Here is a 57,671-nt window from a genome sequence, read left to right as displayed (position 1 = left end):
GACCTTTTGCACGATCGATGTGACCTTCCTGATCATCGAAGAAGACGTCTGCTCCAAAGGCTTTGAGGAATTTGGTTTTGTCCATGCCGCCGAGGAACAAGGCTTCATCAATACGAATATCCCAATAGCGTAAAGTTCGGATCACACGTTCGTGGGCCGGTGCTGAGCGGGCTGTCACTAATGCGGTACGGATTGGGCAGTTGTCTTGGGTATATTCTTTTTGGAGTTTATGGAGCGCTTGTAAGAAGTTTTTAAAGGGCCCGCCTTCTAATGGTGTTTGTGCCGACTGTTTTTCAGAACGAGTAAACTCTTCAAGCCCATCTTGTTGGAATATTCGCTCTGCTTCATCGGAAAATAAAACAGCGTCACCATCAAAAGCAAATTTGATAATCTCACTATCGTTACTCGCCTGTGTCGGTGAAACAATGGTTGCTGCGGCAATGCCTGCGTTGATGGCTTGTAGCACATCTTTTGGATTTGTTGATAAAAATAAGTGTGCGCCGAATGCTTCAGCATAGAGATACGGGCTATTGCCAGATGTAAAAGCTGCTCGGGTAATTTGCAGCTGATGATTTTCTATCGAGTTAAACACGCGAAGTCCTGTGTCGGCACTGTTTCGAGACAGGAGTATAACCTCTACTCTTGGTGTATCTTTTTTAGATTCATTCAATGATAGGAGTTTTTTAACGAGGCCAAAGGCTGCGCCCGGTTTAAGTAGCTCATCTTCGTGATCAATTTGATATTGGGCATAGCTAGCCACCCCACTTTCCATATAAATGCGGTGGCTTTCTGCTAAATCAAACAGCGCAGTGGAAGAAATCGCTATAACTAGCGTATCGTTGAAATCAATTGGCATAGATTATACTTTTACCACTCTTCGCAATCTTCCTCAAACTCACAGTCATCCTCAATAGGAGGACGACCATCATAAATCAAAAATTCGCGACGTTGAAGGTAAGCGTCACGAACAAGCAGATACTCATCTAGCGCTTCTTCTAATTGCTCTTCTAACGGTAGTAACCCTGCTCTCTTATCGATAAGACATAGCGTTCGCAATGACCATTCTGTCTGTGAGTCATTAAGTTCGTCATAAGGGCTATAAACACCAAAAGAGTCTACTGCAAAACCGAACCCATCACGTGGGTTAGATGGGCCAATAAAAGGTAACATCAAATATGGGCCAGAATCGAAGCCCCAAACAGCCAGTGTTTGACCAAAATCCTCTTCTTGTTGTTTGATGCCCATTTCGGTCGCTGGATCTAATAAGCCAGCCAAACCAATGGTGCTATTAATCAAGAAGCGACCTGAACTTTTCCCCGCATCACCGAACTTTCCTTGGAACAGCGAGTTAACGATATTAGATATTTCGCCTAAGTTAGAAAAGAAGTTAGAGACTCCCTTTTCCACAGGATCAGGCGTGACATACTGGTACCCTTTTGCCACTGGCTTTAATAGAATTTTGTCCATCGCACGGTTAAATTCCCAAACCGCCCTATTATGCTCTTCATAAGGATCTTTAGGGTTGTCACCTGTTGTGGCACAAGCAGAGAGTAAAAATGTGAATAATATTGCAAAGGTAAGGTTATTTTTCATCCCGTATCAACCTAATGTTCTTTATAAGCGCTAATGATAAAGCACAGGCCCTGATATGACCAGTGTTAAACCATTGCTGTGTGGGGTTTAATTACGCAGTTCCTAGGATTATGTCACGCTCCAACAAACTGGTTAGAATTTGTTGGCCACCATTCAGTAATTGTTCAGGCTGAGGGAACTGAGTTTCTTCTATTAACTGTTCTAAGGCTACTCTACCAGCGATTTGTCGGCCTTCTTGCAAATGCTCGATAAAAATATCGAGCAAGCGATAGGTCATGGAGTTAGCCTCCATAAAGTCGAGCTCATGCTTACGGTTACGGCTTATAAGCAAAAATGTCGGTGTCGCTGGTGGTTCCTGTGGGATATAGCTTTGGCCAATTCGGTGTACCGGATATTCATAGACCAAACTATGCGCTAACGGCGACACCACTACCGGTTCGTTCATCAGATCACCGTTTCTATCGTGGGGAATACCTAAAATATCCACTTTGGCAGAAACCGTTTCAACCTCCATCCACTCCCAGTGAGCAAGCTCTAACATAAAGGGTAAATCATCAGCCTCTGGAGCTCGGTGCTCGGAAAGATAACTCAGAAACTCTTTAGCAATCTCCACAAAGTAAGGGGACTCAGCTCGATAATCTGTAAAGAAACCACGCACCATAGGATGCCACTTCTCGCCGGAAGTCAAAGAACGAAGTATTGGAAAGCCGTTGCTACAAAACCCCTCAATATTGTTATAGAAAAGGTCTTGATAGACTTTCATACGTCTCGCTTCGATGCCTTCAGGAGACTTGAATTTCGCAGGATTACGCAAACTCTTAGAGAACTCAAATTGAACTTGTTGGAATTTTGGTAGTTCTTTATTCATAGCTTTGCCTTATCAAGCTATAGCCGGCTGAGCGGCAGAACTATGGCTGTATTTCTCTTGTAATGCTTTAATTTTATCCACTTCGGATAATAACTGTGGCATTGCTGGAATATTGAAATCTCGTTCTAATAGCGTAGGAAAAACTCCGAAATGTTGATAGGCCACCTCTAAAAGCGACCAAACATCATCTTTAACGTCCGCTCCGTGCGTATCCACTTTGAGATCATCAGCTTCATCATAGTGTCCAGCAATATGTGAATAGGCCACGCGTTCTTTGGGTAGCTCTAGTAAGAATTCTTTCGGATCGTAGCGATGATTGATGCTGTTGACGTAGATGTTATTGATATCGAGCAAAATGTCGCAGTCAGCTTCGGCGACTACTGCTTTAAAAAATTCGATTTCAGATATTTCTTGGCCAGGAGCCGCGTAATAAGAAACGTTTTCCATCGCCAAGCGTTGCCCTATGATGTCTTGCACTTGCTTAATTCTATCGGCAACGTAGTGCACCGCTTCTTCTGTGAAGGGAATAGGCATTAAGTCATACATTTGCCCATCGTCGCTACAGTAGCTTAGATGCTCGCTGTAACAGCGGATATTATATTTCTTAATAAAAGCCGCAACGTCTTTTATAAAATCTGTATTTAAAGGGCTAGGACTACCAATGGATAAGGATAAACCATGGATGACAAAAGGAAATCTCTCAGCATATTGTGCAAAGACCTGCTCTAAATGACCGCCGAAAGGTAGCCAATTTTCTGGGGCTACTTCCATGAAGTCGACATTAGAGTTGTCAAGCGCTTCAAACTCTCGCATGAAGTCTCTTCTTAAACCAAGTCCGGCACCTGTTACTGGATACAAATGATCACCTTTACAAAGTTTGTGGGTGAATAGCAAGTAGTCTAAGACCACCTACGGAAAAAGCATTATTGTAAAGAACTTAGCTTATAAGGGCTCTAAACAAACCAGTCTTATAAACCAAGTTCTTTATACTGCTAGAAGTTGCTGCTGAGAAAATAAAGCTTAGCTATTAAGCTACGCCACACTTACCTTCGCCACATTTACCTTCTTTTTTAGCTTTATCTTCACCGCACTTACCTTCGCCACATTTACCTTCTTTGGCTTTCTTGGCATGGTCTTCGCCGCATTTACCTTCGCCACATTTGCCTTCTTTGGCTTTTTTAGCTTTCTTTGCAAGGTCTTCACCACACTTGCCTTCGCCACATTTACCTTCTTTGGCTTTCTTGGCGTGATCTTCGCCGCACTTACCTTCGCCGCATTTACCTTCACCTGCTTCGAATTTAGCAAGATCATAGCCAGCCTGAAGATCGTTTAGTGCGAATGGGTTATCGCTAGCAGTAGCTGTACCCATAGCAGCTGATGCTGCGATTGATGCGCCTACGATTACCGCTAACTTTTTCTTGTCTTTACTTAACATAGATCTTACTCCTAAGTTGATAGTGATTATTTATGTTCTTCAAAATTAAGATTCAACATATCTGATTTTGTTACACATTTTCGGTATTTCGTCTTAATTTTGATATTTTTGCAGTATCAATATGCAAAATCAATACTTACTCCACTATTCCACTCGCTCCGTGATTTCTATGTGAAAGGTCTCGCTCGGCGTTAAAGTAGACAATATTTCGGTTTTTCCAAACTTGTCGCCAGCTTCTGGTTGCGCTAATCCACTTTGAGAAAGGCGCACTTCAACATACACATTTTCACTGGCCCAGAGATCAACACCAGGCAACATGACATTGTCCGGCGAAAGCTTTAAAGGTTCATCAAGCTTTGATATGTCGATAGATTTAACGGCAACAGGTGGCCCGCCTTGTTCGCGACGAACCAGAACAAAGGCTTTTTTATAGCGAGTTAGAATCAACTCATCCAGATTATCTACAATGACCTTTATATGGTTTAAGGCTTCCATTTTAAGCTTGCGCTCAGCTAGCTCAATCTGCTCCTTAATAATCTTATAAGACTCGCTACCAGGCTCTCTTTGCTTGAGTAAATTACTCCAGTAATAAACCGCGGACTGGTAGTCCTTTTGCTTAAAGTTATTAATCCCTTGGAGCAATAGCGCGCCTTCGTGTTTAGGATTATTGATTAAAACCAATTTGATATGCTTTTCGGCATACTCCAGCCCCTCTTCCGTTCCTAGCTCCATAAAGGTTTGTGCAAATTCTAGGCGAGTTTCAGCGCCAGGTTTTGCAGATACGGCGCGTGTAAAAGCTTGTTCAGCGCGCGCAATCTCACCAAAACGTAAGAAAATAGTTCCTAACTCACGCCACTTTTCGAAGTTGTTCGGTTCTAATTCGTTACGTAGGCGCAGCTCTGAAAGTAACTGCTCCATCGTAATCTCTCTTTGATCAGCCTTGTCCGCGAGTTCACGCAAGGTCAAATCTTTTAACTGCTGATGCATGGCAGCTGTTTGCTCCAGCTCCTTGTGCGCCCCTTCGAAGTAATAAATTCCGAGTGTTCCCAAAGATGAAACCAATAGCATGGCAATAAAAACAAATACTTTTCGTTTACCAGTAAATATCTGTCCAAAAAGCCAAGATGCCCAAACTAAGACGAATAATAAAAGCGCCAACCAAACTAGCATTGTTAAAGTTCCTCTGTGTCGTCACTGCTATCAGGCGTTACTTTGCGACGACCGACGCGTGCTAACACAGCAATTAAAATAATGATGAATACAAAAATAGGAGCAAACCATAAAAAATAATTCGATGGTTTTACTGGTGGATCGTAAAGTACGAAATCACCATAACGTTGTTGCATATAAGCTAAAATATCTCTCTTTTCTTCCCCTGCGCTGACCTTTTGATAAACAATATAGCGTAAATCTTCAGATAAACCCGCATTCGACTCTGCAATAGTCTGGTTTTGACATTTAGGGCAACGCAACTCATGGATAATCTCGGTATAGAGCTGCTCTTGAGCCTCAGTTTCAAACTCATAGGTTTCTATCACTGCCATGACTTGAAACGAAATAGCTAACATTAGAGCTGCAAAGAAATGTTTCATAACTGATTCCTACTCTGTACTCTCAATGGGTTTAAGCGTCTTGCCCAGAACATGTTCGATCACTGGTAAGATCTTTTTGTGCCATGAACGGTCATCAATCACACCCACATAACGAAACCTAACGGTGCCAGTATCGTCGATAATATATGTCTCAGGCGCACCATATACACCTAAATCGATAGCAAATTGACCGTCACTATCAGAAATCACCATGCTATATGGATTACCTTTCTCTTCAATAAACTTTAAGCCATCGATAACCTTTTCTTTATAATTGACACCGACGATAGGAACTGAATATTGCTTTGAGTATTTCATTAAATAAGGGTGTTCGATATGGCATGGCCCACACCAAGATCCCCAAACATTTAGCAAGAATAGCTCTTTAGGTAAGTCTTTTTCGGTATAGACCACTTCCGGGTTCTGCAACGACGGCAGTGCAAACTCTGGAACCGGCTTATCAATTAAGTTTGAATTAAGCTTTTGTGGATCGTTGTCTAACGCAAACCAGAAAAAGACTACTAGGCCAATAAAGGTAATAATCGGCGCAACCGCCAACACTATCTTCTTATTCACTATCCGCTCCTAATGAGTCACTATTCGCAGTATTTTTGTCTGCCCCATTTTTCTTGGCGTTTTTACGCTCACGCTTGCGCTGACGATAGCGTTTATCCGATACCGCCAATAAGCCACCAAGCGCCATCACGAGTGCACCAAGCCAAATCCAGCGAACGAACGCCTTATAATGAACACTGACTGCCCACGCCCCGTCATCCAGAGGCTCACCCATCACAACATAGATATCACGGAATAAACCTGCGTTGATATCAGCTTCGGTCATAACCATGCTTGATGCGTGATATTTACGCTTTTCAGGGTGTAAGTCAGCTAGTAACTTGCCATCCATATAAATTCGGAAACTGCCAGCAGAAGAAATATAATTTGGACCTTCGAGATTATTAAAGTCATAAAACTCAACATTAAGATCTTCGACTTGAACCGTTTCTCCTTGATGGATTTTGATATTCTTCTCAACGCTATAGTAGGACGTCAAGACCACCCCTAACACCGTAATCGCTACACCAAGGTGTGCTACGATCATGCCCCAGTAACTCAAGCTTATTTTCTTTAAGCCGCTGGAGAAAGAGTCGCTTTTCGAAGTCTGCCCAAGAATATATTTAGCACAACCGGCTGCAACCCATAGTCCTAGCGCGGTACCAACAAAGGCCATTGGGGCTACCTCGCCCATCATCATGACGATTGCAAACCCCAGTAAAATACTGCCTAGCGCCCAAATCCAGTACTTAGTCAACAACGGTTTTATTGGCTCCTGTTTCCAGTTAATTTGCTGCCCAATTGGCATCAAAATTAGAATTGGAATCATGAAGATAGAAAACATTAAGTTGAAGTACGGAGGACCCACCGAAGACTTGCCACCGGTAAAGGCTTCTTGAATTAGCGGGTGCAAAGTTCCTAGTAACACCATAAAGGTCACAACTGCTAATAACGCATTATTGAACAGCAAAGCCGCTTCTCGCGAAAAAATACCGAAGTTAGATTTGGAACGAATCTTGCTCGATTGAATCGCGAAGATTAAGAGCGAAGCACCCACCACAATACCTAGGAACACTAAAATAAAGCGCCCTCTAACTGGGTCATTAGCAAACGAGTGAACAGAAGTCAGGACACCTGAGCGCACGAGGAAAGTACCGAGCAAGCTTAATGAGAAGGTTAAAATCGCTAATAACACGGTCCATGACTTGAAGACTCCGCGCTTCTCTGTAGCCGCTAACGAGTGGATCAATGCCGTACCCGCCAACCATGGCATAAACGAAGCATTTTCAACTGGATCCCAGAACCACCAGCCACCCCAGCCGAGTTCGTAGTATGCCCACCAACTACCAAGAGCAATTCCAAGCGACAAGAATATCCACGCCACCGTAGTCCATGGGCGGCTCCAGCGAGCCCACTGATTATCCAGCTCTCCTTCTAAAAGACCAGCGATAGCAAACGCAAACACCACAGCAAAACCCACATAACCCATATAAAGCATTGGTGGGTGCACGATTAAACCAAAGTCTTGTAGTAATGGGTTCAGATCTGCGCCATCAATCGGAATAAAGGGTAATACACGCTCAAAAGGATTCGAAGTAAACAATGTGAAGGCGATAAAGCCAACGGCAATAAAGCCCATTACGCCTAAAACCCTTGAAACTAAAGGCTTTGGTAAAGCTTTACTGAATACAGCAACAGCTGCCATCCAACCGGCTAAAATCAATACCCACAATAGTAGCGAACCTTCGTGAGCGCCCCACACTGCTGAAATTCGATAGTAAATCGGAAGCTGGGAGTTTGAATGGTTAGCGACATAAGCTACCGAGAAATCATTGTTGATAAAAGAAACGGTCAGGCAAATGAAACTGGCTAATATCAATAAGAAGATACTAATTGCGGAACGCTTCGTAAAACGCATAAGCCCTTGATGCTCATAGTGCGCACCAACAAAGGACAAGACACCTAAAAATATGGCGTTAATAAACGCCATGATTAATAAAAAATTTCCAAGCTCAGGAATCAAGAGACTCACCTAATATTCAGTGGATTTAGACTGGACTGGATGACCATATTTTTCCAAAGACTGTTCGACTTCGGGTGGCATATATTTTTCATCATGTTTAGCCAATACTTTGGTCGCTTTAAACTCGGTTTTACTCACCAGTTTACCTTCCGCGATAACGCCCTGACCTTCTTTAAACAAGTCAGGCAAAATCCCTTCATAGCGCACTTCAAGCGTGTTTTGATTATCAGTCACGGTAAAAGCAACCTCCAAACCATCGTCGGCTCTTTTGACCGAGTTATAAGCCACAAGCCCACCCACACGAATGGTTCTATCCATCGGAGCCTTGCCTTGGCTAACTTCTGTTGGCGGGTAGAAGTGGTTAATGTTTGAGCTCAACGCATAAAGAATCAGTGCGACCGCGCCCGAGATCAATACCAAGCCACCAATAATGGCGATTAGTTTATTACGACGATGTGTTTTCATGGTCTTATCATATACTCAATATAATCAAGGATTTACCTAGCCATTAGTCCGGCTGAGATACTTTTAATTTTCTAGTTTTTTGCCTTTTGTCGCTAGGCAACATGGCCTCTGATTGAACTTGCTTTTTTAACGATTTCAGCATTTTTCTAAAGCCAATAAACAAGCCTAACAAAACGACAAGAGTCATCAGGTAGCTCGACCAAACATAAGCGCCGTGCTTGCCCATAAATATAAATTCGTGCCAACTAGTCATGCGTCACCTTCTTAGCGTCAGCAGTTGCCCACTCCATCACCCAGCGCGACTTTTGATTGCGCAGAATAATTTCAGCGCGCAGGCGCATAATCACCAATGCGGCAAACAATAAATACATACCTGCCAGCATAGTAAATAGCGGCACTTGAAACTCTGGAGCTAACGCTCCCTTTTGTGTCACTGAGTAGCCTTGGTGCAGTGTATTCCACCACTTCACGGAGAAATAAATAATTGGAATATTAATAACACCGACAATCGCCAAAATTGCACTCGCTTTATCTGCTTTGGAGCGATCCGAAAAAGACGCATGGAGAGCGATGAAACCAAGGTATAGGAATAACAACAGTAGCTCAGACGTCATACGAGCATCCCACTCCCACCAGGTGCCCCATGTCGGCTTACCCCAAACGGAGCCTGTAAACAAAGCCAGAAACGTCATGGCAGCACCGGCTGGCGCTATCGAGCGTACCACCGCAAAGGCCATTTTCATCTTCCACACCAACCCCACAATAGCGGCGATTGCCATGGCAATGTAACCCACCATCGACAAAGCAGCGGCTGGGACATGAATATACATAATTCGAACGGTATGGCCTTGGCCCTGCCTCGCTTCGAGTGGTGATGCCCACAAAGAGTAGTAAAGACCCACAGCTAACAAGATCAATGTCGCGCCCCATATCCATGGAAGCCACTGACCCGTTTTTTGGAATAAGTATTTCGGAGAACCTAACTGGTGAAACCAACGCCAAGCTTTTGCCATTAAACCTTAACCTACTGAAATTTTAAGTGCGCGACCCGATGCGAAAGGCGCAAAAACAATCGCTATCATCAAAAATGCGCCTAATATGGCGAGTTCGCCATTATAACGCAAACTCTCTAAGGATGCTGTAACAGTCGATGCGCCAAAAATCAGAACTGGCACATACAATGGAATAATCAATATTGAGACCAACAAGCCATTTCGATTAGCTGCCAGGGTCAAGCTCATACCAACAGCTCCGAGCAAACACAAGGTTGGCGTTCCCAACATTAAACTCAACATCAGAACCCAAGTATGATTGATGTGCTCAAAGCCATAGTTGATCTGCATCAAGAGACCAAGTAATGGCGATAAAATTACTAACGGTAAGCCTGTTAATAGCCAGTGCGCAAAGATTTTGCTAATCGCCACGGATGTCGGCGAACTCATGAGCAGTAGCTGTTCGAGCGAACCGTCTTGGAAGTCGCTACGATAAAACTGCTCCAAGGAAAGTAGCATCGACAATAAAGCCGCGACCCAAATTACCCCAGGCGCTAATTTTTGCAACATCGGCGCTTCCGGGCTTACGGCGAAGGGAAACAAGCTAACTACGATAATAAAAAACAATAGTGGAATGGCTAAGCCAATCCAGTTGCGGCGGGCTACTTTAAGCTCACGCTTCAGTAGAGTACTAATCATTCGTGCTCCACCCCAACCTTTTGGTCAACCGGCAACTCATCAATGTGATGGTGTGAGGTAAAAAGCACGACACCACCTTGTGCCTTAAACTCCAAAGTTTTAGCTGCTAACCAACCACGTGTTTTTTGATCTAAATTGACGAATGGCTCGTCTAATATCCAAATTTTTGCTGGCTCAAGCATTAATCGGGCTAAGGCCACTTTGTGTTGCTGACCTGCCGATAGTTCAGCGAACATACGCCCTTCTAACCCTCCGATGCCTAAATCAGTTAATACTTGGCTAATATCTGCCTGAAGTTCTTTATTATTGTAACTTCCACCACAGCGCAACTGCGCGTAAAAAGTTAAATTTTCAGCGATCGTCAGCTCATTTTTCATGGATAAACTGTGCGCTAGAAAAATAAGATCCTGAAAATAACCCGATTCAGGGTGATTAATAGGCTTTTTATTCCAATAGATTTTGCCATCGTCAGGTTGCAACAAGCCGGTTAAACAGCGCATAAGGCTTGTTTTACCAGTACCGTTTTCACCATAGAGATAAGTAATAGTGGCAGGAGCAAGATGCAGCTCGGCATCTTCGAGAAGAACATTTTCGGAACGGGAAACCGTTAGCTCATGGGCATAAAGTCCATCGAATTGTATGTCTTGAGATTGAGACATTGAGCTAAGGCTTGGCATAAGTTACTTTGCCCTGAATTATAGAGTGCTAAGCACCTTATGCCAATGATTTTACATATATTTACCCAAATACAACTTGGGTTAGGTCTTGCATTAAGTGAGTGCTGCTAAAACCGCGTCGCCCATTTCAGTGGTCGAAACCAGTTTATCGCCATCAGTATGGATATCCGCAGTGCGTAAACCTTGATCCAACACGGTAGAAACCGCTTGGTCGATTTTGTCAGCCAATCCAGCTTCGCCGAAGCTGTGACGAAGCAACATTGAAACTGACAAGATTGTGGCCAATGGGTTTGCTTTGTTTTGACCTGCGATATCTGGCGCCGAGCCGTGAATCGGCTCATACATGCCTTTGCCGTTAGCGTCTAAGCTAGCAGACGGCAACATACCAATCGATCCCGTTAGCATAGCCGCACAATCCGACAAGATATCACCGAACATATTACCCGTAACCATCACGTCAAACTGCTTTGGTGCACGCACTAACTGCATCGCCGCGTTATCAACGTACATGTGCGTTAATTCAACTTCTGGGTACTCTTTGCTCACGCGATCCATGACTTCACGCCATAGTTCAGTCGCCTCAAGCACGTTAGCTTTATCCACTGAACATACGCGCTTATCGCGTAACATCGCAGCTTTAAATGCCACGTGGGCAATACGCTCAACTTCACTTTCTGAATAAACGTAAGTGTTGTAGCCCTGACGCTCGCCGTTCTCAAGAGTGCGAATGCCGCGTGGCTGGCCGAAATAAATACCGCCTGTTAATTCACGTACGATTAAAACGTCTAGGTCAGACACAAGCTCAGGCTTTAAGCTCGAAGCATCTGCAAGTTGCTTATACAGAATTGCTGGACGTAAGTTACCAAACAACTCCAACTCAGAACGTAATTTCAACAACGCCTTCTCAGGACGCACTGAAATATCGTACTGTTCCCACTTAGGACCGCCAACAGCGCCTAGAAGAATAGCGTCAGCGTCTTTTGCTTGAGCTAATACGTCATCAGTTAAAGGAGTTTCATGCGCATCATACGACGAACCACCCACCAACGCAGACTCATAAGTCACATCCAAACCATGGTTTTCAATCAGCGCGTCTAATACACGCGTCGCCTGCCCGACAATCTCAGGGCCAATACCGTCACCCGGTAATACCAATACTTTTTTAGTCATGTTCAATCCTAATAAATTGTTCTGTTATGAATCCTGTAGCACAGGGTCTCAAGAAAGTATTCTCCCCGTAATTTTGAGCTAAAAGACTCGCAAGTCATAGCAGTTCAAAACAGGACGTTTTGAATAGTGACATTCGGGCCATGGATGGAACGTATGTCGCGGTGCGTAAAGTGACTTGAAAGTCTTTTGGGAAGTCATTCTTTGAATGACCTCAATATTGGGGTGCCTTCTTTTGGTTCCTTTTCTTGCACCAAGGCATTCCCGATGGTCGCCATGCAAGAAAAGGAACAAATACCATTAACTATTAAATAACCAGGGAGCTCTTTTAGAGCGTTCAGCTTCATACGCCGTTATCGCATCTTCTTGCTGCAACGTAATACCAATATCATCCAAACCGTTATACAAGCTATGCTTACGGTCTGGCTCGACATCAAAGCTGATCACATCACCGTTTGGCATGGTAATGGTTTGCTTATCAAGGTCGATATCCAGCTTAAAACCTTCATTCGCTTCAGTCTGCTCAAACAAGGTATCCATGGTTGCGTGATCAAGAATGATCGGCAAGATACCGTTCTTAAAGCAGTTGTTGAAAAAAATATCGGCAAAACTCGGTGCGATGACCGCTTTGATACCATAGTCTTCAAGCGCCCATGGAGCGTGCTCACGGCTTGAGCCACAACCGAAGTTCTCGCGTGCTAATAAAATCGAAGCACCTTGATAACGCTCTTGGTTCATTACGAAATCTGGGTTTAACGGACGCTTTGAGTTGTCCATGCCAGGCTCGCCATGATCTAAATAGCGCCATTCGTCAAACAAGTTAGGACCAAAGCCTGTACGTTTGATTGATTTTAAAAATTGCTTAGGAATAATCGCGTCAGTATCAACGTTAGAACGATCTAATGGCACGACTAACCCTGTGTGTTGCGTAAAGGCTTCCATTAGTTCACCTCCGAAGCTTTTGCTAATTCAGAATCCAACTCTAGTTCACGTACGTCAACGAAGTGACCGTGAACGGCTGCCGCAGCGGCCATCGCCGGGCTAACTAGGTGAGTACGTCCACCTTGGCCTTGGCGACCTTCAAAGTTACGGTTAGAAGTCGAGGCACAGTGCTCGCCTGGCTCTAAGCGATCAGCGTTCATCGCCAAACACATAGAACAGCCTGGCTCACGCCATTCGAAACCGGCTTCGGTGAAAATTGTATGCAGACCTTCAGCTTCCGCTTGTTGTTTTACCAAGCCAGAACCCGGTACAACCATCGCTTGCTTGATGCTTGGCGAAACTTTACGACCTTTTGCCACAGCTGCTGCTTCGCGTAAATCTTCGATACGAGCGTTTGTGCAAGAACCGATAAACACTTTGTCCAACGGAATCGACGTGATCGGCATATCCGCTTTTAAATCCATGTATTGAAGCGCACGCTCGATCCCCTCTTTTTTCACAGGGTTCGACTCTTTCTCAGGATTAGGAATGTTACCGCTCACTGGCTTAACCATTTCTGGCGAGGTACCCCAAGTCACTTGAGGAACAATATCTTCGGCTTTAAGCTCAACCACGCGATCAAACTGAGCGTCTGCATCACTGTGCAAATCTTTCCACGCTTCCACCGCCATTTCCCACTGCTCACCTTTTGGCGCGAAAGGACGGCCTTTAACGTATTCAATGGTTTTATCGTCCACAGCCACCAAGCCAACGCGTGCGCCCGCTTCAATCGCCATGTTACAAACCGTCATACGGCCTTCCATTGATAGGCTCTCGATAGCGCTACCCGCAAACTCGATAGCATGGCCGTTACCGCCTGCCGTGCCGATTTCGCCAATTACCGCCAAGACTACGTCTTTAGCCGTAACGCCTGTGCCAAGTTTACCTTCAACACGCACCAGCATGTTCTTCATTTTCTTTTGGCGTAAGCATTGAGTGGCTAAAACGTGCTCTACTTCAGAAGTACCCACACCAAACGCCATAGCACCGAATGCACCGTGCGTTGCGGTGTGCGAATCACCACAAACCATGGTTAGGCCTGGAAGTGTGTAACCCTGCTCTGGGCCAACGATGTGTACGATACCTTGACGAATATCGTCCATCTTAAATTCAGTAACGCCAAAGCTATCGCAGTTATCGCCTAAGGTTTGCACCTGAATACGAGAAACTGGATCTGCAATACCGTTACTACGATCAGTCGTCGGAACGTTGTGATCCGGAGTCGCCAAGTTAGCTTCAAGGCGACGCGGCTTACGACCTGCGAGTCTTAAGCCTTCGAAAGCTTGTGGTGATGTAACTTCGTGTAATAGTTGACGATCAATATAGATCAATGCTGATCCGTCATCATTTTCTGCGACAAGATGGTCGTCCCAAAGCTTGTCGTAAAGAGTTTTTCCAGCCATTAACTGTGCCTCATTTGGTCTTTTCACGTAATAAAATTAAGCCGATACACGGCAAAGTGGAACTAGTGTAGAGCTTATTATAGAATAACTCCAATTCATTATTTTTATAAAACCCATAACCACTAGGAATCACGGCATAACCGACAAAGATTCCTCTGAGCTAAACTGATGGATATAGATCTTCTTAAAACCTTTTTGACCGTAGCCCGACTTAAATCCTTCACCCTAGCGGCGAAAGAACTACAGATGACACAACCTGCGCTTAGCAAAAGAATCAAGCGCTTAGAGGCGATAGTCGGTCGTCAGTTGTTTGATCGTGTGGGTAACCATGTCGCAGTAACCGAAGCTGGGCAGTTGCTGCAGCAACAAGCGCCTCAAATCATCAGCGATATCGAAGATACGGTGCAGAACATTCGTGACTTGAGTGGCAAGGTTAGCGGCGAGCTCCATATTGGCACCAGTCATTATATTGGCCTTCATCTGCTGCCTGAATATCTGGAGCAATATGCCGACACCTTTGCCGATGTCGACGTCAATATTGAGTTCATTGATTCTGAGCTCGCTTATGAGCGCGTTTTAAGTGGTGAATTAGAGCTAGCCCTGCTGACCTTCCCGCAACAAAAAGACCCGCGACTGGAACATGAACTCGTGTGGAAAGATAAGTTAGCCATTGTTTGCCATAAGGATTACGCTTTGACCAAAGAAAGCAATCCGTTAGAGCAACTCGAAAACTACCCTTGTATTTTACCGCCCGCCCATACTTTCCCACGTGAACTGTTTGAGGTACAGCTTGCGAACGCTGGCGTTACCTTAGGGAAAGTCAAAACCGCGAACTACTTGGAAGTCATTGCCAAGCTCGTCGCCTGTAAAATGGGCTGGACTCTACTGCCTACGAGATTGCTACAAAGCCCATTAGTTAGTTTATCCTCTGAGCAGTTTTTATCAGATCGCGATATGGGGATTATTTATCGCACAAATAAAACATTATCCAATGCCTCACAAGAGCTGGTAAAACTTTTGCAAACGGCGAATAATAATCGGCAATATCAACCACAATAACTAAGAACACTGCGGAGATACTATGAAACTTTTAACAGCACTGCTTACCCTAGTGTTAGCAACATTTGCATCGTTCAGCGCCAAAGCTCTTGTCAGCGCACAAAGCAAGCAACATTTTTCAATAAAAATAGAAACCACCATCAAAGCACCGGCTGAAGAAGTCTATCAGCAGTTCTTAAACGTAGGTGACTGGTGGGAATCGAGCCACACCTGGTTTGGCGATGCGACTAAAATGTACATTGAGCCTAAAGCCAACGGCTGCTTCTGTGAAGTAAATGGTGATAAAGAAGCGATGCACATGACTGTAAGCATGGTCATGCCCAATAAAAATGTGCAGATGGTCGGTGGTTTAGGTCCGCTACAAAGCATGGGCGTTTATGGTCACATGTCTTGGGGCTTTGCAGAAAAAACTAAAGGCCTGACAACATTAACCATGACCTATTTAGTAAAAGGATTTGTTGGCGAAGAGTCTGAAATGATGGCCAAAGCCGTGGATAGCGTACTCAATACACAAATTAAGAATTTAGAGTCAAAGTTTAAGTAACAAAAAAATTAGATTAATGTTAGAGACTAGTTTTGCCTGACTTGCTTGTCATATCATGGAGAAGCAAGTCAGCATCAAATGAGCTAGTCACTCAGTTCAGTCATATGAAGTAACTCGCCGGCAGGCCCCCATAGATAAAACACCTTACCCCATGACTCTTTTTTAATGCCTGAGATTTTGGTTTTATAAGAAGAAGCTTCGCACTTCGCATAAGCAGCATCAATATCACTTACGCAAATCTGCAACATAAAATTACTTGCAAGCATTTCATCGTAAAAATTCTGTAAGAAGAAATAGCAGTCTCCATTTTCGAAAAGCACAAGCTCATTCGATACAGACTGAGAGTGAAAACCAATTTCTTCATAAAATGCTATTGATGCCGCAAAGTCCTTGCTCGGTACAAAAGCTTTAATATCTTCTACTTTCACTTTAGTTCATATCCCTAGATTGAAAAACCCCGAAAAAACAAAGTTCTTTCGGGGTTTATTAACGATTAAAATATTTATGATTACTTCTTACCGATAACTAACTGTAGTAAGCCAATTAAACCAACGGCTCCACCGCCAATCATCAACCAAGTAGCTTTATCTGAGAAAGAACCGGTAAAGGCTTCCTTCATCTCTTCGCCTACTGACTGAGTCATGTTATACCCCCAGAAGAATACAGCGATACCAACTACTAGCAATACAATCCCAATGATCTTTTTATTCATAGTTTCCTCTCTTCTTTGTTAGTAAATCGTCTTTCGTAATCTATAACTTATGCTTACCCTATTACTTTTTTGCGACTTGCTCAACCTCACGCCAAACGCGCATCAAGTTTCCAGACAGCATTTTAGCAATATCTTGCTCAGAGTAGCCGCGCTCTAACAAGCCCTTAATCAGGTTAGGATAAGTAGACACATCTTTCAGCCCCGTCGGCAAGCTATCGCCCACACCATCATAGTCTGAGCCTAGGCCCACATAATCCACGCCAACCAACTCAACCACATGATCAATGTGATCTAAAACGTCATTTAAGTCAGCAAACTCAAAGGGTGTTCTTTGACGGTAACTTTTTGTAAAACTGCGAATTTTCTCTGCGTCCTTTTCAGAATCTAAGTTGTTTGACTCGATATATGTCTTAACCGCAGCTTTATAAGCGTTGTTATTATCGATGGAATCTTGCGAGATGAAGGTCGAGCCGAAGTTGATAAAAATGACACCGCCTTTTTCCGCCATAGTCTCAATCATGTCGTCGTCCATATTACGCTCAAAGCCTGGCGTAAAATCACGAACTGAAGAGTGGCTTGCAATTACTGGAGCGGTAGACACTTCCATCACATCATAAAACGCATCATCAGAAAGGTGCGAAACATCAACCATAATGCCTAAGCGGTTCATCTCACGAACTACATCTTTACCAAACTCGCTCAAACCTTCGTTAGGACGCGCTTCATCATACGACGAATCTGATAAATGGTTACTGCGCGAATGCGCTAAAGTGATGTAGCGGATGCCACGGTCGTAGAAATATTGGACATTTTCCAACTTGCCTTCGATTGGCGAACCATTTTCCATGCCCATTGGTAAAGAAACTAGACCTTTTTCAAAGTTCGCTTGAACTTCCGCCGGACTGGTTGCTAGCGCAAACTTATCAGGGTTCGCAGCAACTATAGCTTCAACGTTATCAATCAGCTCATTCGCAAGCTCAAAACTCTTACCCTCGCCTTCGAACTCAAGGTTTGCAGGGATATAAATCGACATGAATGGCGCATCTAAACCACCTTTAATCGCACGCGGATAATCAAAATCACCGCCTTCGGTAGCAACACTGATGTCTTCATTTGAGTCATGCAGTCTATGAGGCACATCAATGTGCAGGTCTGCGATAACATATTTTTTGCTGATTTCTTGAGCTTGCTTGGCGTAATCAGGCGCCACTTCTTCAACCACGGGTGCAGAACCACAAGCGACTAAGCCTAAAGCCGCCGAAACTACCAGCGACGCAATCATTGTTTTTCTCATCATAATTGCCTTTTTAATAATAATTTGAGGTAATAGCATCATAAAGCGATCACAAAGAAATGCAAAGACCAGTAAGTCTCAACTTTATGAATCAAGAACTTCTTCTTCAAAGCATCAACCAAACCATGCCCTTCGGTAAATACAAAGGCCGCAAGCTACTAGAGCTTCCCGAACCCTACCTCGTCTGGTTCCATAAGAACGGCTACCCCGAAGGTAAGCTTGGCCAACAGCTCGCACTGATGTACGAAGTCAAGCTCAATGGCCTCGAAGGCATGCTAAGACCTTTGCTTGGAAAACGTTAAAGGAACTAAGTTGGGTAAACAGTAACAGTCAAATAGAGATAGTGGTAGAATTAGCCCCAGAATTTAAGGACACCATTAATAGAGAACCCCTAAACCGTATGAGCATATTCCAAGAACTCAATCCAAAACTGATTAAAGCCCTTGATAAACTTAACTTCACGGAGCCTACAGATATTCAGCAGGAAGCAATTCCTGTGGTGTTGGATGGTTTAGATTTAATGGCGAGCGCGGAAACGGGCTCGGGTAAAACGGCAGCCTTTGTGCTTCCTATTCTGGAACGTTTATTAAACAAGAAAGCGCCAAATTCAGGTACTCGCGCATTAATTCTAGCGCCAACTCGTGAGCTAGCCCGTCAAATTCATAAACAAACCATGGATTTAGCTAAGTTCACAGGCATTCAAGCAGGCTTAATCACTGGTGGCGAAGAGTTCAAGGTACAGCGCGCTGCCATGCGTAAAAATCCAGAAATCATTATCGCTACGCCGGGCCGAATCTTAGATCACAGCCAACAAGGCGAGACTGACTTTTCAGATTTAGAGTTTTTAGTGCTGGATGAAGCCGACAAGATGCTGGACATGGGCTTCAGCGATGATGTTATCGCTATTTCAAACTATTGCTCGAGCGAACGCCAAAGCCTACTTTTCTCTGCGACTTTGGAGGGCTCAGGGATTCGCCATATCACTAATACCCTGCTTAAAGATCCTGAAACAATTACCCTCAACACTTATGAAGATGCGCAGTCAAATATCCATCAGTCGATTATTACCGCAGACAGCTTAGAGCATAAAGAAAAGCTTACAGGCCAGTTATTACAGAATGAAAAATACCGTAAAGCGGTCGTTTTCTGTAATACCAAAACCCAGGTCGAGCGCCTTAGCGGCTTACTTCGCTACCACAAACTTCGCGTCGGTCATATTCATGGTGATATCAAACAAGATACCCGAAATCACATCATGGTGCAGTTCCGTGATGGCAAGTTTGATGTCCTAATTGCTTCAGACGTCGCCGCACGCGGGTTAGACGTTAAAGATGTCGACTTGGTAATTAACTTCGACATGGCACAAAGTCTCGAAGATTACATTCACCGCATCGGCCGTACCGGTCGAGCTGGCGCAGAAGGCGCAGCCATCTCCCTCATTACGCATAAAGACTGGAACCTCATGGTCACCGTTCAGCGTAAGCTCGGTGCTAAATTTCAAGTCAAAACCGTTAAAAACCTTGTCGCCAAATACCAAGGGCCACAAAAGCTCAAGAAAAGTGGCAAAGCCGCCGGAACCAAAAAACGTAAACCTACTGGTAAAAAAAGCCTCAGCGCACGCGATAAAAAACGTCTAGCTAAAAAGCAAGACAAGAAGACACCCAGCACCAGCTCAAAGCCAAAGAAAAAGTTTGGTGGGATGAAACGATCAAGTGATTGATCTCATTCACGCCATCTTTGTAGATTGCCCAATGTTTGTTGGTAACTGGATCTGCAAAAAACTATTCCCTAAAATCGAACAAGACAGTTTAGCCAGTCAGTGGGTTGGGTTTCTCATTCTCCTAATTATATTATCCTTTTTTCTAACTATCCCATTAATATTTTAGCTACTACAACTCTTATTCAGACCAGACGTAAAGACACTGGATCCTGCCTAAAGGGACTTCCTTCGGTCGCGCAGTCGAGCCACGAGATGACAACACTTCAGAATATTTAGGCTTGCTCTAATACCCCGTAAAATAGTGCTGAGAATCACGAAAAGTATAGCAATTTGAATCGTGGATGATTCAAATAGTGAAATTCAGGTCATGGAAGGACTGTATTTCACGGTGCGTCAATACTTAAGTGATTTGAAGGGAGTCTGTAAGACCACTATTTTGGGGCGCCCTTCTTTTGGTTACTTTTCTTGGGCGCGCAAGAAAAGTGAAATAAGATATTAATACCGTAGATATGAAAGAGCCTGACTTTTGTCAGGATGACAGAAAACCTTAACTCTTATACAAATCATACAAAACAATAAAAAACCCACCCATCATACTCACCATCCCAGCGACGACTATAAAAATAGAAATTAGCCCAAGCGCTGTCTGCATGGCTCCAGCTGCAATAAAGGAAGCGAGGAACATCAACGGCAAGCCAATAAAAGCGGTCAGTATGAAGCTGAATATTACAATTTTCCAACCACGTTGGATTTTTGCATTAAGAATATAATTAAGTGGTTTCATAAATTATAGAGTATCAAGAAATTCTAGTCTTTGCGGGTAGGTTTTACGCAAAAAATCAAACTTTTGCTCAATGTTAGCACCTACTTGGCGCATTCGGTGATCATCGGCTTCAATGTCGTAATAAGGCTTGATGCTTTGGTATAAGCCCTTTATTGTGCCGTCCCAGTGCCACTTTGGAGCCTGTGGTAACAATTCGTCGAGGCTGATGCTATTTTCAAACCCTTGCCATTGGTTTAAGGCTTGATAGAGCTGATAAGTACCGCGAATTTTACCTTCTTGTGAGTAACCCGCGATATGTGGTGTGGCGATTAACGCCTGATCCATCAGTTTTATGTTTACCTTCGGCTCGTCTTCCCAAACATCCAGTATGTAATCGATTGATTTACCCGCATATTTTATGCCAAAAGCCGCATTATTATCAAGCACTGCGCCTCGAGAGCTATTAATCAGAAGGCTTTGATCTGGCATGGCTTCGAGGAATGCATCATCAATGAGGTGATAGGTTGCGTATTGCCCAGAGGCTATATAGGGCACATGACAGCTAATGACGTCACACTGGTTTATCTCTTTGAGCGAAACAAAAGATCGAGCGTCACCGGCAGCCTCCAGAGGCGGATCGTTAAGTAAATAGTCTATACCCAGAGTATCCAAAACCTTCGCCACACGACTTCCGACATTACCGGCACCAATAATCCCGACTTTAATCGTATTTAGGTCAACATGTCGCTTCTCAGCCCAGTAAGCGATGCTGGTTAATACATACTCGGCAACTCCCTGTGCATTGGAGCCTGGCGCGCTTGAAAACTCGATACCTTGCTGCGAAAGGTAATCTAGGTCAATGTGATCGGTACCGATAGTGGCCGTTCCTACAAAGCGAACTGGTGAACCTTTAAGGAGCTCTTGATTCACTTGGGTTACCGAACGAACCAATAAAATATCCGTTTTATAAAGGTTTTTAGCCGTTATACATCGCCCTGACAGCTTTTTTATTTGCGCAGGCGTGCCCCCGAACTCAGCAAAAAGCTCCTTAACCAGAGGCATATTTTCATCGGCAACGATATTCCACATAAGTAATGACATATTTGGCATATTTATTTGGGTATTGTAGCGATATCCATTAGAATTACGACTGAAATTGAAACTGGAAATGGCAAGATGTCCGATAAATTAGAAAGTTTATATAAAGATGTGTTGGTTGAGCTTGGTGAAGACATTTCACGCAACGGTATTCTCGACACGCCAAAACGAGCTGCTAAGGCTATGAAGTTCTTGACCCAGGGCTATGAGCAAGACCTCAACACTGTGGTCAACAACGCTATATTTGACTCTGACAATGACTCGATGGTGATCGTAAAAGATATCGAGCTTTATTCTATGTGTGAACATCACATGTTGCCATTTATCGGTAAAGCTCATGTTGGCTACTTACCAACAGGGAAAGTTATCGGTTTATCGAAGATTGCTCGAATTGTAGATATGTTTGCGCGTCGCTTGCAGATCCAAGAGAACCTAACCAAGCAGATCGCAGAAGCGATTCAAGACGTTACCGGCGCCTCTGGTGTCGGCGTGATTATCGAGGCGAAACACATGTGCATGATGATGCGCGGTGTGGAAAAACAGAACTCGGTTATGACTAGCTCAACCATGCTCGGACAATTCCGCTCTTCGCAAAATACGCGTAACGAATTCCTGACGCTGATCGAAAAGAAATAAATTCCTATGCACAATGCTTTTCTGGGCGTAAAACCCGCCGTTATCGAATGGCGTCGATTCGACTCAGAAAAGCATCAGTGGCTTAGTGCTGACGATAGTCACCTTGAAGCTAATGCTCAGCTAGCGCCCTACTCTCCAGCTTTCGATGATATTTACTTTAATCCCCAAGATGGCATCGCAGAAAGCACCCATGTTTTTCTTGAAGGCAACAATCTAGCTCCACGCTTTCAAGCTTTAGCCGCTCAAGGCTCACCAAATAGCTTCAATATTTTTGAAACTGGCTTTGGTACAGGCCTAAACTTTTTATTAACGGCAGACTTGTGGCGAAAAACAGTAGCTTCTCGCGGTAACGCTGAGCAAAAACCTGAGCTACATTACTGGTCGATTGAGCAGTTTCCGATCAACCCTAAAAATTTACGCCAAATCTACCAAGTTCTAGATATTGAGTCTGAATACTCGGCGACCTTAATCGAAAACTACCCCGAAGCTCTACCCGGTGTACATCAAATTGAAATCGCAGACAATATCACCTTACACCTAGTGTTTTATCCAATCGATAAAGCACTAAAAGAGCTGGCACTGCCTGAGAACTTTACTTTTGATGCTTGGTATCTCGACGGTTTTGCGCCAAGCAAGAACCCTGAAATGTGGGTTAAGGGCTTGCTACATTTTATGGCGCTTCATAGCAACCCAAGCACCACACTATCAACCTTCACGGTAGCAGCAGCTCTGCGCAAACCACTACCATACTACGGATTTGAAATTGAAAAGCGACCTGGTTTCGGCCGTAAGCGTGAAATGCTAACCGCACGATTTACTGATAAAGATTTATCTTCGCCGAAACCCACACTAGCCACGCCTTATATCAAAACCAGAACTCAACCTAACAAGGTTGCGGTTGTTGGCGCAGGGCTTGCTGGGTGCGCGCTAGCACAAAAGTTGCACCAGCTTGGAGTTGAAGTCCATTTATACGACAAGTCAGGGCTCTGCACTGGCGCATCTAACATGCCCTCATTAATGGCGATGCCTGTTATGTCGGTCGATCACAATGCCTACAGCCAACTTACCTTTCATGGCTTCCAGCACTTAAGAAACTACATAAGCCAATATCCAGAGCTCGCATACAGCAATTTGGTTCATCAATTACCCAACCGAAAATACTCACAGTTTCATATCGATCAATATCAACAAATTTACTCAGCCCAAACCTGGGATAAGCATAAAGAATGGTTCCAGTTTGAAACTCTAAAGCTTGGGGAAAGCTCGGTTAAGTCCCTGAAAATCCCCGCCATTCAGGTGAATGGGCTTGAGTTCTGCCATCATCTGGTCAAAGGTTTACCGGCTGAGCAGCTACACTTAAGTTCTGAAATAACCTGTTTAAGCAAGCTCAACGATTACGATCACATTATCGTTGCTAACGGTTATCTTGCCGACAGTTTATTTAATGAAACAGAGTTTCCAAAAGTTGCCCCTATGTGCGGCCAGCTGACGACACTAAAAGCGCAACTAGAGCACCGCACCCCAATCAATCATGACGGTCATATTGCGCATTATCAAAATCAATTAGTGATCGGAGCTACCTTTGAGAATAGCTGTAATGAGGCAGTTCAGCGCAAGAATTCGATTAAAAATATCGAGCAGGTTAATCAGCGTTTTGGCTTTACCTTTAGTGAAAAAGACATTGCTGACGAGCATCCAGGCGTACGCGCGACGAGCTACGATCGCTTTCCGTTTTGTGGTTACTTTGGTGACATTACAAACGAAGGTACCAATCAGTCCATTTGGCTCAATTACGGTTTTGGCGCGCGTGGTCTGTGTTATTCAGTTTTATGCGCAGAAGTGATTAGCTGCGCTATGCTCGGCCAACCATCACCGCTTTCTAAGACCTTACTCAGTCGCATCTCACCACTCAGAACATCACCGCTTTAAACTTAATCTTCGGCTTTGTTGTTGCGCTTAGTAACTACACTTAGAAATTTAGTCCTACGGCTTAAATACCAAGCCGTTGAAAATACAGATGAGCATAAAATCGCGACCATAATAACGATTTGATAACGCACCGCAACCAAAGGGCTAACGCCTGAGAGAATCTGTCCCGTCATCATCCCGGGCAACGCAACCAGCCCTACCGCTAATAAACCATTAACTTGCGGGATCATAGCCGCATAAAATGCTTTATTACGCGCATATTCAAGCAAGGTCCCTGCGTTTATCTCCATCTGTAGGCGTTCACCAGACAAGCTTAAGCTATTCATGGTATTAGCCAGAAGCATACCCGCCAAAGGAATCACATACCGCGGTTGATACCAAGGCGACAAGTCCAGGACATAGACAATAATCAGTACTAGAATCGAACCACAGCCAATCAGCAAGGATTGCGATAATAACCCAATGTGCTTAAGGTTTTTATCGTCCAGAGGCCTCATCGCAATCCAACCTGCAATTATCAACATTAGCAAAATCACCAAACTGCCTAGCCAGCTCGACGTGCTTTTGAACAAGTAAACTAGTACGAATCCAACAGCTATAAGTTGAGCAATCATTCTTAAAGTTGCGACAATGAGCTCTTTACTATTCGCTTTCCAACGGTAGAAAATTATCGCCGCCAAAATTACTGGTAAGCAGCTAATGGTTAATTCAAAGTAACTTATCTCGGGTAACGTCAAAGCTATGAACTCTCTTCAGATCCTTTATTATCGGGGGCTTGCTTATCGTCTTTATTACTTTCCGTAACAGACTCTCCGCCCTCTTCTTCCTCATAAGAGACTGGCGTGTTCCAAGCCTGACGCATGACTTTTGAGCCACGCTGATCTGCTTTTAAAACTTCCTCTAGCATCTCGGCTCGCTCAGCGGCTTTTAGCACATACTGCTTGTCGCCCCAAACTTCAGCTAAATCCTCTAGGTGCTGTGAATCATAGTGATAAAAAGCTGTTGCGGTACGATGCGCCTGATATTTACGGTAACCCAGCCCCATCAAAGCTTCTCTGCCGAGAATGACTGCCGAGCCAAGCGTTTCGCGCATAACGAAGTCGGCACCTGCTTTTTTTTGTTCATAAGCTTCACGACGTCCTTTTGCTCGTGAATAGATTTTTAAGTGTGGAAAATGTTTTCGGCATAACTCGATAACTTTTAAGCTTTTCTCTTGGTTGCCAACGGCGATAACGATCATCTTAGCGACATCCGCTCCCGCAACTCTCAGAACTTCCTCATTAGTTACGTCGCCATAATAAGCTTTGGTGCCGAACTTCTTAACTAAATCAATCTGTACCGCGTCATATTCAAGAAGCGTCGTGTCAAAGCCCTGGGAGCGCAGAATCCGCGAGACAATCTGCCCAAAGCGGCCATACCCAGCTACGATGACGGGGGTATCACCATCGTCAACATTATCAAATTCTCGACGTTCTTTGCCGAAAGAGAGTTTTGGCACAATGATTTTCTGACAAATAATTAACAACACTGGCGTTAAAGCCATCGACAGCGCAACGACCACGGTTAATAGAGAAACAATTTCCTCAGTTAATACACCGTTTTGTACCGCAAATATAAATAACACGAAAGCAAACTCACCACCCTGCGCTAGGGCAAATGAAAACACAAAGTTTTCAATCAGGGACATTTTAAATTGCTTAGCGAGTAACATTAAGACGATTAGCTTAATAACGATTAGAGTCGTCATCAGTAACAAAATCACCCACGGAGACTGCATTAGAATTTCAAAGTTAATACTCGCGCCAACGGTAATAAAGAAAAGTCCCAATAAGAGACTTTTAAAGGTCACAAGCCCCACTTCAAGCTCGTGACGATATTCGCTTTCCGCTAATACTACGCCAGCCAAGAAAGCCCCCAGAGCCGGTGAAAGACCTATTTTCTCCATGGCAATGGTAATACTCAATACAAGCAGTAAAGACGTTGCGATAAAAATTTCGCGCAAGCCAGTTCGTGCAATCCAATTAAACAAAGGACGAATCAAGTAACGTCCTATTAAAATTATGCCGCTAATAACCGCGAAAACTAACGCTGCTTGTTGCCAAGCTTCTAACTCGGTGTGGCCCACAGAGACCGAAGTTTCCACAGGAAGCGTGGCCAATAGCGGTAACAGGGTTAGCATCGGGATAACCGCCATATCTTGGAATAATAGAACGGCGAAGGCAGATTTTCCGGCATCAGTTCTTAGCAAGTCTTTTTCGCTTAAGGTTTGCAGCACAATTGCCGTTGAGGACAACGCTAAAATCATGCCGATGGCGAGAGCCATCTTCCAGTGCATCTCAAAAGCGAGCGATAAAAGCATCAGTAACAAGGTTGTAATCAAAACCTGCAAGCCACCCAAGCCAAGAATAGGCATTCGCATATTCCACAGCTTTTTGGGTTGTAACTCTAAGCCAATCAAAAACAACATCATGACAACGCCAAATTCGGCAAAGTGCATAATATCGTCGACGTCGTGACCGACCAGACCAAGCGCGAATGGCCCAATAATCATTCCAGCAATTAAATACCCTAGCACCGAGCCTAAGCCCACATGCTTAGCTATAGAGACACCTACAACAGCGGCCGCGAGAAAAACAAATGCTTGATAAAGGAAACCTGCTTCTTCCACTTAACTGGCCTCCTCTTCATTAATATCACTAAACAAATCCAATGAATGAGCAAGCGACTCGATATAGTCACGATAGCGCTGCGCTTCTTTCTCGACCGCTCTGTGGCTGATGGTTTCGGCTTCATACATCACAAACGGCTCAACAAATTTCATGCCACAAAAGTCGGCTGTTTGTTCAAAAGGTCTGAGAAGTTCAGTGGTAGAGAAATGGTTGAAACCATGAGGCGTATAACTTTCTTTGGCTGCTCCCGCAGTAATAGCATTTAGCCAATAACGTCCTGCTAACTGATAGCCACCTTCACCATAAGCAAAACCTTCAGCTAACACTAGGTCCTGCCATTCCTTTAGAAGAGATGGCGAACTATACCAGTAAAAAGGGTGCTGAAAGATAATTAACGAGTGATCGAGAAGGAGCTTTTGCTCTCGCTGTATATCGATAAAAAAGTCGGGATATTCTTCGTAAAGGTCATTAACGTGTACGTAACTTAGGTCTTGTATAGCTTCAAGCATCGCTTGATTAGCCCACGATTTTTCAAATATTGGATGAACTAAGTTTAGTAAAACTCGTGTTGTCATTAATGTCCTAGACTTGTGCTAAAGGTTTAAGTGAGCAGAGCTAACTGCCGTTGTAATAATTTTAGTCTACACAAGTTTTTGAATAAAAAGAAATGAAGCTTAATTGAAAATAATGGTTATAAAAGAAGGTACTAGAACTATTTGTTATAAATTACAGGCAAAATAAAAGCGACCTAAGTCGCTTTCAATATAGGATGAGTCCGTCCCATTGCCTTCCCTAATCCTACCTTGGATAATAAGTCCGTTTAATATCGTCCTAAATTATTATTCCGTTGTTCGATTTGTAGATAGTATGTTCTCCCTGAACACGGAAGCTACTTTAGCAAGTTTTCTGCTTCGAACAATCGGTGGTTTGATGAAAGAAATAAGACGATTTTATGACAAAAAAAATAACTCTATGTTTTTCAGTGACTTACGGGTGCGATGGATTTAGGAAGGCTTAAAACAACCAGCTTTTTCAGCTTTGGCTTAGGCTCTTGTGCGAGATCTCGCACAAAAGCACGGGACAAATTCTCAATATTGCCTAACTATTCAATCCAACTGGGTACAAAACAAAGTCTTCATAGCCCGTAATAACGCGGATTACACCGGCTAAACGTTGATTTAGCTCAGGGTCATCACTATCTACAATCAGCGGCTTACCTTCTAATTCATTAAGCTTGGTCTTACTTGCAATAATGTTTATATCGTCCTTTTCGAGTTGAGATAGCACCTGAGCACTAAGTTGCTGGTTACCACGACCGATAATATGACCTTGGCCGCCAATAACAGTTATCACTAATCGCACCTTCCCTTTATGCTCTGCTAATAACTCAAGAATGTCTGATTCGGTCATGTCGCTCGCAATGACTTCTCCTTGATGCACGCAATCAATTCCCAGCAGCGTATTTTCAAGCCCCATACACTCCATTAGAAATGCACAGGTCGAACCCGAGCCGATAAGGTAATAGTCTTCTTCATCCATGTTATCAATAATGAAGTCGGCAATGTCCTGTAACACCAGTTCCTCGACTTCACGCCCGCCAGACTTTGTCGCTTGAACGTAACGATGCTCCGCAGGAACCTGCATTTCACCATACTGTTTGGCGCGAACGACGCCCTCTCTAAAAGCATCTTCATCGATATCCATGACCGACGTTTCGAGCAGACTCACCAACTCTTTCTTAATCATCTTCTCGATAACCAACCCGGCGGCATGAGGTGTCACCGCATAAACCCCTGAATGAATCTTAACGCCTGCAGGGATCCCTAATACTGGCACAGCTGCGTCCACCGCTTGGTAAATATTTCGTGCAGTACCATCACCACCAGCAAATAATAAAACATCGACCTGATGCGGGCTGTCTTTAGTAAGCCCGGCCATGATCATAGCTGCATCAATAGTATCTTGATAAACAGATGGCTCATGGCTTTGATGTACCACTTTAAAGCTAAACCCCATGTCCTTGAGCAGTGACTCGCCCATGTCTCCAGAGGCGGTTAAAAACTGGATCTCATCTTTATAATCAATCAGCCCCTCTAGCGCAATTCGGGCACGTTTGACGGCTTGAGGCTTGGCGCCGCGGGCGAACGCTTCAGTTCGGATAGCCTCGCCATCACTACCTTTAAGGCCAACTTTACCGCCGATACCGGCGAAAGGATTGATGATAAAACCTAAAGTAAACATAGCGTACCTAACTGTTTCTCCAAAAGGGTTAAGACCAGGGTTTAGGGCATGAGTCGAGAAATATTTAGTGTTGGAAGCTGAATCGGCTGTTGCGAGCGATAAAGCTTACACAACAGTTGTATCATAGCAGTGGCTCTTGGTGGAAAGCCATGCTCAAAATAGCTTTTAAGTTGTGTATGAACGTCGTAGCCAAAGGCTTTTGCGTCACCTAAAGCTTCCGTATCGGCATTTAAATTATCTAAGCTGAGGCGAAACGGCACACCGGCGGCCAAACTAAAAGCCCACTCTAGTGCTTGTGGCTTAACCTCAACCTTATAAAACAACGCTTGTTGCTCGGCGGTACGTCCGTCTGGTGCGTACCAATAACCATAATCATCAAGCTGGCGTCGTTCCTTGCCTGCAATGCACCAGTGAGCAACCTCATGCAAGGCGCTGGAAAAATAATCATAGGTGGAATGAATCGTTGCTAGGCCGTTCGTCGAATCAGCTGCTTGATAAAAGGGCTCTGTGGCACCAGGCTTGAGAGTAACCTTGTGCTCAGCAAAAGACTCGTTGAATACTTGAGCGAGTTGCTGAACACAGAGTTCTGAGGATAAATCTTTAGATTGCTTAAGTGAATTTTCGTATAACATGGATCAGCTAAAGTGTTCTAACAATTGTTTTTTGGTTAAAACAAAAACACCATCGCCTCCATTTTCAAACTCAACCCAGTGGAAATCGATATCAGAGAAGACTTCTTCAAGCGCCGGCCAGCTATTGCCTACTTCGACGATTAGCACGCCTTGGTCGGTTAAGTAATGGGCAGCGTTTTCTAGGATCTGACGAGTCAAATCGAGACCGTCATCGCCAGAACCCAAACCAATTTCCGGCTCATGGTGGAATTCTTGCGGCATATCCGCCAAATCTTCTGCGTCCACATACGGCGGGTTAGAGACAATAAGATCAAACTTCTCACCATTCAATCCATCGAATAAGTCCGACTGCACCGCGCGTGCCTTGTGATAAAGCCCCAGACGTTCAATATTAATTTCAGCGACCGTTAAAGCGTCTTCTGAAATATCAGACATCACGACTTCAGCATCATCAATATAAGCAGCAATCGCTAAGCCAATACAGCCACTACCACAGCACAAATCCAAAACTTTTGGATTATCCGCCTCTAGCCAAGGGTAAAAGTCGTTATGGATAAGCTCTGCGATGGGAGAGCGAGGCACTAAGACGCGCTCATCCACAAAGAACTCTAGTCCCGCGAAATAGGCCTTATTAGTAATAAAAGCGAGAGGTTTACGTTCAGTAACGCGAGTTTTAATGGCATGAATAAGGTGTTTCTTTTCTTCCGCTAAAACTTTAGCGGACAGCATGCTTTGCGGATAATCCGCTGGCAAATCAAGCATTTGCAGCACCACAGCTACCGCTTCGTCCCAAGGGTTGTCGGTGCCATGCCCAAAATACAAATCGGCTTGGTGAAACTGGGTCGCAGCAAAGCGAACGAAGTCAGAAATGGTGCTTAATTCAGCTTCTGCTTGCTGATAAATGTCTTGCTCAATCATGGTGCCACCTTTTCCTGTTGCTCACGTAACATACTGTATAAAGAATTATATACTAATTCTGATAATTGGTTTCGATCAGCCACTTCAAAATCACGGCAATCAATCGCTTTTCCGACTTTGACAGTAACCTTTTGATTCATGTGCATCTGTAGCCACTTTTTATTCGGCAGGACTTTATAAATATCCTCGATTGCCACCGGAATAATCAGAGCATTGGTATCGATAGCTAACCGAATGGCGCCTTTTTTCAATGGAAATAGCTTACCGCTAGCGGAGCGCGTTCCTTCAGGGAACATACAAATTCTGATTCCGCTTTCCATTTTCTCTTTGGCTATCAATAAATCCTTTATCGCCTGCTGCCGGTTTTGACGGTCGATAGACAAAATTTCGGCGGTTTTCATGGCTCGTGACAAAAGTGGGATTTTGAACAATTCTTTCTTTGAAATCATGCGGATACTGCCGGGTAACGCCGCAAAAATCAGTGGAATGTCATAGGCACTAGAATGATTGGCGACGATAATTACGCGCCTACCTGGTTCAGCTTCAGCTTCTAAATCGCCTTCAACCGTCCAGCGCAGTCGAACGGCTTTAGTTAGGCTGTTGGCCCACCGATGAATGATACGGTCGATTTTCGATCTGACAGTCTTTTTTGCCGACTCACTGCGATTGAATAAAGCCGTGATTAGGGTCAGTAGGCTATATTTCCCAGTGGAAGCAATGGAAAATAGAATAACCCACAAGGCACGAGGTAAGCTTGCTTTTTTGGTTTTTAGTTGTTTCAAGACGGATGTCACACCTATGTCATAAGAAAGGCAATGCTAGCTATTTTTGGCCTTCACTTCCAGTTTAATTTATAGCAGTAGGGTTATTCAGGACTGTGAAAGACTACTTTTTTAGCAGTCTTGGTGTCAGCCGGCTCAGCAACATCGAGTATACCGATTGCCGATGTTGGAAAATACTGAGTTTCGCCTGTTAACCATCCTGCCCACAAATGTGAGACCAAAGGCATGTGGCTTATCAACAAAGTAGTGCCTTGTGTGGCCTCTTCCACAAAAGGGATAGTCATGCTTGGATCTGACTCAGATTTAAGTAGAGGTTCGGTCTCACGGCTCCATTCATAATCGACTAAAGTATTAAAGGTAGACTCGAAGGTTTCTGCGGTTTGCTGCGCTCGCAGAATTGGGCTGACTAACAAGGTCTCAAGAGTTAGTCCCTGCCCTTTTAAATGCTCCGCATACCACTTGGCCATCTGCTTAATTTGCTGATGACCAAGGTTCGAAATCTGACGCTCGCCATTAATATATGGAGCGTCACCGTGTCGCATGATTCCAATATGTCGCATTAGCTTAGAGAAAACTCCTGATTAACATTGGCAACAAGCTCTTTAACCGCTTCAGGTTTTAGTCTTGGGCCAAACTGAGTGACCAAGTGCGCAGAAGCATAACTTGCTAACTTGCCCGCATCCGCCCAGCTCAAACCGTTAGTAATCGCGAACATAAAAGCCCCTGCGAACATATCGCCGGCGCCGTTAGTATCCACAGCTTTAACATTAAACGGTTCAATCGTATGCAATGTCTCGCCATCAAAGCCTAGCGCACCTTGTTTACCCAGGGTAATCACCACCTGCTTTGCTTGCTGTTTTAGAATCTTCAGCGCATCTTCCACCTGATCAACGCCTGTGTATTCGAGCGCTTCGTCATCGTTACAGAACAATAAGTCAACGCCACCGTCTAAAATCTGCTCGATTTCAGGCTTAAAGAAACGCACCATATTCGGGTCTGACAAAGTGGTCGCGACTTTGACGTTATTTTCTCTAGCAAAATTACGCGCCTTAATCGCTGCCATATGGGCTTCTGGCGAGCTAACTAAATAGCCTTCGATGTATAAATATTCGCTCTGCGCTAAGGCATCGTAGTTGATGTCTTGCTCTTTGAGCTCGCTACTGATCCCCAAGAAAGTATTCATGGTTCGATCTGCGTCAGGTGTAATCATAACCAAACATTTACCTGTCGTGCCGTGATTGTCTTCAAGCTGACCCAAAGTATTAGCAACGCCAGCACTATTTAGATCATCCGAATAAAACACACCAGCCTCGTCTTTCGCTACTTTGCACGAATGAAAAGCTTTACCACCGAGTTGCGCCAAAGCGATAACACTATTCGCCGCCGAGCCGCCGGAAGCACGCTGGTGGATGTTACCATTTAGGTGGCTTAACAAGTAATCGTGACGCTCCTCGTCAACTAGCGTCATAACGCCTTTCTCAACACCTAAGCGCTCAAGTTCAGTCTCATTGACCTCAATTTCAACGTCCACTAGTGCATTTCCTAGGGCGTATAAGTCATATTTCTTTGTCATCATCAAAATCTTAATTAGTGTTTGCAGTGATTATGCTATAATTCCTCGCAATATTAAACGTTAACCACCGTTCGGTTTTGGCTATGCCTGCACTCTTTGTTGACCAACTTACTGTAATTGACTTCGCTTTATTCGATATTCATCGTGGAATTGTCGGTGAAAGCTGGATTGTTGACCTTGTTTTAGAGGGTGAACTCGACGACCAGGGCATGGTATTTGACTTTGGTGATGTGAAAAAACGCATCAAGCAAGCCATAGATGCCACCGTTGACCATAAGCTAGTAGTACCTGCCAACAGCGACTACGTGGCCACAGAGCACAATGATAAAGGTCTAAAACTGACCTTAAAAGACACTTCAGGACATCGCTATCACCACCAATCACCAGAGCAAGCCGTGGTGCTGCTGGATGCAGAAGAAGTGACGATGGATGCGGTGATTAAAGTTCTTAACAAAGCCTGTTTAGAGGTCGTCCCAAACAACGTCGCCAAAGTCCATCTCACACTGAATACAGAAGCTATCGCAGGCCACTATTACCACTACGCCCACGGCTTAAAGAAACACCTTGGCGACTGCCAGCGAATTGCTCACGGCCACCGTTCACAAATACACATCTTTGAAAATGGTAAACGTAGCGAAGATCTAGAAGCTTTCTGGTGCCAAAAGTGGGAAGATATTTATATTGGTACTGAAGAAGATTTGGTTGAAACTGAAGTTGAAGACGCCACCGAATATTACCGCTTCGCCTATACCAGTGAGCAGGGTTACTTCTCGTTAGAGCTACCTAAAGCGCGTTGTCATTTGATGAAAAGTGACTCCACCGTCGAGTTAATCGCTAGCCACATCGTGAAGCAGCTAAAAGCAATAAAGCCAGACTCTGCGATTCGCGTAAAAGCCTTTGAAGGCGTCAACAAAGGCGCTATCGCTAACGGTTAGTCCACGTTATCGCCATCTTCAGCAGGTGGCTCAGTGCCCTCATTTGATTCGGTGCCGTTGTCGGCACCATCTACTGCCCCATCCTCTGGAGCATTTGGATCAAATGTGCGTCGCTTGTCTTCTGGAATAATTTCCGCACCTTTTTCCGGGTGAGGTACCACGCCTTCATAAACGGCCGAACAGGCACCACCTGTGATCAGTCCTACCCCTTGCTTAAAGAGACCAACGACAGAGCCGGTTACGGCATCGAAAGCCGCGGTGAAAGTTTCGATTTCTGGCGATGTAATGCTACCGTTAAGGGTTTGTCCATACTCACGGCATCCTTTCTTATTGATAATATCGAAGTCGAAATCTTTAAATTCTTGCTTGTCTAAAATCACTTCACCATTAAAGGCAAAACGATACTTATCAGTAGCAACTGCCACGTCTTTAGTGATTAAAAGCCCATCTTTGATGTCCATATCGATATTCAAGTTTGGAATCTTTGTATCACCTTTATCAGCGCCTAACTGACCTATAGTATCCTGTAAGCTGACTCCCTGCGACGCTAAGAGCCCAAGCGGGCCGGCCAATAAAAAACCACCAATATCAAGCAGTCCAAACTCTTGGCTGTCTAAAAAGCTTCTAATGACTTTATTAATATTCAGACGCTCAATCGTAACCAAGCTTTGGTTTCGCACAAAAATCTCACCACCCAAGCTACTTAGTAGGGTATCGCTGTCCAGCCCTTCGAAAGAGACTTCGACCTCTCCCTCTAGTTGCCCCGACATGGCAATACTCTCGTCATTAGCTGGCTCGATTAGCTTTTCCAGAGCGAGGCTATTAAACTCCGAAGTGTATGTGGACTGGTAAGGCTGCTTGCTTAAATCAATAACCCAGTTAGCACTAAACGGCGACTCATTAATAGTCATCCTAAGTGGTTGGATATTAATAATCTGCTTGTCTTGTACCGCTGTAATCGCTAAGTCACTGATGTCATTATGACGCTGCGCAATATTGTCAACTCTTAAAGCGATTAAAGTAAATGCATTTTCAAGCTGAGAGCCATACCACTGGTCAATGGTTTGGTGGTTTTTAGCGAGCATGATTTCTGTGGCACCAAGGTACAGATTTTTTACAGTGATAGGGGTCGACTCTTCGACCGATGCTGCACTCAATTCTTTTCCGCCCTCTTGCACCAACTCAGCATTAATTCCACGTAACTTTAAGTCACCGATTTTAATGGTGCGCAACGCAAAATCATTGCTAGGTTTAGGCTTGCTTGGGCTGCTCTCTTTACTGCTGTCCTCTTCGCCAGCTTTATTATCAGGGGAATTTTTAAATACCAGATCCGCAGACTGGGTTCTTAAATAATCTAATAATAAATCTTTATCTCGCAGAGCACCTTTAAGTTCCAAGCCATCGATAGTGCCCTCAGGAATCTTGAGACTCGACATATTGAGTGCAACCTGGTTAGTACTTTGGGACAAATAATCCAGAGGCTGGCTCACCAAAGCAGCATCTCTAATCAAGGGATATCTATCTAATGCAAGGTTGCCGTTAGTAACCTGATACTCAATATCATTATTCTTATATTTTAAATTGAGGTTTCTGAGATTAACCCCTTTTAACTGCACATACTCTAATGGTAACTGCTCACTGGTATTTGATGGTGCATCTTCACTAGAGTCTGAAACATTTATTGAAAGGTCTGCGCCCCCTAGTTCTAATTTAGTAACGTTTAGCTGGTTACCCTCGAATTCAGCATTAAGACCAGCTTTAGTAAGCGAGCCTTGTGGAACAGTGACTGACTCAATGGTTACATTCGCAACAGTTTTTGTGTTCCAATTGTTTGGTTGAGCAACTACCCAACTATCTTCACCGTAAATTGGTATTTGGGTTGCTTCAAAATTAAGCCCCTTTGTCTCATAGGAGTCTCCATCGACTTCTACGACTGCCGCACCACTTTTAACCACAAGCTTATCCAAAACGATTTCGGACAAAGGCAGCCCTGGTTTCATAGAAGATTCTTTCGGTAGCTCCTGCTCAACTGGAGCTTGCTCCCCATCACCCAAGCTATCTATTTGATAGGTTATGTTGGGGTCTACAAAGGTTAAATCTTTAATCACCAGATTAGAATCGCTTAAGCTGAGTTCTGTGCTAATTTTTTTGATGTCACCTAAGTCCCCAGCGTAAGAAGCGCTATTTAGGGAAACCGTTGCAGCTTTAGCGCCACTACTAAGCTTATCGATTACAAAGATAGGCTGATGCTCAACGACTAATGGGATCTGGTTCAGTCCAAGCTCTATACCGCTGATATTATGCTGTTTCTTATCGCTCGTGAGTTTCAAGGTACCTTGTGAAATGGTTGCTTTCTGCAAAGTGGCACTTTTAAAAGGTAGATACCAATTATTACTTTCAGCTGGCTTAGCAGTAGCTTTTCCTTTCGACTCCTCATCGCCAGCATCTAAGTTCAACTTAAACGTTGGTTGCATAAGATTAAAATCTGGAATCGTAAAGTTTCCTTGTTTCAGTTCTCCTTCTAGGCTCAATGTAGCGAAATCTAAAAAGTCAGACTTCATGGCCTCGGACTTTAACTTTAAACGACTGTCTTGCGCGTTATAAAAAGCCGTCCAATCCAGCCACAAGGCTTTTTTGTCTTGAACCAGAAGTAACTCAGTAAATACAGCTTCAATCCCTTTAATCGATAACTCTTCTTTGTCCTGTATATTCAAGTCGGTCTCACCCAGATCGATGCGCTTTATAACAATATCGTTAAAAGGAAGCTCTAGGGTTTTCTCAGACTCACTGGCACCTGCAACTTTTTCTGATGCCACAACAGCAGGCGTAGCTTTTGCTGGCGCTTTAGCTTGAGTATTCGGCGGTTGCAATAAATCGATAGTGATTAAAGACTTACCAGAAGTAATATCGTCGATGATTAATCGCTGCTCATCGATATGGGCATTAAGCGTTAAATTATTAAGTTGGGTTTTATCCGATTGAAGCGTTTCAAGCTCTGCCTCGAGTGTGGTTTTACTGGCTTTGACTAATCGGTCTAAATCGTCAAATAACAAAAACCCATCTTCTGCGACAGGGATATTTCTCACCTTGACGCTAGCGCCTTTGGCCAGTAAAGAAACATCACCGCGATACTCAAAACTTAGGTTATTAACATCAATCGCGGCAACATCGATAAAATCAAAAGGTAAGGAAGTGTCTTCGCTATCTTGATTAGATTGCTTAAGGTTTAACTCAAAAGGATAGCGCACTTTGGCATTATTGAGCTGCAACAATTCCACGGTCAGTTTGCTCGACCATAAGCGACTATAGTCTAGCTCGCCCTTAAGGCTATCGAACTGGATAAAAGGATCATCTTTAGGGCCGATAATGCTTGAGCTGATGTTCACTGTACCACTTAGTAGCGAAACATCTAACTCACCAATGACCGCCTCAACCCCAAGGTTTTCTTTGAGATAGTCTTGAAGATAAGATTCAGAGTTTAAGAAATAGACAAGCGTGGAAACAGCTAAAAACAATACAACCAACAGCCCTAACAGGCCCCACAGAATCCTTTTTAACCACTTCCAACTTCTTGTCATAAATACCTGTCTACTTGTCTAAATCGAATTCCGTCCACACTGGCGCGTGATCCGAAGGGCGCTCCATGCCACGAATTTCATAATCAATATCCGAAGCAATCGCTCGCTGGTTTAACCAATTACAGGCAAACACTGAATCGATGCGAAGACCACGCTTTGGATCGCGCTCAAATCCACGACTACGATAATCAAACCAGCTAAACTTATCGTCAGTATCTGGATTAATCGTACGATAAGTATCATAAAGCCCCACGCTTAGCATACGTTGAACCCATTCACGCTCTTCCGGTAAAAAGCTACATTTTCCCTCTCTTAACCAGCGTTTACGGTTTGGCTCGCCAATACCAATATCGATGTCCAGTTGAGAAACGTTAATATCACCCAGGACAATCGTTCTTGTGGTCTCCAGATCTATTTTTTCTAAATAATCCTGCAAGTCTTGGTAGAACTTTTCTTTATAAGGGAACTTAGTTGGATGTTCACGATTTTCACCTTGTGGGAAATACCCATTTAAAACTTTAATGGTTTCATCGCCATACTCAAAGGTAGTGATGATCATGCGGCGCTGAGCATCTTCTGGATCATTAGGAAACCCTTTCTCCACCTCAATCGGCTTTTGCTTACTGAATGTAGCAACGCCGTAATGAGCTTTCCCACCATGAATTTCCATGTGGTAGCCTAAGTGCTCATAAAGATCGAACGGAAACATATCGTCATGAACTTTGGTTTCCTGAATACAAATAATGTCAGGATCATGCTTTTCTACCAAAGCCTCAATCTGATGAGCTCGTGTACGAATACTGTTAATGTTAAATGTCACTATCTTCATGGTTTAATTTATCCGAATTATTGTAAGTTTAACCAGCGTTCAAATTTATCCTGGTATTGGTCAAAGTTTGCCTTGTAACTAATATAAGCGGTATCACTTTCGGCTTCTTCTAATGTCACCTCAAATGTCATCAGCTCATCACGACGGAATCCTACAAGTATAACTTTATCGCCTACTGAACTCTGCTGAATCTGACGGTCAAAGTTTGAGGCATTAATCTTCAAGCCATTCAACGCAATAAGGTGATCATCCGCGGAAATTCCAGCTTTGCCAGCAGCGGAATCAGCGTAAACATTTTTCACTAAGACGCCTGTCGCCTTAGATGTAAACTCAACACCGAGGTCAGATAGCTGCTTGTCCTTTGGTAGCTTGTCTTTAAAGCCACCACGGTCGCTTCTATCGGTTCTCGGTAGGCACTTTAATTCAAGCCCCAGAGCAGCTAGCAACTGCTCCGTCGGCAACTCTTGCGTTGTGTAAAGTGCGGTTTCGAAAAACTGTTTTAACTCTTCATGTGCATTCTCTGGCGTTTCTTCCATCACCAACTTTTGAATGGTATCGTTTTCAACACCTTTCTCAACTTTGCCAAACTCAAGCCATAAACGTTGCATGATATCTTTTAACGACTTATTCCAGTCAGTAACCTGTCTTATCAATAAGTCCAAGCAAAGCGCAACTTCAGCGCCTTTGGTGTAATAACTGACTACCGCATTAGGCGCATTCTCGTCTTGCTTGTAAAACTTAGTCCAAGCATCAAAACTCGAGTCCGTTACCGTCTGAATGAAACGCCCTTTGGAGCGTCGAACCGCAGTAATCGTTTTCGCCAGTCGGGTTAAATATTCTTCTTTACTGATACAGCCAGTTTGCGCAAGCGCCAAATTATCATAATAAGACGTAATGCCTTCAAAAGCCCACAGCAACTCAGTATGGCTTTCTTTTTGCGTGTCGTAAGGCAAAAATTCAGCTGGCTTAATGCGCTTGACGTTCCAGGTATGGAAATACTCGTGAGAGCAAAGGTCCAAGAACGTTTGATAGTTGTCTTTAACCTTATCCTCGCCTTGCAACAAGCTATCACTTTCCAGTGGCAAATCCTCACGGCTACAATGCAGCGCCGTTGAGTTGCGATGCTCTAGCCCGCCAAAACCGTTGCCTAGAACATAGGTCATAAAGAGATAACGGTCCATTGGAGCTGGCTCACCAAAAAACTGTATGTGATGCTCACAAATCTTCTTTAGATCACTCGCTAAGCGTTTCTCATCGACCTCGTGACGACCAGTTAATGCCATGTGATGCGGCACACCACAAGCGTCAAAGCTAATTAATCTAAAGTCCGACATTTCCACAGGGCAGTCGATAAGCTCATCATAATTAAGCGCCTGATAGCGGCCAAAGGCAAACTCAGCCGTGCCTTCAATCGGCTTAAGGCCTGTAGCTACACGCCACTGTAGATAATCATCACCATCAGGACGACTGATATCAACGGTATAAGTTTCATCCTCGCGCCCTGCTACAGCTAGAAAAACACAGGTTCCATTAAAGAAACCATGAGTTTGATCGAGGTGGGCGCCACGAACTGACAAATCCCAGGCATAAACCTGATAGGTCACCACGACCTCGGACTCCGACTGCGGCAGCTTCCAACGCGACTTGTCAACTCGCTGGACTTTTAGCTGACCAGAATTATTCTCGGCGCGAAGCCACTGGATGTGCTTGGAGAAGTCACGGATCATGTAACTGCCGGGGATCCAGTTCGGCATATACAACTCTTGCCCTTCTGACTCCACCACGCCTAAGTGCAGTTTCACTTCGAATAGATGAGCCTGAGGGTTTACTGGATGGATCTCATAATGAATCATAAACTAGACTTTTGCCTGATCACGTTGTAGATTTCGTTTCATCAATTATAGAGGTTTAAAACCTTATTTACAGGGCATTCTGCAAAAGACTGTTAAGCTATGGATAAATTTGAACTGGCGGATATGAATCTGTCACAACTTACCGCCCAACAGCGGTTAAAAATCACCCAAGGCATGGTGCAAGAAGTAGTGCTCGCGCTAAATCTTGGTAACTATTCGCTTATTTGGCGCTATTTAAGCGATAAGTTTAGCGAAAGTTTTAATCAAGAGGCTTTTCAAGCCTTACATCAAGAACTGACAGCTGAATACTCGAAACTAACCACCTTCGAGCTTGTAGACTCGACTCTAATCACTGACAAGCCCGATGCGCCCCAGTTAGTGGAAACCTGGAAACTATCGACGCAAGAAAATAACGAATTAAAGCTCACGCTGACCTTAAGCCCCAAAAAAGAGTTTTTAGTCATTGAAGACCTATCAATCAATGCTTAATTGATTATTTTTCGAGCGAGGACTATGCTAAACAAATAAGTAAGCCATAGATGAAGGTAAAGATAGGCGCTTACTTATCTGAACCAAACTAGCAAAGACACCTGCCAGTGAAGCAACTTTAAATGGAAGACAGTAAGTAGAAGACAGTCATTGAAAATGAGTCAATTATGTGCAGCACTGCCAACAGAAGCCTTATTTGGCTATTAACCGTAACCGCGATTTTAGCGATACCTCTCATCGCGATGCAATTTACTCAAGAAGTGAATTGGGGAATTACTGATTGTATTGTCGCAGCAGCACTTTTAGCAGGCGGCGCTTTATTTTATGAGCTCATAATTCGACGTTATATGCGCACATCAACCAGCAAACTAAAGCCAATACTATTCTCTCTAGGACTAATATCCCTAATACTTATAGTTTGGCTAGAACTTGCGGTTGGAATATTGGGAACGCCTTTCGCTGGTTCCTAATACCTCTGGTGACAAAGCCTAGCCTCACACTTAACACAAATCAGTTTCTACTTTCTAACTCCACCAAACCCCAAAAAAAAATAGTTGTCACTTTTCGCCGCTAGCCTTGGTCTAATCCAGTACATGAGCAGAAAGGTGAACAAAATGCCACAATTACACCAAGAGTCCGACTTATTAGCCGATCATATTTCTGATCACGTGTTAGTAGCGCGGGCAAGTTCCGGCGACGCCATCGCTTTCGAAACAATCGTGAGGCGTCATAACCAAGCACTTTTTCGTGCTGCCCACAGTATTGTTGCTGACTTCGCTATCGCACAGGACACACTCCAAGAAGCATATATCAAAGCTTTCACTCACCTTGATTCGTTCCAACAGAAATCAAGCCTCAAAACATGGCTTACGCGGATTGTGATTAATACCGCACTGAATGTTAAGAAATCTCGTGAAGGCGTGAAAACAACCAGTCACGACACAGTTGTCGATTTAAACCAATATAGCGAGGTGAACATGTCATTGAAAAATGATAACGGTGTGCAACAAAAACCCGATCAACTCGCTGAGCAAGAGCAAATAAAACAGCTACTTCAAGATGAAATTTACCAACTCTCCGATAAATACCGAACCGTTTTTATCCTACGAGAAGTCGAGCAATATTCTGTGGCTGAAACCGCCGAAAGCTTAAATATTAGCCAAGACAGCGTCAAGACACGCACCCTTCGCGCTAAATCGATGCTACGAGACAAACTCTCAAGAAAACTCGAACCTTTCATGCAAGAGCTGTTCCAGTTTGCAGGAAAAAATTGCGATCTTATTACACAAAAAGTTTTAACAGAACTGCACCAAAGCGGCTACTTAAACTCACCGAAATAACACTAACTTGCTCCATTCGTGATACTAGAGAGGAAAAATCATGAAATCACTTAAATTATTAGTAACCTTAAGCTTGGCTTCGCTTGCTGCTTATCCGGCTTTGGCCCATGAGACTAAAAGCGACGACACCAATTCCACTGCACCGCATCAGCACCAACAAACTATGAACATGTTTGGTGGACCAACTTACCATGGCGAGCCTGCGCTTGCCGTTACAGCGGCATTGATTGAAGCTGGCGGTGGCGCTGAACACTTTAGCTTTGCCAAGGCGTTGGTTCACATGCTTGGAGAAGAAACTGTAAACCAAGAAGTGGCCAAGCTGACTAAGCAGTACAGCAAAGAAGAAGTGAATACCTTCTTAGTCGGAATGGATGCCGCAGTAAATTACGCCATAAAACATGTCACCAAGATGGGCATTGAGCTTCCTGAGGCGGCTGATCTTAATGGTCAGGAACTAGCAGCGACCCTAGTCAAAGCAGGCACCACCCCTGACGGTACATTTTGGAGTGGGTATCTATTCGACAAGGCGCTGTCTAATAAAATTCATAACCTCGTGATGATAGACATCAACGCAAACGAAGGTTATCAAGCCGATAAGATCTCGCACAAAATACTTAATCAAGCTATGTACGATGTTGCCCAAGCGCTAGGGATGAAGGAAGTGAAGCTAGCCGATCTTCACTAACCCTCATTAAAGTTAACTAAACTAAAAAACGAGTCTACTCAGGTCAAACTCCCCTAACGATGCTACTCCTAAGCGACCTGAGGTTTTGACTCCACCTAGCGCTGGCTTTAATGCCACAAGAACGCGAAGGCTACTCGACTGATGATGATTTTTCTTACTTCTTCTAATGAATCATCTATGGGTAGCCCTTTGCGACCTTATCCTGCAAATATAAAGCATGGTTTAAGAGTAGCGTCGAATCCCCTATACTAGCTAAAACCACATTTTTTGCGAACACAAGAAGCCTGTTTATTGAAGACTGAGTTATCGAATACTGAGTTAAAGGCCTAACTTTCGTGTCCGCTCTGTAGCGCGTGAATTCATGACAACAAAACTCAAGCCCCAGCATAGCGCTGTACCATCTGGAAGAGTCTTTTTATTCGTTTGCATTATACTGATCGCAATGAACTTGCGAGCGCCCTTCACGGCTATGGCACCATTGCTGGAAATGATTGAAAAAAACTTGGGGCTTGATACTGCTGCTGCCGGCGTGATTATGGCAATTCCCTTGTTTGCCTTTATGATTTTTTCGCCCTTTGTGCCACAGCTAGCGCGACGCTTTGGCCTTGAACTTAGCCTGCTCTATACCATTATACTGATAGCGCTCGGCATTATTATTCGCTCTTATGGAAACGTCCCATTGCTGTATATGGGCACCGCCATTGTCGGAATAGGCATCGCTGCCGGCAACGTCATACTACCGAGCTTAATTAAGTTAAAATTCCCCCATAAAATTCCGTTAATCACTTCTAGCTACGTCCTCATGATGGGCGTAACAGCCGCTATATATTCGCCACTAGTCATCCCCCTGGCACAGTTCGATAACTTAGGATGGCGCTTTGCCTCAGGCGTATTTATTATAATTCCTATCATTGCTATTTTGCTGTGGGCACCACAGGTTCGTCATCGCTCCCGCGAAAAGGCACAAAAGTCCATTCAGCATGGCCTTTCTCCAATATGGCGCTTTAGACTCGCATGGCAAGTGACTCTATTTTTTGGCTGTAATTCGTTACTGTTTTACGCCATGATCAGCTGGCTACCCGCCATTTTCAACCAAATCGGACTGAGCCCAGAAAAAAGTGCGACGCTACACGGCGTTTTACAGCTCGCCTCGGCCATACCCGGTCTAATTCTTGTGCCAATTATTAACCGCACTAAAGACCAACGTGGTATAGCCATTCTAGTGACTTCACTTAATTTTATAGGGTTACTAGGACTGATATTGCTCCCTAGTGGCGCTACCTTCTGGACAATCATCATCGGCCTCGGCTCTGGTGGCGGTTTCATTCTAGCGCTGTCTTTTATCGGCCTTAGAACCCAAAGCAGCGACAAAGCCACCTCACTCTCAAGCATGTCACAAACCTTAGGCTACCTAACCGCAGGCATTGGAACATTAGCTTTAGGATCACTGGCTGACTTTTACGACAACTGGCAACCGGTGTTAATCGTTTGTATGGGTTTATGCGTTACCCAAGGAACTTTAGGGATTTTTGCAGGAAGATCGGTACAAATTAAAGAGTAAAATGAGTATGACTAGAGGAAAGAAGCCAGAGGAGCGACTCAATAGTTACCCCTCCGACTCATTATTGAGTGAGCAAACTTAACACTCGGCAATGTTCACCGCGATGGCTAGACCACCTTCTGACGTTTCTTTGAATCGGTTATTCATATTCTGTGCGGTTTCCCACATAGTTTGAATCACCTCGTCAAGCGTAACCCTTGCGTTAGCCGGATCGCTTTCGATAGCAATGTTCGCAGCTGTAATCGCTTTAATCGCCCCCATAGAATTACGCTCAATACAAGGGATTTGCACCAAGCCCGCAACAGGATCACATGTTAGCCCTAGGTGATGCTCCATCGCAATTTCAGCAGCCATCAGCACCTGCCCTGGTGAGCCGCCCATAATCTCTGTTAAGCCCGCAGCAGCCATTGCAGAAGACACGCCAGTTTCCGCTTGGCAACCGCCCATAGCGGCTGAAATCGTGGCATTCTTTTTAAACAGCGTGCCAATCTCACCCGCCACCAATAAGAAGCGGATAACGTTTTCATCGCCAGTGAACTCAGAGAAAGTCTGTGAATACATCAACACTGACGGAATAATGCCACTGGCACCATTAGTTGGTGCTGTAATAATACGTCCGAAGCTGGCGTTTTCTTCGTTGACCGCTAGTGCAAAACATGAGATCCACTTGTTAATATTGACGAAGTTTTCTTCACAATCGTAAACCGCTTTGTACCAATCTTCTTGGCTTGCAAAGGTTTGGTCGCCTAACAGCTTCTTACTCAAGCCAGCAGCACGACGCGCGACTCGTAAGCCGCCGGGCAAAACACCTTCTTGGCTGACGCCTTTATAAATACACTCTTTAATATTTTCCCAAATCATCAAAGCGTGCGCTCTTGTTTCTTCTTTGGTACGCCAAGCTTCTTCATTGATATAAATTAAATCAGAGAACGAAACGCCTAATTCTTCGCAGTAGCGCAGTACGTCTTCGCCTTTATGGCAAGGATACTTTGTATGGGTCGCTACTTCATCAACCGAAGTCTTTTCCTGCGTGGTAACGAAACCACCACCAATCGAATAATAATCCTGCTCAAGCTCGGTTCCATCGTTAAACACAGCTTTGAAGATCATACCGTTCGGGTGAAAGTCTAAACTCTCTTCCATGTTTAGCACTAAGTGATGACCATAAACAAAAGGCACATCGACTTCACCGCCAAGCTTTAAAGTTTCTGAGGACTTTATCGCCTCGATTTTCGGCATAATCTGAGTTGTGTCTATTGTTTCAAAATCTTCCCCAGAAAGCCCCAACATGCCTGCGATATCAGTACCGTGACCAATCCCCGTTTTCGATAACGAACCGAAAAATTCAACAAAAACCTCGCTGACATCCGCCAAGTTGCGCTCTTTACGAATAAGGTCGAGGAACATTTCACCAGCTTTCCAAGGACCCATGGTATGTGAGCTCGATGGCCCAATACCCACTTTTATGATTTCAAAAACACTGATCGATTCCATTACCAACTCTTAACAATAATTATTAAATGTGCGTCAATATCCGCACCAAAATAAACCACCCTTTTTGACATTTATTCAAGGCTGGAATTTAGGCGCATATTCTCGGGGATATTGAGTTATTTGTCTAACCTATTAGCCACCACCCCAGCTTAACGGGCATATTTTGGGGCAAATAAGATGTATAGAAACTGTAACCCTGATCTTACGGGTTACACAGGTAATAGTGAACCAAACTAGCAAAGGTCTGACCAGGTCAGGTTTTCAAATTAGTAGCCTCTTAAATTTTGATAAACTCAAGTAGATATAAACTAAATGTGCTTAACTTTCACGAGCCTGATAATTGAATAAATATGCTCTATTACTAGGGTTCAAAAAATACTTATCGAGGTAGCGTGCATGAAACAGCAGTGTGGGTTAATACGCTATAGCCAGAAACGAAAAAAGCCTTGCGGAAGCAAGGCTTTTGGATTCTTTATAAATTTTCTATAACAAGATAAAGAATGGTGCCCAGGGCCGGAATCGAACCGGCACGGTGTCGCCACCGAGGGATTTTAAGTCCCTTGCGTCTACCAATTTCGCCACCTGGGCAGATGACTTGTATCAGAGTCCAATTATGGAGGCTGAGGCCGGAGTCGAACCGACGTCCACGGATTTGCAATCCGCTGTATAGCCACTCTACCACTCAGCCAAAACCGACTACTCTGATAAAAAAACCTCGGACTGTTTAGCACGAGGTTTTTTAGAATTTGGAGCGGGAAACGAGATTCGAACTCGCGACCCCAACCTTGGCAAGGTTGTGCTCTACCAGCTGAGCTATTCCCGCGTCGTTTTGATGGCGTGCATTTTACTGTGAATTTGATTTGTGTCAACAAGAAAAATCACTTTTTTTGCACTTTTCTTACGATTGATTAAGGCTTGAACAAAGTGTCGTTTTTTCGACCAAAATCAAGGTGCTATCCGTAAGAGACGCTTATTATGCGTCATTCTTCTCACTTGTCAAGTATGGCCATGCAGCTATTAAATAAACCACCATTGACCAGAGCGTCAATAAGGCAGCAATCCACATGAAGACGTAACCAAATACCTTTGGTAGTCCAAAAATTTGCGGTGAGGCTATCAGTAATAAGAAAATTGCTAATAATTGGCACATGGTTTTGATCTTGCCGATGCTGGAAACGCCAACCACGGCACGATTACCCAGCTCCGCCATCCATTCTCTAAGTGCTGAAACTGTAATTTCGCGCCCAATAATAATCATGCCAGGAATCGCGAGCCAAGGCGAACCTTCGCGTGCAATCAATAAAATCAAGGTGATAGCGACCATGAGCTTATCCGCGACAGGATCAAGGAATGCTCCGAATGGTGATTCGATGTTCATTCTACGTGCTAAGAAGCCGTCTAGCCAATCTGTCCAAGCAGCAGTACAGAAGATGGCGAGCGTTATCCATCGCGCGGCAACGCCATCAATAAAGAAGAAGATGACGAATAGAGGAATTAATATAATTCTAAAAGAAGTAATGATGTTGGGTATGTTCCACATACAGTTCCCAGATTTGTTGTCTTGTAGCACTTTTTGTGTGATTTATTGTACATCAAGAAATCACAAAATGTTGCTAACTATGTAAATAATCGTAGATTTTTTGAGCCAGAGATAAACTAACCCCCGGCGCTTTAGCGATATCCTTGGCGCTCGCCTTCTCAATCTCCTGCCAGCCTCCAAAATGCCTCAGAAGCGACTGTCGACGCTTTGCGCCAACTCCCGGTATCTCTTCAAGCAAAGACTTAGTACCCGACTTAGTACGGCGGTGGCGATGCTTGGTTATTGCAAAACGATGCGACTCATCGCGAATATGCTGAATAAAGTGTAACGCTTTAGAATCTTCGTCCAACAATAGCGGTCGATGCTGGCCGGGGAACCAAATCTGCTCCATTCCTACCTTACGATCTGAGCCTTTTGATACGCCGATAAGCGGAACATTGGTAATATCCAGCTGATTAAAAACATCTTCAGCCTTAGCCAGTTGTCCTTTACCACCATCAACAATAACAAGGTCGGGCAAGGCTTTTTCATCAGTTTTAAGGCGTTTGTAGCGCCTCGTCAAAACCTGCTCCATAGCTGCATAATCATCACCAGGCTCAATCCCTGAAATATTAAAAATACGATAATCCGACTTTTTCGGGCCATTTTCATCGAACACTACGCAAGAACCAACGGTCTGGTTGCCCTGAGTATGGCTAATATCAAAGCATTCAACGTGTTTCGGCATCGACTCTAGTTGCAATGACTTTTGCAGCTCTAACAGTCGCTTGGTAAAGTTCGATTTACTGTTCAGGCGGGCGCGTAGCGAATGCTGGGCGTTTTTATTAGCGAATTCTTGCCATTCCTTAGTTTGCCCTCGGCTAGCCACTTTTAGAGCCACTTTGGACTGCTTATGCTCCGAGAGCGCTTCGGCAATAGTTTTATAATCTTCGGGCAGCTTTTCAAGAAACACCTGCTTCGGAACTTCCGCGCCCGATAAATAATAAAAGGTCAAAAAGGAATTGATGATTTCATCGAGATCACTGTGTTTCGGCACTTTTGGATAATAAGTCTTATTGCCGACTATCATGCCGTTTCGAATAAACACTAGCAGGATACAGCAAGTTCCCGAGGCATAAGCCACGCCAACGACGTCCAAGTCCGACGCTGTACCGCTGATAACCTGTTGCTGCATGACATGGCGCATCTGCTTAATTTGATCGCGATAGCGTGCTGCTAATTCAAACTCTAGACTCTCGCTGGCCTTGTCCATCTTCTTCTGTAGCCGCGCAATCACCTTGTCGCTTTTGCCACGATAAAACAGCCGAATGTTGTCCACATCTTTTTGATAGTCTTCTTTAGAAATATAGTCTACGCAAGGCGCTGTGCAACGTTTAATCTGATACTGCAAACAAGGACGCGAACGGTTAGCAAAGTAACTGTCTTCGCACTGGCGCACCTGAAACACTTTCTGCATCAGAGAAAGGCTTTGGCGCACTGCCGATGTACTCGGAAAAGGCCCGAAGTACTCGCCCTTCTCTTTTTTTGCACCACGATGGTATGCCAACCGAGGAAAGTCGCCACCCGACAAAAACACAAACGGATAGGATTTATCATCGCGGAAAATCACGTTAAAGCGTGGTTTATACTTTTTGATGAGGTTGTTTTCGAGCAACAGCGCTTCGGTTTCAGTGTCCGTAACCGTGGTATGAATATCCTCGATATAGGTCACTAACAGCTCAGTCTTCGGTGACTGATGCTTCTTAACGAAGTAGCTTTTTACACGATTATTAAGGTTTTTCGCCTTGCCGACATACAGAGTCTCACCATCTTTATCCAGCATCTGGTAAACACCAGGCTTACTGCTAAGGTGAGCGAGGATTTTTTTAATTTGAGGTTTAATGCTGCTGTCGGCGTCTGGCTCAGACATAAATACTGCGGCGGCCTATAGTGACTCAATCACTTTATAACGTAGCGCCAAATGAGTCAGCCCCACGTCATTCTCAACACCTAGTTTTTCAAACAGGCGATAGCGGTAACTGTTGACCGTTTTTGGGCTTAAATGCAGTGAATCTGAAATCGTTTGAACCTTCTCTCCACGAGTAATCATCAGCATGATCTGCATCTCGCGCTCAGAAAGCTTAGAAAAAGGATTGTCGTCGTGCTTCGAGAACTGGCTGATTGCCATCTGCTGCGCGACTTCGGCTGCTAAATAAAGCTTACCACGATTTACTGAATGGATGGCCTTCACCATCTCTTCGATATCTGTGCCTTTGGTCAGATACCCCATAGCACCGGCGTTGATAAACTGGCTCGGATAAGGCTCATCGCCATGAACCGTTAGCGCGATGACCTTCAAATCGGGATCAAAACGCAACATTCTACGAGTCGCTTCAAGACCACCAATTCCCGGCATATTAGCATCCATTAAAACGACGTGCGGTTGTTCTTTTTTCTGGTGCGCGATAGCCTCTTCACCAGACTTTGCCTCGCCGATCACCTCAATTCCTTCTGCATCTGACAAAAGCCGACTTAATCCAGTACGGACCAAATCATGGTCATCAACTAGCAAAACTTTTATCACAAACCCCCCCTAACAGATCTTTAAATTAGCGGTTCAATTATTATGAAATTAGGTTAAGATAGCAAGCAAGAACCTAACAAGTTTAAGAAGATAGTATGATAAATAAACGTATTTTAGCGCTCGGCGCACTTTTAACTTTAAGTTTCGGATTAAACGCAGCCTCAAGTATCGAAGACTGCTCCGCTATCTCCGACAACGAAAAGCGCCTTCAGTGCTACGACAACTTCCTACAAAAGAAAAACAACACCCAAACTGAACCAACTAAACCAACAGTTGAAGAAACGGTTAAGCCAACCAAGCCAGTAGAAGCGCAAGAACCACAGCCAGAGCCTCAAGCACCAAAAGCAAAACCGGCTGACAGCTTTGGTCAGGAGCAAATAAAGTCCTCAACCAAGAAAGAAATCACCGAAATACAATCCCGCGCCATCGGCAAATTCAAAATGTGGGAAAAAGGGTTAGAAGTAAGGCTCGAAAACGGACAAGTCTGGGAGATCACCGACCACCGTAGCGCCTACCACATGGTAGAAAATCCAAAAATCAGCATAGAGAAAGGTATCTTTGATAGTTATTTACTTGGAATCGAAGGCCTCAACAAACGCTTCAGAGTTAAGCGCATAAAATAGTTTATATTTTCAAAGCCCTACAATAAAGCCCGCACTCAAAGCGGGCTTTTTTATTTGTAACTTAATCATTTCAACGCTCTAATGCAGGCAAACTCTCCACTAAAACTGACAGCTCTCTTAATTGACAACTCTCTTAACTAACAATAGCCTCAAAAGACTCTTTCCCCATAATCCAAATTTTAGGTTGCTCAATAACCTTAGAAATGAAATTTTGTTTACTCTCTAAACGCTGAGTAAACTCCTCATCACTTAAAATCGTAGGGTTTATAGTCCTTGCCAACCGCTCCTCTGCATCAATAAACAGCTCCATCACCTGGCTATAACCTAAATCCACACCAACCAATAAAACATCAATATCGCTCGAAGCATGATCGCTCCCCTTCGCCACGGAGCCATAAGTAAAGGCAAACTCTAACTCATCGATGATAGGTGTAATAGACTCGGATAAAACATTCGCCAAACCAAACGTCTTCATCGCAATAGAACGTAGCTCAGCATAAACTGGCGACTTATGATTGGCCGAATAATAATTTTGATTGCCCTGCTTTTGCATTACAACCAATCCACTAGACACCAACTTATTCAACTCGCGCTGGATCGCACCAGTCCCCATCCCCGCTTTACGCACGATTTCATTTAGATAAAAACTAGACTCGCCCTGCGCAAAAAGAATGCCTAAAACGCACTGCTGCGCTTTAGTAAACAAAGCATCGGAAATACTAAAAGCTTCAGTTTCTTTACTCATAAACCACCACAATACGCAATATAGGTACGGCAATACCCTTTTGGGGTATTAAGTGCAACCTTATGGAAACCACTGCTTCACTATAAAGATTAGCCGACTTTACCTTCTGTTCAATGCACTCCTATCTAGACGGCATCGTAAATACGAGACAAAGACCTATGATTACGATAAGCGCGAAGCACAACGTGGTGATCTCTGTTGAAGATAGTAAAAGACAGATTGTACCCAAGAGCATTCCCTACGGTCACCAAGGGTTACCTAAACGCTTCGGTCGCAATGGCGGTAGTTTTAGGCAAATTACAGGCATAAAAAAAGACGTCGTTTGACGTCTTCTTTTATTGAAAATGGCGGAGAGGGTGGGATTTGAACCCACGAAGGGCTACAAACCCTTGCCGGTTTTCAAGACCGGTGCATTCAGCCGCTCTGCCACCTCTCCTGATTTGCGCGAAATAATACCGTAACAATCGGTTAGATGGAAGCCCTTTTTTCAGAAAAGTATAACTTTTTTAGGCTTCTACCTATCTTTTGTACAGTTTGTTTAATATTTACCCACAAAGTTGATAAACCAGCCTTCATAGTTGAAGTCTAGGTTGGCTAGGTTGTCACTAAACTCTGTGAAATTATAGCCGGCTCCAATTTTGAAGTTATCGCTGATGTGGTAATCGGCGCCGATTAACCAACCTTCGCGCTGGTCGTCACTTTCTTCAAGTTCTAACCAACGATACTCTAACAAGGCGTCCCATTCGCTGATGATATGGTAGCGAGTTTGGGCGGCGTATAGGTTTGCGGTGCTTTTAAACCATGCGCCTGAGCCTCGGTTTTCACGAACTTGGCCACGACGGTGCGCGACTTTGGCAGCGAGCTTCCAGCGTGGGTTGAAGTTATAAGTTCCTTCGAACGAGTAGATGTCCGACTTTTGATCGGCGCCTGTCGTAATCTGCGACAAGGTTCTTAGATCATAAAGGTAAGTATATTTACCGAGCATTGCCCAACGGTTGTTATCCACCGGACGGTATGCGAAACCTAAGTTACCTTCAACAAACTTTGCGTTTTGTGCAGGGTCGATGAGGTCTTCTGTGTCGGCGTAGTTGATTCGTGCTGCTAGGCGCCAATCGTCGGTTAGACGATAGGTTAGACGGTTTGTGGTGAGCCATTGTTCGCGCTCTTCCGCCCCGCTATCTTCACGATATTCAATTTTCGACGTCCAGTCGGCATCTTTCGAACGATAACTACCGCTTACGGTCGCAGCCTGGCGATCGACTGGGCCAGACATGGCGTCGAGGTTACCGTCTTGTAGGTTGAAGCCAATAGTCCAGCCTTGCGATGGGTAGTAATCCATACCAAAAGTATGCACTAGGCCCGACTCTTGTGGCGCTTTGAAGTGTTGGCTTTCGTTATAAATCGTCACTTGATTCGATAGACGAAGCTTTTGACCAAGCACGATGCCGTCGTTGATTCTGTTGCCGAACACATTGTCCGTGGTGTCGGTCGAATAAGTATAACGACCATAGACTTTGTGTTCGTTATTAATCTGGTAGTCCGCGGTTAGGCTTGCGGCATCGCCACGGTGTCCGCTGGTGTATTCGGCGCCGATCGATGAGCGATTGCCAAACAAATAGCGCGTACCAAGAGTTACGAGGTCGTTATTGTCGTAGTCGCCACCATCATTTTCTAGCGTGAACTGACCTACACCATAAACATCCCATGTTTCACCGATGCGGTGATTATATTGCACCGCGCCAAGAGTGGCTGAAGTTTTGTTGCCGGCTAACGTTTCTTCGAGCTGGCGAACTTCTGCGGTGATATCAATCTTTGGTGTTATCTGGTAGTTGACGCCTACTTGTGCTTGTTTCAGACGGTTATCGTTACCACGCTGATAATCACTGGCACGAGTGGTAATCGATACGTCGTCATTCACATAACCGTTAACTTCGGCGCCAGTTTCGGTAGTTTCTTCGTTTAGAGTGCGTCGCGCTACCGAGAAGCCTGCGTCTGTTTCACGGTGCCAAGCGCCTGCTTTCCACTCGTGTTCACTCCAGCCAAGCTCTTTAAAGTTGGCTCGCGCTTCTACCGAATAAGCTCCGCCCTCTTTACCAGTGACTTCATCATTTGGATCCGGCACGATTTCGTCAAAGGTGAAACCACCGTTGTCAGAGAAGAAGGTGGCAGCTTGGTTCGCTTCGGAATCCGCTGACTCAACTTTTAAATAAGTACCACGACCAGCTTGTAGCGTTACGTCCACGCCAGCCAGCTGATAATCATCACCAGAGCGGTTTTCGTCGACGAAAGTACCGCCAACGGCGACGTGTTCGCCGAGCCAAACTTTAGCGCGACCACCGACTGTGCGGTTGTCGGCTTCGAAACCTGATGGGCGGTATTCATAATCGACGAGTAAAACGTTATCAAAACCATCGAGTGGCTGATCACGAATAATAGTGTCGAGGTTACGACGCGAAATTTGCGACAGTGGCGTCGTTAGAATAATACGCCCTTGAAGCTCGTCGATTTCATAATCAGCACCACGCTTTAAATCGACACGAGTTTCGACGCGCCCGGTAGTGTTATCACGAACTTCTAAGGTGATTTTGTCCGAGCCAGGCAAGATGTCAGTATGCTTTAAGTAATACAAGCTACCGCCAGTTCCTAAGAACTCGACATGGCCAAGCGCTGTTTGTGCTTCTGAGGCGAAGGCTTTGACTTGAGTTTTCGCTTCGCCAAGCTCAGTCGTTTCAATCGAGCGCCAGTTAATCGCGGCGCCATAAAGCGAGCGAGAGTATTGTGCGAATTCGTTACCCGTGATGCCGGTATTGTAGTTACCCCACAAGGCTTGGCTCTTGTCCCAATCGACGCGAACGTAGAATCGACCTTGTGTATCAACATCGCGATAGGTGGTCGAGTCGTCGCCATAAACTGGGTAGTAACGATCCGGATCTAAGCGGCGGAATATATCCTGAGGATCTTTGTCTAAGAAGCCACTGAACATTTTATCAAGCTCGCGCTCCTGGGTATCCGCTTGCGCTGTGATAAGGTATTTACCTTTGACCTTGCCTTTCAGGTAAAACGCTAAGCGCCCTTCTAGCAAGAAGTCATCTTGGAACTGATCAGCTTGGTCAACCGCTTGAATACTGTCCGAAACATTATTCTCGGAAGCGGTAAGGTCAGCTAACGCCACCATGAACATGTGCTCACCGGTAACGTTGACCGTCATTTCATTAGCAATGACTTCCTCTTCTTTGCCAATCACGACATTAAATTTGTGTTGGCCTACTGGTAATAAATACTCAGCAACAAAGCGACGCTGTAAATCTACCGGAATAACATCGCCATTAATGGTTAACGGTTGATTTTCTGGAATATCCTGACCAAATATACGCACACGCGAACCATAGATTGGGATGTTCTGCTGGCGCAGATTGTTCTGACCAAAGGTTTCGCTTTCTATTAGTTCATTGGCTAGTTGTTGATCCGAAATTTCTTCGTCAGACTGCCCTTGGCGAACCAAGTCGGCGAATTGGGCAATGTTCTTTTCTTTTTCTTCAGGAGTGACTAAAAGAAGGCTTTTAGCAACCGTTTCGTCGCGGCGCCCTTCTTTGTCATAAGCTCGAAGTACGTAAATCAGTCGGTCGCCTTCGACTAATGGACGATCTAATGTTAGGTCACCTTCCCATGAATAACGGCCATTATTGGTAACTTCTAGAGATTGTGTCGCCAGTGGCGTCACTAAGTCCGTATCGTTTGCATCATAAAAGCTAAGCTCTAAGCGATCGATAAAAGCAGCGTAGTTTGAGTAGTAGCTAAAGTTTACTGGCTCAACAACTTTGCCATCTTTAAAAGCTACTACAGAAGCTCCATTAATGCCCAAAGATGGGGGTGTTAAAGCAGGATCTTCCGTTGCCCACATGATGCCGCCGTTAGGTAATTGCACCAGCAAATTACCAGATACATCAGCACGTTTCATGTCAGGCTGGAAACCTGCCTCGTCTTGGGTATAGATACCACGGTAGCCAACGTCTACGCGGCGATCTTTTTGCATCTGCTTAGGGTCTGTTTCAGTAGCCGTGGATTCACCTAGGCTTTTTACTCTGAAAACCAACCCATCTTCAGATACGCATTCAGACTGATCACACTGATACCCTTCTTTCGCTTTTTCTTGTTCAGCACTAAAAGCTTCTGGCGCAACACTGAATAGGATTGCACTTAGTCCAAAACTAAACATCGGGTGCGTTAGATTTTTAAGTGTTAGCTTATTCATGGCTCGCACCTCCAGTTGAAGCTTTATGCTGTCCTTGTTCGACCTCAATTTTTACGTTTTTAATCAACTCTTTTCCTAAATACTTCTTCAGTGCATTGAAAACTGCATCGGCACGTTTTAAGCCTAAGCGATAGTTATAGCCTGAACTACCACGGATATCGGCATGACCCGACACCCAAATTGCGCCGCCACCTTTTTGCTCAAGGTATTTAGCCACAGACTCAATAATCGGCTCATATTGCTCTAGCACTGTATGTTTGTCGGTTTCAAAAAGTACCTGTCCAATTTGGATTTTCTCGCCCAGAGTGATGATATCGCGACCCGGCTGTAACTCAGCCGCTTCAGCTTTAATCGTCACTTTCAGGTGCTTGCTAACTTCAGGCTCAATCATCGTCACAAGCGCATCACGCAAGACTGTCGCACGGTCGAAGGCGATTGGTAAGCCACCGCCATAGCCTTTAATGGTTAAGGTTGCGCCTTTCGACTGATTGATCTTAGCAGCGATGTCTTCTATCACTGGACGATATTTCTCTTTGATCTCAACGCTATTATCATCAAACAGAACCGTGCCCATCTCAATCTCAAGAGATTTCGATTTATCGAACAGCGGCTCTTTTGGTTCAGGCAATTTCACACCGAAGTCAAAGTTCGTCGGCATACCTTGCGTTAGGCGCTGTACTCTTGGGTTCTCTGTAGTGAACTCGCTACCCGCTGGAAGCGTTGCTGGGTCCACTTTCATGATGAAGTTCTTACCGCGGCTGAAGTTATCAACATCAAGCGCGTTCAAGTGGAATCGTCCATAAGCGTCAGTTTCAGTAATTAAACCTTCAACCGTTGCGATACGCACCCCCGGAATTCCGCGCTCGTAGATACCGTAGTTGGTAACCACATAATCCACACGGTAGTTGTCGCCTACTCGTGAAATATGACGCTCAATACGGATGTCCTGTGCTGATAGTCCATCGGCCACTTCGCCATCGTGCTCAACACGAGTGTTACCTTCGGCATCCATGACAACCTTAGTACCTTCATCAGTAGTAAGCTCAAAGTTATTCGTGAAGCGAAGCTCTTTCATCAACTGAGAAATCACAACTTTATGATTTTCTGGCGAATCCATAACCGAATTTCTACCACGAAGCGAACCTAACTCAATGCCGTGATTGATTGGCGCACTCGCATCAGCCTCTGGCTGCGGTCCGTTACCACGATCTACCGTGGTAGAGTTGGCGACATAAGCGCTTTCATCAATACCACCGCTAACGCTGATACCCGTCGCTGTCGCATCATCCTGCCAGCCATCGCCATCGCGGTCGTTAAAGACTTTACCTAAAATCGTAGCTTGCTCGAAGTCTGGATCAGCAGTCATGTAAACAGACACAGTCGCTGTATTACTCGCCTTCTCGCCAAGGTAATAAGCTGTGACGCTGTTAATATGCTCGCTACCTACTGCCGAAGGTCCAACACGCATCATGTACTTGATTGTCGCTGTCTCGCCCTCTGCTACGTCTACACCCTCAAACTGTAATGGTTTGTATGGTGTGATTAGGTTATTGCCAGCATTACTATCATCGATGCTGCCGCTATTATCAACATAGCTGAAGCCTAATGGCGGAGTATCAATAACTTGAACATCCGTCACATCCACTGTTCCTACGTTCTCGACTGTTACGGTATATGTCACGAAGTCGCCTAGCTGGACTTGATCCGTGCTTACCGATTTAACAAGACGTAATTGAGGCTTCTCAGCAGACTCAATTACCAGCTCATCAGTTGTTGCATCGTTCGCAGTATTGCCAGCATCATCGCTAACAGTCGCTGTGACGTCATAAGTACCTTCTGTTAAAGTATCCACATCTGGAATCGTTAGAGTCCAAGTGCCGTCACCATTATCAACCAAGTTACCGTCACCTTCGGTGTAGGTAATGCCGTTGACCGTCACGCTTAAGTCATCCGCGCTGTCTGCCGTACCCGTAATCACTGGCGTGTCATCGTTCGTCACTTGCGCGTCCACCGTTGGCGGCGTGATTTGAGTATCAACCACCAGCTCGTCTGTGGTTGTGTCAGAGGCGGTGTTAGTACCGTCCGTTACTGTCGCTACCACATCGTAAGTGCCATCAGGGATTTCATTGCCCGCTGGGATGGTTAAGGTCCAAGTGCCGTCACC

Annotated in this window: 54 protein-coding genes and 4 tRNA genes (1 of these 58 running past the window's edge); 13 read left to right on the top strand and 45 right to left on the bottom strand. The window is 44.5% G+C overall.

Features of this window, described 5'->3' with window-relative positions; translation table 11 throughout:
• The 17 genes from DL796_RS09185 to leuC form a co-directional block, all read right to left on the bottom strand.
• Window positions 1-856: the 5' portion of a 5'-nucleotidase gene (locus tag DL796_RS09185; protein ID WP_110201422.1), read on the bottom strand. Its footprint begins 47 nt before the window's first position; 856 of the gene's 903 nt are visible here — the first part of the coding sequence; it begins with the start codon at window positions 854-856; the stop codon falls past the left edge of the window.
• 11 nt (window positions 857-867) lie between these two features.
• A complete protein-coding gene (locus tag DL796_RS09180; RefSeq protein WP_110201421.1) occupies window positions 868-1,593 on the bottom strand; it encodes an MlaA family lipoprotein in 726 nt (241 codons plus the stop codon).
• Between the two features lie 91 nt (window positions 1,594-1,684).
• Window positions 1,685-2,461, bottom strand: a complete 777-nt coding sequence (locus tag DL796_RS09175) for an HvfC family RiPP maturation protein (RefSeq protein ID WP_110201420.1) — start codon at window positions 2,459-2,461, stop codon at window positions 1,685-1,687.
• A gap of 12 nt (window positions 2,462-2,473) precedes the next feature.
• Window positions 2,474-3,319: an HvfB family MNIO-type RiPP peptide maturase gene (locus DL796_RS09170; protein WP_227593046.1), complete on the bottom strand. Its 846-nt coding sequence runs from the start codon at window positions 3,317-3,319 to the stop codon at window positions 2,474-2,476.
• Window positions 3,320-3,488: 169 nt separating this feature from the next.
• Window positions 3,489-3,896: an HvfA family oxazolone/thioamide-modified RiPP metallophore gene (locus tag DL796_RS09165; protein WP_110201418.1), complete on the bottom strand. Its 408-nt coding sequence runs from the start codon at window positions 3,894-3,896 to the stop codon at window positions 3,489-3,491.
• A 144-nt stretch (window positions 3,897-4,040) separates the two neighbouring features.
• Window positions 4,041-5,066, bottom strand: coding sequence for a tetratricopeptide repeat protein (locus DL796_RS09160; RefSeq protein ID WP_110201417.1), 1,026 nt, complete (start codon window positions 5,064-5,066; stop codon window positions 4,041-4,043).
• 2 nt (window positions 5,067-5,068) lie between these two features.
• On the bottom strand, window positions 5,069-5,488 hold the full coding sequence (locus DL796_RS09155) for a cytochrome c-type biogenesis protein (protein ID WP_110201416.1): 420 nt from the start codon (window positions 5,486-5,488) through the stop codon (window positions 5,069-5,071).
• 9 nt (window positions 5,489-5,497) lie between these two features.
• Window positions 5,498-6,064: a DsbE family thiol:disulfide interchange protein gene (locus DL796_RS09150; protein WP_227593045.1), complete on the bottom strand. Its 567-nt coding sequence runs from the start codon at window positions 6,062-6,064 to the stop codon at window positions 5,498-5,500.
• Window positions 6,057-8,066, bottom strand: coding sequence for a heme lyase CcmF/NrfE family subunit (locus DL796_RS09145; RefSeq protein ID WP_110201414.1), 2,010 nt, complete (start codon window positions 8,064-8,066; stop codon window positions 6,057-6,059). The genes DL796_RS09150 and DL796_RS09145 overlap by 8 nt, the downstream gene beginning before the upstream one ends.
• 9 nt (window positions 8,067-8,075) lie before the next feature.
• Window positions 8,076-8,531, bottom strand: coding sequence for a cytochrome c maturation protein CcmE (ccmE, locus tag DL796_RS09140; protein ID WP_110201413.1), 456 nt, complete (start codon window positions 8,529-8,531; stop codon window positions 8,076-8,078).
• 43 nt (window positions 8,532-8,574) lie between these two features.
• Window positions 8,575-8,784: a heme exporter protein CcmD gene (gene ccmD / locus DL796_RS09135; protein WP_110201412.1), complete on the bottom strand. Its 210-nt coding sequence runs from the start codon at window positions 8,782-8,784 to the stop codon at window positions 8,575-8,577.
• Window positions 8,777-9,544, bottom strand: a complete 768-nt coding sequence (gene ccmC, locus DL796_RS09130; protein ID WP_110201411.1) for a heme ABC transporter permease CcmC — start codon at window positions 9,542-9,544, stop codon at window positions 8,777-8,779. The genes ccmD and ccmC overlap by 8 nt, the downstream gene beginning before the upstream one ends.
• Window positions 9,545-9,550: 6 nt before the next feature.
• The gene (gene ccmB, locus DL796_RS09125; RefSeq protein WP_110201410.1) at window positions 9,551-10,222 is read right to left on the bottom strand and encodes a heme exporter protein CcmB; all 672 of its coding nucleotides are present in this window, start codon (window positions 10,220-10,222) and stop codon (window positions 9,551-9,553) included.
• A complete protein-coding gene (ccmA, locus tag DL796_RS09120) occupies window positions 10,219-10,881 on the bottom strand; it encodes a heme ABC exporter ATP-binding protein CcmA (protein WP_227593044.1) in 663 nt (220 codons plus the stop codon). The genes ccmB and ccmA overlap by 4 nt, the downstream gene beginning before the upstream one ends.
• 111 nt (window positions 10,882-10,992) lie before the next feature.
• Window positions 10,993-12,069 (bottom strand): 3-isopropylmalate dehydrogenase, encoded by a 1,077-nt coding sequence (leuB, locus tag DL796_RS09115; RefSeq protein WP_110201409.1) that lies wholly within the window; start codon window positions 12,067-12,069, stop codon window positions 10,993-10,995.
• 297 nt (window positions 12,070-12,366) lie between these two features.
• Entirely contained in the window at window positions 12,367-13,008 is a 642-nt protein-coding gene (leuD, locus tag DL796_RS09110) for a 3-isopropylmalate dehydratase small subunit (protein ID WP_110201408.1), read from the bottom strand.
• Window positions 13,008-14,450, bottom strand: a complete 1,443-nt coding sequence (gene leuC / locus DL796_RS09105) for a 3-isopropylmalate dehydratase large subunit (protein ID WP_110201407.1) — start codon at window positions 14,448-14,450, stop codon at window positions 13,008-13,010. Before leuC ends, leuD begins: the two co-directional genes overlap by 1 nt.
• Before the next feature lie 168 nt (window positions 14,451-14,618).
• Between leuC and DL796_RS09100 the strand changes: the two genes are divergently transcribed.
• Together DL796_RS09100 and DL796_RS09095 are read left to right on the top strand one after the other, a co-directional pair.
• Window positions 14,619-15,509 (top strand): LysR family transcriptional regulator, encoded by an 891-nt coding sequence (locus tag DL796_RS09100; RefSeq protein WP_110201406.1) that lies wholly within the window; start codon window positions 14,619-14,621, stop codon window positions 15,507-15,509.
• A gap of 22 nt (window positions 15,510-15,531) precedes the next feature.
• Window positions 15,532-16,053: an SRPBCC family protein gene (locus tag DL796_RS09095; RefSeq protein WP_110201405.1), complete on the top strand. Its 522-nt coding sequence runs from the start codon at window positions 15,532-15,534 to the stop codon at window positions 16,051-16,053.
• Window positions 16,054-16,136: 83 nt separating this feature from the next.
• Here DL796_RS09095 and DL796_RS09090 read toward each other — a convergent pair whose 3' ends face one another.
• The 3 genes from DL796_RS09090 to DL796_RS09080 all read right to left on the bottom strand — a co-directional run bounded on the left by DL796_RS09090 (window position 16,137) and on the right by DL796_RS09080 (window position 18,059).
• Window positions 16,137-16,481: a VOC family protein gene (locus tag DL796_RS09090; RefSeq protein WP_110201404.1), complete on the bottom strand. Its 345-nt coding sequence runs from the start codon at window positions 16,479-16,481 to the stop codon at window positions 16,137-16,139.
• Between the two features lie 80 nt (window positions 16,482-16,561).
• On the bottom strand, window positions 16,562-16,765 hold the full coding sequence (locus DL796_RS09085; RefSeq protein ID WP_110201403.1) for a DUF3185 family protein: 204 nt from the start codon (window positions 16,763-16,765) through the stop codon (window positions 16,562-16,564).
• A gap of 61 nt (window positions 16,766-16,826) precedes the next feature.
• Window positions 16,827-18,059: a dipeptidase gene (locus DL796_RS09080; RefSeq protein WP_196598003.1), complete on the bottom strand. Its 1,233-nt coding sequence runs from the start codon at window positions 18,057-18,059 to the stop codon at window positions 16,827-16,829.
• A gap of 86 nt (window positions 18,060-18,145) precedes the next feature.
• On the opposite strand from DL796_RS09080, the gene DL796_RS09075 reads away from it, so the two are divergent.
• Window positions 18,146-18,361: a DUF3820 family protein gene (locus tag DL796_RS09075; protein WP_110201803.1), complete on the top strand. Its 216-nt coding sequence runs from the start codon at window positions 18,146-18,148 to the stop codon at window positions 18,359-18,361.
• A gap of 98 nt (window positions 18,362-18,459) precedes the next feature.
• Window positions 18,460-19,779, top strand: a complete 1,320-nt coding sequence (locus DL796_RS09070) for a DEAD/DEAH box helicase (RefSeq protein ID WP_110201402.1) — start codon at window positions 18,460-18,462, stop codon at window positions 19,777-19,779.
• A gap of 547 nt (window positions 19,780-20,326) precedes the next feature.
• On the opposite strand, the gene DL796_RS09065 is transcribed toward DL796_RS09070, so the two are convergent.
• Together DL796_RS09065 and DL796_RS09060 are read right to left on the bottom strand one after the other, a co-directional pair.
• Window positions 20,327-20,563, bottom strand: a complete 237-nt coding sequence (locus DL796_RS09065) for a hypothetical protein (RefSeq protein WP_110201401.1) — start codon at window positions 20,561-20,563, stop codon at window positions 20,327-20,329.
• 3 nt (window positions 20,564-20,566) lie between these two features.
• Window positions 20,567-21,643 carry a 4-phosphoerythronate dehydrogenase gene (locus DL796_RS09060; RefSeq protein WP_227593042.1) on the bottom strand — a complete coding sequence of 359 codons (1,077 nt, stop codon included), beginning with the start codon at window positions 21,641-21,643 and terminating at the stop codon, window positions 20,567-20,569.
• Between the two features lie 75 nt (window positions 21,644-21,718).
• Here DL796_RS09060 and folE point away from each other — a divergent pair, with 75 nt between their 5' ends.
• Entirely contained in the window at window positions 21,719-22,276 is a 558-nt protein-coding gene (gene folE, locus DL796_RS09055; RefSeq protein WP_110201400.1) for a GTP cyclohydrolase I FolE, read from the top strand.
• A gap of 6 nt (window positions 22,277-22,282) precedes the next feature.
• Window positions 22,283-24,205 (top strand): tRNA (5-methylaminomethyl-2-thiouridine)(34)-methyltransferase MnmD, encoded by a 1,923-nt coding sequence (gene mnmD, locus DL796_RS09050; RefSeq protein WP_110201399.1) that lies wholly within the window; start codon window positions 22,283-22,285, stop codon window positions 24,203-24,205.
• A 2-nt stretch (window positions 24,206-24,207) separates the two neighbouring features.
• Here mnmD and DL796_RS09045 read toward each other — a convergent pair whose 3' ends face one another.
• The 9 genes from DL796_RS09045 to DL796_RS09005 all read right to left on the bottom strand — a co-directional run bounded on the left by DL796_RS09045 (window position 24,208) and on the right by DL796_RS09005 (window position 33,020).
• Window positions 24,208-24,942 (bottom strand): ABC transporter permease, encoded by a 735-nt coding sequence (locus DL796_RS09045; protein WP_110201398.1) that lies wholly within the window; start codon window positions 24,940-24,942, stop codon window positions 24,208-24,210.
• A 2-nt stretch (window positions 24,943-24,944) separates the two neighbouring features.
• The gene (locus tag DL796_RS09040) at window positions 24,945-26,873 is read right to left on the bottom strand and encodes a monovalent cation:proton antiporter-2 (CPA2) family protein (protein ID WP_110201397.1); all 1,929 of its coding nucleotides are present in this window, start codon (window positions 26,871-26,873) and stop codon (window positions 24,945-24,947) included.
• Complete coding sequence (locus tag DL796_RS09035; protein WP_110201396.1) at window positions 26,874-27,449, bottom strand: NAD(P)H-dependent oxidoreductase; 576 nt, start codon at window positions 27,447-27,449, stop codon at window positions 26,874-26,876.
• Window positions 27,450-27,972: 523 nt separating this feature from the next.
• Entirely contained in the window at window positions 27,973-29,115 is a 1,143-nt protein-coding gene (locus DL796_RS09030; protein WP_110201395.1) for an ATP-NAD kinase family protein, read from the bottom strand.
• Between the two features lie 41 nt (window positions 29,116-29,156).
• The gene (locus DL796_RS09025; protein WP_110201394.1) at window positions 29,157-29,747 is read right to left on the bottom strand and encodes an elongation factor P hydroxylase; all 591 of its coding nucleotides are present in this window, start codon (window positions 29,745-29,747) and stop codon (window positions 29,157-29,159) included.
• Between the two features lie 3 nt (window positions 29,748-29,750).
• The gene (gene prmB, locus DL796_RS09020; RefSeq protein WP_406946425.1) at window positions 29,751-30,662 is read right to left on the bottom strand and encodes a 50S ribosomal protein L3 N(5)-glutamine methyltransferase; all 912 of its coding nucleotides are present in this window, start codon (window positions 30,660-30,662) and stop codon (window positions 29,751-29,753) included.
• Entirely contained in the window at window positions 30,662-31,447 is a 786-nt protein-coding gene (locus tag DL796_RS09015) for a lysophospholipid acyltransferase family protein (protein ID WP_227593040.1), read from the bottom strand. The genes prmB and DL796_RS09015 overlap by 1 nt, the downstream gene beginning before the upstream one ends.
• Before the next feature lie 83 nt (window positions 31,448-31,530).
• Window positions 31,531-32,007 (bottom strand): SixA phosphatase family protein, encoded by a 477-nt coding sequence (locus tag DL796_RS09010; protein ID WP_110201391.1) that lies wholly within the window; start codon window positions 32,005-32,007, stop codon window positions 31,531-31,533.
• Window positions 32,007-33,020 carry an adenosine kinase gene (locus DL796_RS09005; RefSeq protein WP_110201390.1) on the bottom strand — a complete coding sequence of 338 codons (1,014 nt, stop codon included), beginning with the start codon at window positions 33,018-33,020 and terminating at the stop codon, window positions 32,007-32,009. Before DL796_RS09005 ends, DL796_RS09010 begins: the two co-directional genes overlap by 1 nt.
• An 83-nt stretch (window positions 33,021-33,103) precedes the next feature.
• On the opposite strand from DL796_RS09005, the gene DL796_RS09000 reads away from it, so the two are divergent.
• Window positions 33,104-33,955 carry a 6-pyruvoyl trahydropterin synthase family protein gene (locus tag DL796_RS09000; protein ID WP_110201389.1) on the top strand — a complete coding sequence of 284 codons (852 nt, stop codon included), beginning with the start codon at window positions 33,104-33,106 and terminating at the stop codon, window positions 33,953-33,955.
• On the opposite strand, the gene DL796_RS08995 is transcribed toward DL796_RS09000, so the two are convergent.
• From DL796_RS08995 to DL796_RS08985, 3 genes are read right to left on the bottom strand one after another with little or no spacing between them, the layout of a single operon-like run.
• A complete protein-coding gene (locus DL796_RS08995; RefSeq protein WP_110201388.1) occupies window positions 33,952-37,533 on the bottom strand; it encodes an AsmA family protein in 3,582 nt (1,193 codons plus the stop codon). The genes DL796_RS09000 and DL796_RS08995 overlap by 4 nt on opposite strands.
• Before the next feature lie 10 nt (window positions 37,534-37,543).
• Window positions 37,544-38,362 carry an exodeoxyribonuclease III gene (gene xthA / locus DL796_RS08990; protein ID WP_110201387.1) on the bottom strand — a complete coding sequence of 273 codons (819 nt, stop codon included), beginning with the start codon at window positions 38,360-38,362 and terminating at the stop codon, window positions 37,544-37,546.
• A 17-nt stretch (window positions 38,363-38,379) separates the two neighbouring features.
• On the bottom strand, window positions 38,380-40,215 hold the full coding sequence (locus tag DL796_RS08985; RefSeq protein ID WP_110201386.1) for a M61 family metallopeptidase: 1,836 nt from the start codon (window positions 40,213-40,215) through the stop codon (window positions 38,380-38,382).
• 99 nt (window positions 40,216-40,314) lie between these two features.
• Here DL796_RS08985 and DL796_RS08980 point away from each other — a divergent pair, with 99 nt between their 5' ends.
• From DL796_RS08980 to DL796_RS08965, 4 genes are all read left to right on the top strand, one after another.
• On the top strand, window positions 40,315-40,704 hold the full coding sequence (locus tag DL796_RS08980) for a hypothetical protein (protein ID WP_110201385.1): 390 nt from the start codon (window positions 40,315-40,317) through the stop codon (window positions 40,702-40,704).
• A gap of 614 nt (window positions 40,705-41,318) precedes the next feature.
• Window positions 41,319-42,044 (top strand): RNA polymerase sigma factor, encoded by a 726-nt coding sequence (locus DL796_RS08975; protein WP_170114242.1) that lies wholly within the window; start codon window positions 41,319-41,321, stop codon window positions 42,042-42,044.
• A 40-nt stretch (window positions 42,045-42,084) separates the two neighbouring features.
• Window positions 42,085-42,729 carry a hypothetical protein gene (locus tag DL796_RS08970; RefSeq protein ID WP_110201382.1) on the top strand — a complete coding sequence of 215 codons (645 nt, stop codon included), beginning with the start codon at window positions 42,085-42,087 and terminating at the stop codon, window positions 42,727-42,729.
• Between the two features lie 361 nt (window positions 42,730-43,090).
• Window positions 43,091-44,290, top strand: coding sequence for an MFS transporter (locus DL796_RS08965; RefSeq protein ID WP_110201381.1), 1,200 nt, complete (start codon window positions 43,091-43,093; stop codon window positions 44,288-44,290).
• Window positions 44,291-44,368: 78 nt separating this feature from the next.
• On the opposite strand, the gene DL796_RS08960 is transcribed toward DL796_RS08965, so the two are convergent.
• The 7 genes from DL796_RS08960 to uvrY all read right to left on the bottom strand — a co-directional run bounded on the left by DL796_RS08960 (window position 44,369) and on the right by uvrY (window position 49,887).
• On the bottom strand, window positions 44,369-45,784 hold the full coding sequence (locus DL796_RS08960) for an L-serine ammonia-lyase (protein WP_110201380.1): 1,416 nt from the start codon (window positions 45,782-45,784) through the stop codon (window positions 44,369-44,371).
• 501 nt (window positions 45,785-46,285) lie between these two features.
• A tRNA-Leu gene (locus DL796_RS08955) sits at window positions 46,286-46,372 on the bottom strand.
• Between the two features lie 26 nt (window positions 46,373-46,398).
• Window positions 46,399-46,472, bottom strand: a tRNA-Cys gene (locus DL796_RS08950).
• A 59-nt stretch (window positions 46,473-46,531) separates the two neighbouring features.
• A tRNA-Gly gene (locus DL796_RS08945) sits at window positions 46,532-46,607 on the bottom strand.
• A 150-nt stretch (window positions 46,608-46,757) separates the two neighbouring features.
• Window positions 46,758-47,324, bottom strand: a complete 567-nt coding sequence (gene pgsA / locus DL796_RS08940) for a CDP-diacylglycerol--glycerol-3-phosphate 3-phosphatidyltransferase (protein WP_110201379.1) — start codon at window positions 47,322-47,324, stop codon at window positions 46,758-46,760.
• Between the two features lie 73 nt (window positions 47,325-47,397).
• Window positions 47,398-49,233: an excinuclease ABC subunit UvrC gene (gene uvrC, locus DL796_RS08935; protein ID WP_110201378.1), complete on the bottom strand. Its 1,836-nt coding sequence runs from the start codon at window positions 49,231-49,233 to the stop codon at window positions 47,398-47,400.
• A gap of 15 nt (window positions 49,234-49,248) precedes the next feature.
• A complete protein-coding gene (uvrY, locus tag DL796_RS08930; RefSeq protein ID WP_110201377.1) occupies window positions 49,249-49,887 on the bottom strand; it encodes a UvrY/SirA/GacA family response regulator transcription factor in 639 nt (212 codons plus the stop codon).
• Between the two features lie 95 nt (window positions 49,888-49,982).
• On the opposite strand from uvrY, the gene DL796_RS08925 reads away from it, so the two are divergent.
• The gene (locus DL796_RS08925) at window positions 49,983-50,510 is read left to right on the top strand and encodes a hypothetical protein (protein WP_110201376.1); all 528 of its coding nucleotides are present in this window, start codon (window positions 49,983-49,985) and stop codon (window positions 50,508-50,510) included.
• 133 nt (window positions 50,511-50,643) lie between these two features.
• Here the strand turns inward: DL796_RS08925 and DL796_RS08920 are convergent, their stop codons facing one another.
• On the bottom strand, window positions 50,644-51,255 hold the full coding sequence (locus DL796_RS08920) for a transcriptional regulator (protein ID WP_110201375.1): 612 nt from the start codon (window positions 51,253-51,255) through the stop codon (window positions 50,644-50,646).
• Between the two features lie 158 nt (window positions 51,256-51,413).
• Between DL796_RS08920 and DL796_RS08915 the strand changes: the two genes are divergently transcribed.
• Window positions 51,414-51,581: a hypothetical protein gene (locus DL796_RS08915; RefSeq protein ID WP_170114241.1), complete on the top strand. Its 168-nt coding sequence runs from the start codon at window positions 51,414-51,416 to the stop codon at window positions 51,579-51,581.
• A 19-nt stretch (window positions 51,582-51,600) separates the two neighbouring features.
• Here the strand turns inward: DL796_RS08915 and DL796_RS08910 are convergent.
• The 3 genes from DL796_RS08910 to DL796_RS08900 all read right to left on the bottom strand — a co-directional run.
• A tRNA-Ser gene (locus DL796_RS08910) sits at window positions 51,601-51,691 on the bottom strand.
• Window positions 51,692-51,793: 102 nt separating this feature from the next.
• The gene (locus tag DL796_RS08905) at window positions 51,794-55,507 is read right to left on the bottom strand and encodes a TonB-dependent receptor (protein ID WP_110201374.1); all 3,714 of its coding nucleotides are present in this window, start codon (window positions 55,505-55,507) and stop codon (window positions 51,794-51,796) included.
• Window positions 55,500-57,671, bottom strand: a 2,172-nt coding sequence (locus DL796_RS08900; RefSeq protein ID WP_146205084.1) for an OmpA family protein, incomplete at its 5' end; no start/stop codon positions are given. The genes DL796_RS08905 and DL796_RS08900, both read right to left, overlap by 8 nt.

The sequence above is a fragment of the Kangiella spongicola genome (assembly GCF_003194565.2).
In the GTDB taxonomy this organism is placed as follows: domain Bacteria; phylum Pseudomonadota; class Gammaproteobacteria; order Enterobacterales; family Kangiellaceae; genus Kangiella; species Kangiella spongicola.
The sequence above is the reverse complement of the archived record's forward strand: the minus strand, read 5'-3'. Positions and strand labels throughout refer to the sequence as shown.

Excerpts from the sequence above, each read along its gene's own strand:
- DL796_RS09160 (WP_110201417.1), bottom strand. The coding sequence starts at position 5,066 with ATGCTAGTTTGGTTGGCGCTTTTATTATTCGTCTTAGTTTGGGCATCT.
- DL796_RS08965 (WP_110201381.1), top strand. The coding sequence starts at position 43,091 with ATGACAACAAAACTCAAGCCCCAGCATAGCGCTGTACCATCTGGAAGA.
- DL796_RS09025 (WP_110201394.1), bottom strand. The coding sequence starts at position 29,747 with ATGTTATACGAAAATTCACTTAAGCAATCTAAAGATTTATCCTCAGAA.
- leuC (WP_110201407.1), bottom strand. The coding sequence starts at position 14,450 with ATGGCTGGAAAAACTCTTTACGACAAGCTTTGGGACGACCATCTTGTC.
- DL796_RS08975 (WP_170114242.1), top strand. The coding sequence starts at position 41,319 with ATGCCACAATTACACCAAGAGTCCGACTTATTAGCCGATCATATTTCT.
- folE (WP_110201400.1), top strand. The coding sequence starts at position 21,719 with ATGTCCGATAAATTAGAAAGTTTATATAAAGATGTGTTGGTTGAGCTT.
- pgsA (WP_110201379.1), bottom strand. The coding sequence starts at position 47,324 with ATGTGGAACATACCCAACATCATTACTTCTTTTAGAATTATATTAATT.
- DL796_RS09060 (WP_227593042.1), bottom strand. The coding sequence starts at position 21,643 with ATGTCATTACTTATGTGGAATATCGTTGCCGATGAAAATATGCCTCTG.
- DL796_RS08995 (WP_110201388.1), bottom strand. The coding sequence starts at position 37,533 with ATGACAAGAAGTTGGAAGTGGTTAAAAAGGATTCTGTGGGGCCTGTTA.
- DL796_RS08960 (WP_110201380.1), bottom strand. The coding sequence starts at position 45,784 with ATGGAATCGATCAGTGTTTTTGAAATCATAAAAGTGGGTATTGGGCCA.
- DL796_RS09155 (WP_110201416.1), bottom strand. The coding sequence starts at position 5,488 with ATGAAACATTTCTTTGCAGCTCTAATGTTAGCTATTTCGTTTCAAGTC.
- DL796_RS08980 (WP_110201385.1), top strand. The coding sequence starts at position 40,315 with ATGGATAAATTTGAACTGGCGGATATGAATCTGTCACAACTTACCGCC.
- leuB (WP_110201409.1), bottom strand. The coding sequence starts at position 12,069 with ATGACTAAAAAAGTATTGGTATTACCGGGTGACGGTATTGGCCCTGAG.
- DL796_RS09010 (WP_110201391.1), bottom strand. The coding sequence starts at position 32,007 with ATGCGACATATTGGAATCATGCGACACGGTGACGCTCCATATATTAAT.
- DL796_RS09080 (WP_196598003.1), bottom strand. The coding sequence starts at position 18,059 with ATGAGAAAAACAATGATTGCGTCGCTGGTAGTTTCGGCGGCTTTAGGC.
- DL796_RS08920 (WP_110201375.1), bottom strand. The coding sequence starts at position 51,255 with ATGAGTAAAGAAACTGAAGCTTTTAGTATTTCCGATGCTTTGTTTACT.
- ccmA (WP_227593044.1), bottom strand. The coding sequence starts at position 10,881 with ATGTCTCAATCTCAAGACATACAATTCGATGGACTTTATGCCCATGAG.
- DL796_RS08985 (WP_110201386.1), bottom strand. The coding sequence starts at position 40,215 with ATGATTCATTATGAGATCCATCCAGTAAACCCTCAGGCTCATCTATTC.
- DL796_RS09175 (WP_110201420.1), bottom strand. The coding sequence starts at position 2,461 with ATGAATAAAGAACTACCAAAATTCCAACAAGTTCAATTTGAGTTCTCT.
- DL796_RS09000 (WP_110201389.1), top strand. The coding sequence starts at position 33,104 with ATGCCTGCACTCTTTGTTGACCAACTTACTGTAATTGACTTCGCTTTA.
- DL796_RS09005 (WP_110201390.1), bottom strand. The coding sequence starts at position 33,020 with ATGACAAAGAAATATGACTTATACGCCCTAGGAAATGCACTAGTGGAC.
- DL796_RS08925 (WP_110201376.1), top strand. The coding sequence starts at position 49,983 with ATGATAAATAAACGTATTTTAGCGCTCGGCGCACTTTTAACTTTAAGT.
- DL796_RS08915 (WP_170114241.1), top strand. The coding sequence starts at position 51,414 with ATGATTACGATAAGCGCGAAGCACAACGTGGTGATCTCTGTTGAAGAT.
- DL796_RS09075 (WP_110201803.1), top strand. The coding sequence starts at position 18,146 with ATGAATCAAGAACTTCTTCTTCAAAGCATCAACCAAACCATGCCCTTC.
- DL796_RS09165 (WP_110201418.1), bottom strand. The coding sequence starts at position 3,896 with ATGTTAAGTAAAGACAAGAAAAAGTTAGCGGTAATCGTAGGCGCATCA.
- DL796_RS09035 (WP_110201396.1), bottom strand. The coding sequence starts at position 27,449 with ATGACAACACGAGTTTTACTAAACTTAGTTCATCCAATATTTGAAAAA.
- DL796_RS08970 (WP_110201382.1), top strand. The coding sequence starts at position 42,085 with ATGAAATCACTTAAATTATTAGTAACCTTAAGCTTGGCTTCGCTTGCT.
- DL796_RS09100 (WP_110201406.1), top strand. The coding sequence starts at position 14,619 with ATGGATATAGATCTTCTTAAAACCTTTTTGACCGTAGCCCGACTTAAA.
- ccmD (WP_110201412.1), bottom strand. The coding sequence starts at position 8,784 with ATGACTAGTTGGCACGAATTTATATTTATGGGCAAGCACGGCGCTTAT.
- ccmE (WP_110201413.1), bottom strand. The coding sequence starts at position 8,531 with ATGAAAACACATCGTCGTAATAAACTAATCGCCATTATTGGTGGCTTG.
- DL796_RS09085 (WP_110201403.1), bottom strand. The coding sequence starts at position 16,765 with ATGAATAAAAAGATCATTGGGATTGTATTGCTAGTAGTTGGTATCGCT.
- DL796_RS09070 (WP_110201402.1), top strand. The coding sequence starts at position 18,460 with ATGAGCATATTCCAAGAACTCAATCCAAAACTGATTAAAGCCCTTGAT.
- leuD (WP_110201408.1), bottom strand. The coding sequence starts at position 13,008 with ATGGAAGCCTTTACGCAACACACAGGGTTAGTCGTGCCATTAGATCGT.
- DL796_RS09095 (WP_110201405.1), top strand. The coding sequence starts at position 15,532 with ATGAAACTTTTAACAGCACTGCTTACCCTAGTGTTAGCAACATTTGCA.
- DL796_RS09180 (WP_110201421.1), bottom strand. The coding sequence starts at position 1,593 with ATGAAAAATAACCTTACCTTTGCAATATTATTCACATTTTTACTCTCT.
- ccmB (WP_110201410.1), bottom strand. The coding sequence starts at position 10,222 with ATGATTAGTACTCTACTGAAGCGTGAGCTTAAAGTAGCCCGCCGCAAC.
- mnmD (WP_110201399.1), top strand. The coding sequence starts at position 22,283 with ATGCACAATGCTTTTCTGGGCGTAAAACCCGCCGTTATCGAATGGCGT.
- xthA (WP_110201387.1), bottom strand. The coding sequence starts at position 38,362 with ATGAAGATAGTGACATTTAACATTAACAGTATTCGTACACGAGCTCAT.
- uvrC (WP_110201378.1), bottom strand. The coding sequence starts at position 49,233 with ATGTCTGAGCCAGACGCCGACAGCAGCATTAAACCTCAAATTAAAAAA.
- DL796_RS09030 (WP_110201395.1), bottom strand. The coding sequence starts at position 29,115 with ATGTTTACTTTAGGTTTTATCATCAATCCTTTCGCCGGTATCGGCGGT.
- ccmC (WP_110201411.1), bottom strand. The coding sequence starts at position 9,544 with ATGGCAAAAGCTTGGCGTTGGTTTCACCAGTTAGGTTCTCCGAAATAC.
- DL796_RS09065 (WP_110201401.1), bottom strand. The coding sequence starts at position 20,563 with ATGAAACCACTTAATTATATTCTTAATGCAAAAATCCAACGTGGTTGG.
- DL796_RS08905 (WP_110201374.1), bottom strand. The coding sequence starts at position 55,507 with ATGAATAAGCTAACACTTAAAAATCTAACGCACCCGATGTTTAGTTTT.